This is a genomic window from Streptomyces sp. NPDC091649 (assembly GCF_044756785.1).
GTDB lineage: Bacteria > Actinomycetota > Actinomycetes > Streptomycetales > Streptomycetaceae > Streptomyces.
This window is the reverse complement of the sequence record NZ_JBIVTR010000001.1, coordinates 1,010,891-1,067,533: the sequence shown is the minus strand read 5'-3', so window position 1 is coordinate 1,067,533 and position 56,643 is coordinate 1,010,891. Positions and strand designations below refer to the sequence as shown.

General features: G+C 73.1%; 47 protein-coding genes, 1 pseudogene and 1 riboswitch (1 of these 49 running past the window's edge). Of the genes and pseudogenes, 33 read left to right on the top strand and 15 right to left on the bottom strand.

The window, feature by feature from the left end; all coding sequences use genetic code 11:
- Positions 1-141 precede the first annotated feature (141 nt).
- The 4 genes from alr to ACIQMU_RS04600 all read left to right on the top strand — a co-directional run bounded on the left by alr (position 142) and on the right by ACIQMU_RS04600 (position 3,413).
- Entirely contained in the window at positions 142-1,314 is a 1,173-nt protein-coding gene (gene alr, locus ACIQMU_RS04615; RefSeq protein ID WP_352240263.1) for an alanine racemase, read from the top strand.
- Positions 1,311-2,555 (top strand): alpha/beta hydrolase, encoded by a 1,245-nt coding sequence (locus ACIQMU_RS04610; RefSeq protein ID WP_352240264.1) that lies wholly within the window; start codon positions 1,311-1,313, stop codon positions 2,553-2,555. Before alr ends, ACIQMU_RS04610 begins: the two co-directional genes overlap by 4 nt.
- Complete coding sequence (gene tsaE, locus ACIQMU_RS04605) at positions 2,524-3,093, top strand: tRNA (adenosine(37)-N6)-threonylcarbamoyltransferase complex ATPase subunit type 1 TsaE (protein ID WP_402688199.1); 570 nt, start codon at positions 2,524-2,526, stop codon at positions 3,091-3,093. Before ACIQMU_RS04610 ends, tsaE begins: the two co-directional genes overlap by 32 nt.
- A gap of 131 nt (positions 3,094-3,224) precedes the next feature.
- On the top strand, positions 3,225-3,413 hold the full coding sequence (locus tag ACIQMU_RS04600; protein WP_352240266.1) for a hypothetical protein: 189 nt from the start codon (positions 3,225-3,227) through the stop codon (positions 3,411-3,413).
- 9 nt (positions 3,414-3,422) lie between these two features.
- Here ACIQMU_RS04600 and ACIQMU_RS04595 read toward each other — a convergent pair whose 3' ends face one another.
- A complete protein-coding gene (locus tag ACIQMU_RS04595; RefSeq protein WP_352240267.1) occupies positions 3,423-4,019 on the bottom strand; it encodes a hypothetical protein in 597 nt (198 codons plus the stop codon).
- Between the two features lie 134 nt (positions 4,020-4,153).
- On the opposite strand from ACIQMU_RS04595, the gene tsaB reads away from it, so the two are divergent.
- Genes tsaB through ACIQMU_RS04575 form a run of 4 tightly spaced genes read left to right on the top strand, consistent with a single transcriptional unit; the run spans position 4,154 to position 6,700 of the window.
- On the top strand, positions 4,154-4,801 hold the full coding sequence (tsaB, locus tag ACIQMU_RS04590; RefSeq protein WP_402688250.1) for a tRNA (adenosine(37)-N6)-threonylcarbamoyltransferase complex dimerization subunit type 1 TsaB: 648 nt from the start codon (positions 4,154-4,156) through the stop codon (positions 4,799-4,801).
- Positions 4,798-5,322 (top strand): ribosomal protein S18-alanine N-acetyltransferase, encoded by a 525-nt coding sequence (rimI, locus tag ACIQMU_RS04585; protein ID WP_352240268.1) that lies wholly within the window; start codon positions 4,798-4,800, stop codon positions 5,320-5,322. Before tsaB ends, rimI begins: the two co-directional genes overlap by 4 nt.
- A complete protein-coding gene (gene tsaD / locus ACIQMU_RS04580) occupies positions 5,322-6,440 on the top strand; it encodes a tRNA (adenosine(37)-N6)-threonylcarbamoyltransferase complex transferase subunit TsaD (RefSeq protein WP_352240269.1) in 1,119 nt (372 codons plus the stop codon). Before rimI ends, tsaD begins: the two co-directional genes overlap by 1 nt.
- Positions 6,437-6,700, top strand: coding sequence for a hypothetical protein (locus ACIQMU_RS04575; RefSeq protein WP_352240270.1), 264 nt, complete (start codon positions 6,437-6,439; stop codon positions 6,698-6,700). Before tsaD ends, ACIQMU_RS04575 begins: the two co-directional genes overlap by 4 nt.
- Before the next feature lie 49 nt (positions 6,701-6,749).
- Here ACIQMU_RS04575 and ACIQMU_RS04570 read toward each other — a convergent pair whose 3' ends face one another.
- Positions 6,750-7,496 (bottom strand): TetR/AcrR family transcriptional regulator, encoded by a 747-nt coding sequence (locus tag ACIQMU_RS04570; protein WP_402688198.1) that lies wholly within the window; start codon positions 7,494-7,496, stop codon positions 6,750-6,752.
- 311 nt (positions 7,497-7,807) lie between these two features.
- On the opposite strand from ACIQMU_RS04570, the gene ACIQMU_RS04565 reads away from it, so the two are divergent.
- Complete coding sequence (locus ACIQMU_RS04565; RefSeq protein WP_402688197.1) at positions 7,808-8,272, top strand: VOC family protein; 465 nt, start codon at positions 7,808-7,810, stop codon at positions 8,270-8,272.
- 707 nt (positions 8,273-8,979) lie between these two features.
- Here the strand turns inward: ACIQMU_RS04565 and ACIQMU_RS04560 are convergent.
- Positions 8,980-10,203 (bottom strand): methyltransferase domain-containing protein, encoded by a 1,224-nt coding sequence (locus ACIQMU_RS04560; protein WP_402688196.1) that lies wholly within the window; start codon positions 10,201-10,203, stop codon positions 8,980-8,982.
- A gap of 168 nt (positions 10,204-10,371) precedes the next feature.
- On the opposite strand from ACIQMU_RS04560, the gene ACIQMU_RS04555 reads away from it, so the two are divergent.
- From ACIQMU_RS04555 to groL, 3 genes are all read left to right on the top strand, one after another.
- Positions 10,372-11,325 carry a polysaccharide deacetylase family protein gene (locus tag ACIQMU_RS04555; protein ID WP_352240274.1) on the top strand — a complete coding sequence of 318 codons (954 nt, stop codon included), beginning with the start codon at positions 10,372-10,374 and terminating at the stop codon, positions 11,323-11,325.
- 295 nt (positions 11,326-11,620) lie between these two features.
- Complete coding sequence (gene groES, locus ACIQMU_RS04550) at positions 11,621-11,929, top strand: co-chaperone GroES (protein ID WP_003966899.1); 309 nt, start codon at positions 11,621-11,623, stop codon at positions 11,927-11,929.
- A 98-nt stretch (positions 11,930-12,027) separates the two neighbouring features.
- Positions 12,028-13,653 (top strand): chaperonin GroEL, encoded by a 1,626-nt coding sequence (groL, locus tag ACIQMU_RS04545; protein ID WP_352240275.1) that lies wholly within the window; start codon positions 12,028-12,030, stop codon positions 13,651-13,653.
- Positions 13,654-13,984: 331 nt separating this feature from the next.
- On the opposite strand, the gene ACIQMU_RS04540 is transcribed toward groL, so the two are convergent.
- From ACIQMU_RS04540 to ACIQMU_RS04530, 3 genes are all read right to left on the bottom strand, one after another.
- Entirely contained in the window at positions 13,985-14,758 is a 774-nt protein-coding gene (locus ACIQMU_RS04540; protein WP_352240276.1) for an SDR family NAD(P)-dependent oxidoreductase, read from the bottom strand.
- A gap of 138 nt (positions 14,759-14,896) precedes the next feature.
- On the bottom strand, positions 14,897-16,474 hold the full coding sequence (locus tag ACIQMU_RS04535) for a PQQ-binding-like beta-propeller repeat protein (protein ID WP_402688195.1): 1,578 nt from the start codon (positions 16,472-16,474) through the stop codon (positions 14,897-14,899).
- A gap of 171 nt (positions 16,475-16,645) precedes the next feature.
- A complete protein-coding gene (locus tag ACIQMU_RS04530; protein WP_402688194.1) occupies positions 16,646-17,314 on the bottom strand; it encodes an MOSC domain-containing protein in 669 nt (222 codons plus the stop codon).
- Positions 17,315-17,394: 80 nt separating this feature from the next.
- On the opposite strand from ACIQMU_RS04530, the gene ACIQMU_RS04525 reads away from it, so the two are divergent.
- On the top strand, positions 17,395-18,285 hold the full coding sequence (locus tag ACIQMU_RS04525) for a LysR family transcriptional regulator (protein ID WP_352240278.1): 891 nt from the start codon (positions 17,395-17,397) through the stop codon (positions 18,283-18,285).
- Positions 18,286-18,470: 185 nt separating this feature from the next.
- Here the strand turns inward: ACIQMU_RS04525 and ACIQMU_RS04520 are convergent, their stop codons facing one another.
- Positions 18,471-18,809, bottom strand: coding sequence for a WhiB family transcriptional regulator (locus ACIQMU_RS04520; RefSeq protein ID WP_352240279.1), 339 nt, complete (start codon positions 18,807-18,809; stop codon positions 18,471-18,473).
- Between the two features lie 453 nt (positions 18,810-19,262).
- On the opposite strand from ACIQMU_RS04520, the gene ACIQMU_RS04515 reads away from it, so the two are divergent.
- The 4 genes from ACIQMU_RS04515 to ACIQMU_RS04500 all read left to right on the top strand — a co-directional run bounded on the left by ACIQMU_RS04515 (position 19,263) and on the right by ACIQMU_RS04500 (position 23,761).
- A complete protein-coding gene (locus tag ACIQMU_RS04515) occupies positions 19,263-19,874 on the top strand; it encodes a response regulator transcription factor (protein WP_003948568.1) in 612 nt (203 codons plus the stop codon).
- Positions 19,875-20,152: 278 nt separating this feature from the next.
- Complete coding sequence (locus tag ACIQMU_RS04510) at positions 20,153-20,728, top strand: sigma-70 family RNA polymerase sigma factor (protein ID WP_030579717.1); 576 nt, start codon at positions 20,153-20,155, stop codon at positions 20,726-20,728.
- Between the two features lie 139 nt (positions 20,729-20,867).
- A complete protein-coding gene (guaB, locus tag ACIQMU_RS04505) occupies positions 20,868-22,370 on the top strand; it encodes an IMP dehydrogenase (RefSeq protein WP_402688193.1) in 1,503 nt (500 codons plus the stop codon).
- Positions 22,371-22,636: 266 nt separating this feature from the next.
- Positions 22,637-23,761 (top strand): GuaB3 family IMP dehydrogenase-related protein, encoded by a 1,125-nt coding sequence (locus tag ACIQMU_RS04500; protein WP_097870356.1) that lies wholly within the window; start codon positions 22,637-22,639, stop codon positions 23,759-23,761.
- A gap of 74 nt (positions 23,762-23,835) precedes the next feature.
- Here ACIQMU_RS04500 and ACIQMU_RS04495 read toward each other — a convergent pair whose 3' ends face one another.
- Both ACIQMU_RS04495 and ACIQMU_RS04490 read right to left on the bottom strand, forming a co-directional pair.
- Positions 23,836-24,501 carry a hypothetical protein gene (locus tag ACIQMU_RS04495; protein WP_402688192.1) on the bottom strand — a complete coding sequence of 222 codons (666 nt, stop codon included), beginning with the start codon at positions 24,499-24,501 and terminating at the stop codon, positions 23,836-23,838.
- 255 nt (positions 24,502-24,756) lie between these two features.
- Positions 24,757-26,019 carry a nucleotide sugar dehydrogenase gene (locus tag ACIQMU_RS04490; protein WP_402688191.1) on the bottom strand — a complete coding sequence of 421 codons (1,263 nt, stop codon included), beginning with the start codon at positions 26,017-26,019 and terminating at the stop codon, positions 24,757-24,759.
- Positions 26,020-26,260: 241 nt separating this feature from the next.
- Between ACIQMU_RS04490 and ACIQMU_RS04485 the strand changes: the two genes are divergently transcribed.
- From ACIQMU_RS04485 to ACIQMU_RS04455, 7 genes are all read left to right on the top strand, one after another.
- Entirely contained in the window at positions 26,261-27,967 is a 1,707-nt protein-coding gene (locus ACIQMU_RS04485) for a glycerol-3-phosphate dehydrogenase/oxidase (RefSeq protein ID WP_352240283.1), read from the top strand.
- Between the two features lie 277 nt (positions 27,968-28,244).
- On the top strand, positions 28,245-30,377 hold the full coding sequence (locus ACIQMU_RS04480; RefSeq protein WP_402688190.1) for a serine/threonine-protein kinase: 2,133 nt from the start codon (positions 28,245-28,247) through the stop codon (positions 30,375-30,377).
- 280 nt (positions 30,378-30,657) lie between these two features.
- On the top strand, positions 30,658-33,741 hold the full coding sequence (locus ACIQMU_RS04475) for a protein kinase (RefSeq protein WP_402688189.1): 3,084 nt from the start codon (positions 30,658-30,660) through the stop codon (positions 33,739-33,741).
- Between the two features lie 143 nt (positions 33,742-33,884).
- Positions 33,885-35,597, top strand: coding sequence for a protein kinase domain-containing protein (locus ACIQMU_RS04470; protein ID WP_352240287.1), 1,713 nt, complete (start codon positions 33,885-33,887; stop codon positions 35,595-35,597).
- A gap of 322 nt (positions 35,598-35,919) precedes the next feature.
- Positions 35,920-37,536, top strand: a complete 1,617-nt coding sequence (locus tag ACIQMU_RS04465; protein ID WP_352240288.1) for a succinic semialdehyde dehydrogenase — start codon at positions 35,920-35,922, stop codon at positions 37,534-37,536.
- Between the two features lie 130 nt (positions 37,537-37,666).
- Positions 37,667-39,547, top strand: coding sequence for a GMC family oxidoreductase (locus ACIQMU_RS04460; protein WP_352240289.1), 1,881 nt, complete (start codon positions 37,667-37,669; stop codon positions 39,545-39,547).
- A 93-nt stretch (positions 39,548-39,640) separates the two neighbouring features.
- Positions 39,641-41,386 (top strand): peptidase, encoded by a 1,746-nt coding sequence (locus ACIQMU_RS04455; RefSeq protein WP_402688188.1) that lies wholly within the window; start codon positions 39,641-39,643, stop codon positions 41,384-41,386.
- A gap of 460 nt (positions 41,387-41,846) precedes the next feature.
- On the opposite strand, the gene ACIQMU_RS04450 is transcribed toward ACIQMU_RS04455, so the two are convergent.
- Positions 41,847-42,149, bottom strand: a complete 303-nt coding sequence (locus ACIQMU_RS04450; RefSeq protein WP_093752031.1) for a chorismate mutase — start codon at positions 42,147-42,149, stop codon at positions 41,847-41,849.
- A gap of 401 nt (positions 42,150-42,550) precedes the next feature.
- Here ACIQMU_RS04450 and guaA point away from each other — a divergent pair, with 401 nt between their 5' ends.
- From guaA to ACIQMU_RS04425, 5 genes and pseudogenes are all read left to right on the top strand, one after another.
- On the top strand, positions 42,551-44,137 hold the full coding sequence (gene guaA, locus ACIQMU_RS04445) for a glutamine-hydrolyzing GMP synthase (protein ID WP_402688187.1): 1,587 nt from the start codon (positions 42,551-42,553) through the stop codon (positions 44,135-44,137).
- Positions 44,138-44,359: 222 nt separating this feature from the next.
- Positions 44,360-45,115 carry a class I SAM-dependent methyltransferase gene (locus ACIQMU_RS04440; protein ID WP_352240294.1) on the top strand — a complete coding sequence of 252 codons (756 nt, stop codon included), beginning with the start codon at positions 44,360-44,362 and terminating at the stop codon, positions 45,113-45,115.
- A gap of 75 nt (positions 45,116-45,190) precedes the next feature.
- A pseudogene (locus ACIQMU_RS04435) lies at positions 45,191-45,316 on the top strand (class II aldolase/adducin family protein); the annotation flags it as partial.
- Positions 45,317-45,429: 113 nt separating this feature from the next.
- Entirely contained in the window at positions 45,430-46,698 is a 1,269-nt protein-coding gene (locus ACIQMU_RS04430) for a hypothetical protein (RefSeq protein WP_402688186.1), read from the top strand.
- Positions 46,699-46,817: 119 nt separating this feature from the next.
- Complete coding sequence (locus tag ACIQMU_RS04425; RefSeq protein ID WP_352240296.1) at positions 46,818-47,324, top strand: DoxX family protein; 507 nt, start codon at positions 46,818-46,820, stop codon at positions 47,322-47,324.
- Here ACIQMU_RS04425 and ACIQMU_RS04420 read toward each other — a convergent pair.
- Both ACIQMU_RS04420 and ACIQMU_RS04415 read right to left on the bottom strand, forming a co-directional pair.
- The gene (locus ACIQMU_RS04420) at positions 47,234-47,494 is read right to left on the bottom strand and encodes a hypothetical protein (RefSeq protein WP_352240297.1); all 261 of its coding nucleotides are present in this window, start codon (positions 47,492-47,494) and stop codon (positions 47,234-47,236) included. The genes ACIQMU_RS04425 and ACIQMU_RS04420 overlap by 91 nt on opposite strands.
- A complete protein-coding gene (locus ACIQMU_RS04415; protein WP_402688185.1) occupies positions 47,481-48,830 on the bottom strand; it encodes a PspC domain-containing protein in 1,350 nt (449 codons plus the stop codon). Before ACIQMU_RS04415 ends, ACIQMU_RS04420 begins: the two co-directional genes overlap by 14 nt.
- A gap of 217 nt (positions 48,831-49,047) precedes the next feature.
- Here ACIQMU_RS04415 and ACIQMU_RS04410 point away from each other — a divergent pair, with 217 nt between their 5' ends.
- Both ACIQMU_RS04410 and ACIQMU_RS04405 read left to right on the top strand, forming a co-directional pair.
- Positions 49,048-50,334 carry a PspC domain-containing protein gene (locus ACIQMU_RS04410; protein WP_352240299.1) on the top strand — a complete coding sequence of 429 codons (1,287 nt, stop codon included), beginning with the start codon at positions 49,048-49,050 and terminating at the stop codon, positions 50,332-50,334.
- A complete protein-coding gene (locus tag ACIQMU_RS04405) occupies positions 50,331-51,026 on the top strand; it encodes a LuxR C-terminal-related transcriptional regulator (protein WP_402688184.1) in 696 nt (231 codons plus the stop codon). The genes ACIQMU_RS04410 and ACIQMU_RS04405 overlap by 4 nt, the downstream gene beginning before the upstream one ends.
- Before the next feature lie 36 nt (positions 51,027-51,062).
- Here ACIQMU_RS04405 and ACIQMU_RS04400 read toward each other — a convergent pair whose 3' ends face one another.
- Together ACIQMU_RS04400 and ACIQMU_RS04395 are read right to left on the bottom strand one after the other, a co-directional pair.
- The gene (locus tag ACIQMU_RS04400) at positions 51,063-51,830 is read right to left on the bottom strand and encodes a GNAT family N-acetyltransferase (RefSeq protein WP_352240301.1); all 768 of its coding nucleotides are present in this window, start codon (positions 51,828-51,830) and stop codon (positions 51,063-51,065) included.
- 42 nt (positions 51,831-51,872) lie between these two features.
- Positions 51,873-52,949: an NlpC/P60 family protein gene (locus tag ACIQMU_RS04395; RefSeq protein ID WP_402688183.1), complete on the bottom strand. Its 1,077-nt coding sequence runs from the start codon at positions 52,947-52,949 to the stop codon at positions 51,873-51,875.
- A gap of 245 nt (positions 52,950-53,194) precedes the next feature.
- On the opposite strand from ACIQMU_RS04395, the gene ACIQMU_RS04390 reads away from it, so the two are divergent.
- Entirely contained in the window at positions 53,195-53,548 is a 354-nt protein-coding gene (locus tag ACIQMU_RS04390; protein ID WP_352240303.1) for a hypothetical protein, read from the top strand.
- A gap of 62 nt (positions 53,549-53,610) precedes the next feature.
- On the opposite strand, the gene ACIQMU_RS04385 is transcribed toward ACIQMU_RS04390, so the two are convergent.
- On the bottom strand, positions 53,611-54,804 hold the full coding sequence (locus ACIQMU_RS04385; protein WP_402688182.1) for an NlpC/P60 family protein: 1,194 nt from the start codon (positions 54,802-54,804) through the stop codon (positions 53,611-53,613).
- Positions 54,803-54,969: riboswitch (cyclic di-AMP (ydaO/yuaA leader) on the bottom strand. It overlaps the preceding gene by 2 nt.
- Positions 54,970-55,250: 281 nt before the next feature.
- On the opposite strand from ACIQMU_RS04385, the gene pcrA reads away from it, so the two are divergent.
- Positions 55,251-56,643, top strand: partial view of a DNA helicase PcrA gene (gene pcrA, locus ACIQMU_RS04380; protein ID WP_352240305.1) — the 5' portion only. The gene runs 1,052 nt beyond the window's last position; 1,393 of the gene's 2,445 nt are visible here — the first part of the coding sequence; the start codon lies at positions 55,251-55,253; its stop codon lies beyond the right edge, outside the window.

Below are 56,643 nucleotides of genomic sequence, written 5' to 3'. Positions count from 1 at the left end.
GCCGGGACAGCCGTGCCGTCGTGACGCGCGGCGGACCGTGCGTGACGCGCGGCGCCGCACCACGGTGACGAATCGTGCGGAAGGGCGCATACGGCGTGCGGTGCTCCGGAGGAGACGAACGCCTCTGAGAGACTGGGCGCGATGAACGAGACAGCGTCCCTGAGAGCCCGTGCCGAGATCGACCTCGCCGCGCTGCGCGCCAACGTGCGCGTCCTGCGCGAGCGGGCGGCCGGGGCGCAGCTCATGGCCGTGGTGAAGTCCGACGGTTACGGGCACGGGGCCGTGCCCTGCGCGCGGGCCGCCCGCGAGGCCGGGGCGACCTGGCTGGGAACCGCGACCCCGCAGGAGGCCCTCGCCCTGCGTGCGGCCGGTCTCGACGGCCGGATCATGTGCTGGCTGTGGACGCCCGGCGGCCCCTGGCGCGAGGCGATCGAGGCCGATATCGACGTCTCGGTCAGCGGCATGTGGGCGCTGCGCGAGGTCGTCGCCGCCGCCGCGGCGGCCGGCCGCCCGGCCAGGATCCAGCTCAAGGCCGACACCGGCCTCGGCCGGGCCGGCTGCCAGCCCGCCGACTGGCCCGAACTGGTCACCGAGGCGCTGGCCGCCGAGCGGACCGGACGCGTCCGGATCACCGGCCTGTGGTCCCACTTCGCCTGCGCCGACGAGCCGGGCCACCCCTCGATCGCCGCCCAGCTCGACGTCTACCGCGACATGATCGGGTACGCCGAGAAGGAGGGCGTGGACCCCGAGGTGCGGCACATGGCCAACTCCCCGGCCACGCTCACGATCCCCGAGGCGCACTTCGACCTCGTCCGGACCGGCATCGCGATGTACGGGATCTCGCCCGCCCCCGAGCTGGGCACGCCCGCCGACTTCGGGCTGCGCCCCGTGATGACGCTCGCCGCGTCCGTCGCCCTGGTCAAGGACGCCCCGGCCGGGCACGGCGTCAGCTACGGCCACCACTACACGACCCCCGCCGGGACGACCCTCGGCCTGGTCCCCGTCGGCTACGCGGACGGCGTCCCGCGCCACGCGTCGGGCCGGGGCCCCGTCCTGGTCGGCGGGAAGGTGCGCACGGTCGCGGGACGCGTCGCCATGGACCAGTTCGTCGTCGACCTCGACGGCGACCGGCCCGAGCCGGGCGCGGAAGCGGTGCTGTTCGGTCCGGGCGACCGCGGCGAGCCGTCCGCCCAGGACTGGGCGGACGCCGCCGGCACCATCGCGTACGAGATCGTCACCCGCATCGGCGCCCGGGTGCCGAGGGTCCACGTGCACGCCGCGGCCGGCGACCCGACCGGGGGCGTACCGCGATGAGCGAGGACAGTGCGGGGGACGTGGTGGCCGCGACCGCCGCCACGGCGGCCGGCTGGCGCCGGGCGGGGATCGCCGGGGCCGCGATAGGAGTGCTCGCCGCGGGGGCGGCGGCCGGTGTCGCCGTCGAACGGCTCACCGTCGGGCGCGGCATGCGCAAGAAGGCCCGCCTGGCACTGGACGCGACCGGCCCCTACGGATCGCTGCGCGGCACGCCGGGGCGGGCGGTCGCCGAGGACGGCACCGAGCTGCACTACGAGGTCGACGCGGTGGAGCCCGGGGCGCCGGGAGGCGAGGAGGGCGGCTCCGGCGCGTCCGGCACCCGCCGTCGCCGCCTCTTCGGGCGCAAGGCCCCCGGCCCGGTCACCGTCGTCTTCAGCCACGGCTACTGCCTCGGCCAGGACTCCTGGCACTTCCAGCGGGCCGCCCTGCGCGGCCTCGTCCGCGCCGTCTACTGGGACCAGCGCAGCCACGGCCGCTCCGGCCGGGGCCGGTCCCAGGCGGACGGGGTGCCGGTCGGCATCGACCAGCTCGGCCGCGACCTGAAGGCGGTCATCGACGCGGCGGCCCCCGAGGGCCCGCTCGTCCTGGTCGGGCACTCCATGGGCGGCATGACGATGATGGCGCTGGCCGACCAGTACCCGGCGCTGATCCGCGACCGGGTGGCCGCCGTCGCCCTGGTCGGCACCTCCGGCGGCAAGCTCGGTGAGGTGAACTTCGGGCTGCCGGTGGCGGGCGTGAACGCCGTGCGCCGGGTGCTGCCCGGGGTGCTGAAGGCGCTCGGCTCGCAGGCGGAGCTGGTGGAGAAGGGGCGACGGGCCACCGCGGACCTCTTCGCCGGACTGATCAAGCGGTACTCGTTCGGTTCGCGGGACGTGGACCCGGCGGTCTCCCGGTTCGCGGAACGGCTGATCGAGTCCACCCCCATCGATGTGGTCGCCGAGTTCTACCCGGCGTTCACCGAGCACGACAAGAGCGGCGCGCTGCCCGCGTTCCGGGACGTACCTGTGCTGATCCTGGCCGGGGACAAGGACCTGGTCACCCCCAGTTCGCACAGCGAGGCCATCGCGGACGTCCTGCCCGACGCCGAACTGGTGATCGTGCCGGACGCCGGGCACCTGGTGATGCTGGAGCACCCGGAGACGGTCACCGACCGGCTGGCCGACCTGCTCGTACGCAGTGGCACGGTGCCGGCCGCTAACGTTGGCGGACATGGAAGCACCGCACACCAGCCCGGCCGCTGAGACCGTTCCGGAGCCTGCCGGGACGGCCGTTCCCCAGCCCCCCGGAGCCGTACCCGAAGCCGTCGCCGTGAAGCTCACCGTCACGTCCCCCGAACAGATGCAGGACCTGGGCCGCCGCCTCGCCCGGGTGCTCGCCCCCGGTGACCTGGTCATGCTCACCGGCGAGCTGGGCGCCGGGAAGACGACGCTGACCCGGGGGCTCGGCGAGGGCCTCGGCGTGCGCGGCGCGGTCACCTCGCCCACCTTCGTGATCGCCCGCGTCCACCCCTCCACGACCGGGGGCCCGGCGCTGGTCCACGTCGACGCGTACCGCCTGGGCGGCGGGCTCGACGAGATGGAGGACCTGGACCTCGACGTGTCGCTGCCGGAGTCGGTGGTGGTCGTGGAGTGGGGCGACGGCAAGGTCGAGGAGCTGGCCGACGACCGGCTGAGGGTCCTCATCGACCGCGCGACCGGCGACACCGACGACGAGCGGCGCGAGGTGACCCTGGTCGGCATCGGAGCGCGCTGGGCGGGGCTGCGGGAGGGCCTGGCGTAACACGGTGGAGACCTTCCCGACAGTGCGTCGGTAAACTGTTGCGCGAGGGGCCGTGGTCGTGGTCACATGGGTACGAGACGTAGTTAGGTCTGCCTAACCACGCCCTCCACCGGAGCATCAAGGAGGCATCCATGCCGACGCCCGAGCGTGCAGCGCGACCGCAGCCGCGACCGACTCCGTCCGACCTGTCGATGAAGGACCTGCTGGCCTCGTGCGCCGCGGCCACGGCGGTCTCCACCCCGCCGGGCGAGGAGCGGCGGAAGCCGGACGGGGACGAGGGACGCGCCCGCGAGGACACCGTCCGGCCGCGGGCGGCGTAGGCGGAGTCCCTACGGGACGACGACGACCTTCGCGCCGACCGTCGCGAAGGTCCAGACGGCGTTCCCGTCCGCACGCTTCATCCGGACGCCGCCGGTCCTCGACGTGGGGTCCGGGCTGGCCATCGAGCCGTCCTGCGCCGCGCTGAAGCCGATCGCCACCTCGTCGACGTTCGCGAAGCGGACCACGTGCTCGATCGGGACGCCGTCCGATCCCCGGACCGTGCCCGAGCGCGAGGTGACCCGGTAGTCCCCGGGCGGCGGGCTGACGGGGCTCGGCATCACGGTGAAGGTGCGGATCGCCTTGTCGTCCTCGTCGACCAGCCAGACCCGGCGGTCCTTCAGCGCGTACACGACGCGCTCGCCCGAGCCGGACTCGGCCGGGACCGCCAGCGGGTCGACCGGGGGCTTCGGCTTGGCGGAAGGCTGCGCCGAGGCCGAGGCGGAAGACGTCGGGCCGGGCGTGGACGCCACCGAGGCGGGGGCGTTCGCCGAAGCCTGGTAAGCGAGGAACGCGACCGCGGCGACCGCCGCCGCAGTGAGCCCGGCCACGATTCCCGAGCTTCCCCTTGCCACCGTGAACTCCCCTTTCGACAGCCGTTGCCGCATGTCGTACAAGCGTTTACGTCGTACTCGCGGATACCCGGTGACGGTAGCAGCAGGGAGCGGGCCGGCCGGGACGCCGTACGGACGCCGTAACGCCGTCGGCGGAGCCGTAGGCTGTTTGCGTGCTCTTGCTCGCCATGGATACCGCCACGCCCGCCGTCACCGTCGCCCTGCACGACGGTACGTCCGTCATCGCCTCCTCGGGACAGGTCGACGCCCGCAGGCACGGGGAGCTGCTGCTCCCCGCCGTCGACCGGGTCCTCGCCGAGGCCGGGACGAAGCTGGACGCCGTGACGGGTGTGGTCGTGGGCGTCGGCCCCGGCCCCTACACCGGTCTGCGGGTCGGCCTGGTCACCGCCGCCACCTTCGGCTCCGTCCTCTCCGTGCCGGTGCACGGCCTGTGCACCCTGGACGGCCTCGCGTACGCGGCCGGCCTGGAGGGCCTTGAGGGGCCGTTCGCCGTGGCGACGGACGCGCGCCGCAAGGAGGTCTACTGGGCGCGGTACGAGGACGCCCGCACCCGTACGGGCGAACCCGCCGTCGACCGGCCCGCCGACATCGCCGAGGCGCTGGCCGGGGTCCCCGTGGCCGGTGCTGGAGCGGTGCTCTACCCGGACTCCTTCCCCGACGCGCGCGGCCCCGAACACGTCGCCGCCGGGGCGCTCGCCGCCCTCGCCGCCGAACGCCTCGCCGCCGGACAGCGGCTCCTGGAGCCCCGGCCGCTCTACCTGCGCAGGCCCGACGCGCAGGTCCCGAAGAACTACAAGGTGGTCACCCCCCAGTGAGCGCCGCCACCACCGCCGTGCTGCGCGAGATGCGCTGGTGGGACATCGCACCGGTGCTCGACCTCGAACACGCGCTCTTCCCGGACGACGCCTGGTCGCCCGGCATGTTCTGGTCCGAGCTGGCCCATGCCCGGGGCCCCGGCGCGACCCGCCACTACGTCGTCGCCGAGGACCCGGCGACCGGCCGGATCGTCGGGTACGCCGGGCTCGCCGCCCTCGGCGACCTGGCCGACGTCCAGACGATCGCCGTCAGCCGGGAGGCGTGGGGCACCGGCCTCGGCCCCGAACTCCTCACCGATCTGCTGAGGGCCGCCACCGCCTTCGAGTGCGCCACGGTCCTCCTGGAGGTCCGGGTCGACAACATCCGGGCGCAGAAGCTGTACGAGCGCTTCGGCTTCGAGCCGATCGGCTTCCGGCGGGGCTACTACCAGCCGGGGAACATCGACGCCCTCGTCATGCGCCTCACCATGGACGAGCAGGCCGCAGAACACGAGCACGCACCAGAGACCGGGACTGAATGATGGCTGTCGACCAACCCCTCGTACTCGGCATCGAGACCTCCTGCGACGAGACCGGCGTCGGCATCGTGCGCGGGACGACCCTGCTCGCGGACGCCGTCGCCTCCAGCGTCGACACCCACGCCCGCTTCGGCGGCGTCGTCCCGGAGATCGCCTCCCGCGCCCACCTGGAGGCGATGGTCCCCACCATCGAGCGCGCCCTGAAGGAGGCGGGCGTCAGCGCCCGCGACCTCGACGGGATCGCCGTCACCTCGGGCCCCGGGCTCGCCGGAGCCCTGCTCGTCGGCGTCTCGGCCGCGAAGGCGTACGCCTACGCCCTGGGCAAGCCGCTCTACGGCGTCAACCACCTCGCCTCGCACATCTGCGTCGACCAGCTGGAGCACGGCCCGCTGCCCGAGCCGACGATGGCCCTGCTGGTCAGCGGCGGCCACTCCTCGCTCCTGCTGGCCCCCGACATCACCAGCGACGTCCGCCCGCTCGGCGCGACGATCGACGACGCGGCGGGCGAGGCGTTCGACAAGATCGCCCGCGTGCTGAACCTCGGCTTCCCCGGCGGTCCGGTCATCGACCGGCTCGCGAAGGAGGGCGACCCGGCGTCGATCGCGTTCCCGCGCGGCCTGACCGGCCCGCGCGACGCCCCGTACGACTTCTCCTTCTCCGGTCTCAAGACCTCCGTCGCCCGCTGGATCGAGGCCAAGCGCGCGGCGGGCGAGGAGGTGCCGGTGCGGGACGTGGCGGCGTCCTTCCAGGAGGCCGTGGTGGACGTCCTCACCCGCAAGGCAGTCCGGGCCTGCAAGGACGAGGGCGTCGACCACCTGATGATCGGCGGCGGCGTCGCGGCCAACTCCCGGCTGCGCGCGCTGGCCCAGGAGCGGTGCGAGCGGGCCGGCGTCCGGCTTCGGGTGCCGCGCCCCGGGCTCTGCACGGACAACGGGGCGATGGTCGCGGCGCTCGGCGCGGAGATGGTCGCCCGCAACCGCCGTCCCTCCGACCTCCAGCTCTCCGCCGACTCCTCGCTGCCGGTGACCGAGCCGCATGTGCCGGGCGCCGGTGCCGGGCACGGCCACTCCCACGATCACGACCACGTGCACGAGATCAGCAAGGACAACCTGTACTCATGAGCGCCGCGACGATCGTCCTGATGTGGGAGGCCCGCGCCACCGAGGGCCGCGGCGGCGAACTCCTGGAGTGGGCGCGGGCCGCCGAGCTGTCCCGTGAGCCCCACCGCCGGGAACTGCTGCGCGCCCCGCAGGACCGGGTGCTGGTGATGACGTGGTGGAGGGGCGCCTCGTACGGCGACGACCTCCCCGAACTCCCCGAGCCCGACGCCGCCCTGATCACCCGCCCGGTGCACCGCTGGCGGTTCGAGGCGGTGGGCTGAGCGGCGGCGGCCGGGCGAGGAGCCGCCGGGCGCCCGTCCGGCGGCCCGCTCAGGCCGTCGCGTCCCGCGCGTCCCGCTTTCCACGCCTGAGCAGTCCCTCCACGATCGCGTCGAGTTCCTCGACGGTCTCGTAGTCGGCGGCGTACTCCCGCCAGCGGTCCTTCATCTCGGCGAGCCGGGGCAGCCCCGCCGCGTCCTCCTCGGTGACCGTCTCCGGGAAGAACTCCCGGCGCGACGGGCTCTCCGCCCGGCGGGCCGCCGCCCTGCGGAAGACCAGGTCCCCGTAGACGTAGCTCCAGACCGTCCGGTACACCCGCACCGAGCGGGCCGGGGAGAGGCCGCAGGCGAGCGCGCAGTCGACGATCTCCTCCACCATCCACAGCGCGTTGCGGTCGGTCAGCTCGCCCAGCGCCAGGATGTCCAGCACCCAGGGGATCTTGCCGATGAGGTCGTGCATGTGCGCGGCCACCGCCACCAGCCGCTCGCGCGGGTCCTCCGGCAGCTCCGGGCGCGGGAAGGCCGCCGCCGTGCCGGACAGGGTGAGCATCAGCAGCTCGTCCTTGTCCCGCACGTAGTGGTAGAGCGCCATGGGCGTGCTGCCCAGCTCCTTCGCCACCCGCCGCATGGACAGGGCGGCCACGCCCTCCTCCTCGACGATGCGGCGCGCGGCGGCCACCATCACGTCCGGGTCCAGTCGGCGGGGGCGCCCCACGGGCCGTCCCGCCGTGCCCGGTCCGCCACCCGCCGCCGGGTTCTTCATCTTCTTCGCCTTCTCGGTCTTCTCGGTGCCTGACACCTGGGCATTCTCTCCTTCCGGGGCCCGGTTCCGGCCTGCCGCAGGGCCTCCCGACGCTCCGGCGTTTATTTTCTATACGTGTATGGCAATTCCCGGTCGAGGGAAGCGCGGGGAAGGGGACGTCATGGGCGGCGCGGGGAGGAGCGGGACGGAACGAGGCCCCGAGGGCGGGGCGGCGGGCGCGCCGGGCTCGCGTGAGCGGGGCGGGGCCGGGGCGGGTCCGATGAGTTCGGGCGGCGTACCGGGTCTACCTTCCACGGCGTCCGGACCGCCCGGCCCGGACGCGTGGACCGCCCGACGAGGAGAAGACCATGCAGAAGATCACCCCCTGTCTCTGGTACGACGGCAAAGCGATGGAGGCGGCCGAGCACTACGTCGCGATCTTCGGCGGGGACTCCCGCATCCTGGACGTCACCCACTACGGCGAGTCGGCCCCCGGCGAGACGGGTTCCGTCCTCACGGTCGGCTTCCGGCTCGCGGGCCAGGACTACATCGGGCTCAACGGCGGCCCGCAGTTCCCCTTCACCGAGGCGATCTCGCTCTCCGTGGACTGCGCCGACCAGGCCGAGGTGGACCGGTTCTGGGACGCGCTCTCGGAGGAGGGCGAGGAGGGCCGGTGCGGCTGGCTCAAGGACAGGTTCGGGGTCTCCTGGCAGATCGTGCCGAACGAGCTGCCGCGACTGCTGGCCGACCCGGACCCGGCGAAGGCGGACCGGACCATGAAGGCGATGCTCGGCATGGGCAAGTTGGACATCCAGGCCCTGCGCGACGCCTGAACGGGCGCACGGCCGTGGAGGCCCGAAAGGGCGCGCGGCCCCCGGCGGCCTGGTCGGTAGTGTTCCGCGCATGCCACGCCGTGCCCCGCTCCCGCCGCCTCCGCCGCCTGTCGAGATCCGCTCCTGGCCCGACCGCGAGACGATGCTCGCCGACCGGGCGGTGGTCCTGGGCGAGCTGGTGAAGATGCACCTGGGACCCGGGCGGCTCGGGCTGCTGTGGATGTGGGCGGGGCTCGTCGCGATCGGCTGGTCCCTGGCGGGCTCCGGAATCGTCATGTTCGAGCAGGCGATCGATCTGGTCGACTTCACCAGCGTCGTCGGCGGAATCGTCAGCCTGGTCATCGGCGTGACGGTGCTGATCCCGGCCGTCGTCTTCCTCTGCCTCGGTGTCGCACGGGACCGGAAGGTCCGCTCGCTGCTCACCGCCTGGGGTGCGCTGGACCGGGACCCGGAGCGCGACCGGCGGCTGCGGATGCCCGGGACGAGCCTCGCCTGGCTGCTGCTGTCGTTCGCCCTGGGCGCGGTGCGGCTCGCCCTCTGCGTGATCGGGCCCGCGAGCGCCCGGCCCGGCCGGGAGACGTACGGGCTGGTCGCCCTGGTGATGGGCCTCGGCATGGTGGCCTGGCTGACCGCGCTGACCGGCGCGGTCACGGCCCTGGCGCACCGTCGCTGGGTGGTGGGCGTCCTGACGGGACCCGCCGGGCGGTTCAGGCCAGCGGATGGCCGATCAGCATCGTCGGAGCCCCCGCCACCCGGGTCAGGAACACCGTCGCCGCGTGCGGACCGCTCAGCTTCATCCGGCGACGCAGCTCCTCCGGCTCCACCGCCGAGCCGCGCTTCTTGACGGTCAGCACGCCGACCTGACGCTCCCGCAGCAGCGCCTTGAGCTTCTTCATGTTGAACGGCAGCCGGTCGGTGATCTCGTACCCGGAGACGTACGGCGCGGAGTACCGCGTATCGCTGGTGACGTACGCGATCGTCTCGTCCACCAGCCGCCCTCCGCACCGCTCCACGATGTCGGCGACCAGATGCGCCCGGATCACCGCGCCGTCCGGCTCGTACAGATAGCGCCCGACCGGACCCACGGGCGGGGCGGGCAGCGGCGCCGGGGCGGTCAGGGTCGCGCCGGAGGGCAGCAGCGTGGCCCGGAAGGCGCCGGGCGCGAAGCCCTCCCCGTACCAGAGCACCGCCTCCTTCACATCGCCGCCGTCCGAGATCCACTCGGCCTCCGCCTCCGGGCCGATCGCCTCGTGCGGAACGCCCGGGGCGATCTTCAGCGCCGCCCTCGGGGCCTTCAGCGCGGCGGCCGTGGCCCAGGAGAGCGGTGGTGAGTACGCCTCCGGGTCGAAGACCCTGCCCCGGCTGCCGCGCCGCGCCGGGTCCACGAAGACCGCTTCGTACGGGGACGCGTCGACCTCCGTGACGTCGGCGCACCGCACCTCGACCAGGTCCCCGAGCCCGAGCGCCTCCGCGTTCGCGCGGGCCACCTCGGCGGTCAGCGGGTCGCGGTCCACGGCCAGGACGGAGATTCCGGCGCGGGCCAGCGCGACGGCGTCGCCGCCGATGCCGCAGCACAGGTCCGCCACGCTCCGTACGCCGAGCCCGGCGAACCGCGCCGCGCGGTGGGCGGCCACCGAGGTGCGGGTGGCCTGTTCGACCCCGTTGGGCGTGAAGTACATCCGGTGCGCGTCCTCGGCCCCGAACTTCGCCACCGCCCGCTGCCGCAGCCGGGCCTGGCCCAGGGCCGCCGACACCAGCTCCGCCGGGTGCGTGCGGCGCAGCCGGGTCGCGGTGGCCAGTTCGTCGGCGGGGTCGTGGTCGCGCAGTTCGGCCAGCAGCTGCTCGCCCTCGGGGGTGCGCAGCGCGGCGAAGGCGGCGCGGGCGGGGTCGTCGGCCGGGGCGGAGGGGGTCGTTGCGTTCACCCGGCCCATTGTGGCCGGTGCGCCGGCACGGCTCGCGGGCGGCGGGCGCGCGGGCGCGCTCCCGCCCGTGGCCGGACGGGCCGCCGTCGGGCCTGTGTGGGCCGGCCGGGGGACCGCACAGGCCCGGTCGCGGTGTCGGGGCGGGCGGTCGGCCGACGGCTGGCAGGATGCGGCGCCATGCAGCTAGTACGACAAAAAGAGCAATCAGCCGTCAAGCGGCACAGACCGGGCGTCGTGCTGGCGGTCCTGCTGGCCGCCGCCGTCGCCTCCGGATGCGCGGCGGAGGCGGGTGGCGGCGGCGCGGCGGGCGGCGGCGAGCCGGCGAAGCCCGCCGCCGGTCAGCCGGGCGGGGCGGCCCCGCAGGCCGGAGCCGCCCGCGACCTGGACACGCGCGCCGAGACGCTCAGGAAGAAGCAGGCCGCACGGGCCGTCGCGGCCGAGAAGTGGGGGCTGGCCAAGACCCCGCTCGCGGCCCCCGAACCGCCGGAGGTGAAGCCCCGCATCACCACCCGCGAGGGGTTCGAGGTCCGGGACGACGCCGGGCTGCCGCCCGTCTTCACCACCGTCCCGACCAAGGAGAAGATCGTCTTCCTGACGATGGACGACGGGGCGGAGAAGGACCCCGAGCTGCTGCGGATGATGACCGAACTGGACATCCCGTACAGCGCGTTCATCAGCGACTACGTCACCAACGACGACTACGGCTACTTCAGGAAGATGCAGAAGCGCGGGGTGGTCATCAGCAACCACACGCTCAACCACCGCTATCTGCCCGGCCTCTCCCGCGCCGAGCAGAAGCGGGAGATCTGCGGCCAGCAGGAGAAGATCCTCAAGCACTTCGGGAAGCGGCCCACCCTCTTCCGCCCGCCCTACGGCAACTACAACCGCGACACCCTCGTCGTCGCCAAGTCCTGCGGGATCACCGCCGTGCCCCTGTGGGCCTCCGAAGCCTTCCCCGACCACATGGAATGGCGCGAGTGGGACCGGGACCTGCACCCCGGCGACATCGTGCTCACCCATTTCCGGGGCGAGGACGACTGGAAGGGCTCGATGCCCGACATGATCCGGCAGGTCATGAAGACCATCACGGACAAGGGGTACGCGGTGGCGAAGCTGGAGGACTACGTCTGAGGCCGAGCCCGAGGGCCGCGTCCGACCGGTCCGGTCCGGCCCGCGTCCCCTGCGGCTCCGGCCGCGGCGGCGCCCGGCCGAGCCCGGACCGGGACGGCGCGAGGGTGGTGAATTGGCACTCCGCTTGACCGAGTGCTAATCGCGGTCATAGTCTCAGTGCTGGCACTCCCCCCTGGAGAGTGCCAGCACCACCTTGCGCGACAGGGCAGGTCCGGCACCCGCGACGACGGATCGGTCTGGTCGCCGACCACAGACTGTTAAACCCCGTGAGATCTCCGAAGGGGGAGACCGGATCGTGTCGACCACCAGCTCCAAGGTTGCGATCAAGCCGCTTGAGGACCGCATTGTGGTCCAGCCGCTCGACGCCGAGCAGACCACGGCTTCCGGCCTGGTCATTCCGGACACCGCGAAGGAGAAGCCCCAGGAGGGCGTCGTCCTTGCCGTTGGTCCGGGCCGCTTCGAGAACGGCGAGCGGCTCCCGCTCGACGTCAAGACCGGCGACGTCGTCCTGTACAGCAAGTACGGCGGCACCGAGGTGAAGTACAACGGCGAGGAGTACCTCGTCCTCTCGGCCCGCGACGTCCTCGCGATCGTCGAGAAGTAATTCACCCACGTTTGCTTGTGTTCTGCGCCCCTGGCCCCCTGCGAGATAACTAGCCGGGTGGCAAGGGGCGCAGTTCGTTCGAGAGGGAAGATCAGCCCATGGCGAAGATTCTGAAGTTCGACGAGGACGCCCGTCGCGCCCTTGAGCGCGGCGTCAACAAGCTTGCCGACACGGTCAAGGTGACGATCGGCCCCAAGGGCCGCAACGTCGTCATCGACAAGAAGTTCGGCGCACCCACCATCACCAACGACGGTGTCACCATCGCGCGCGAGGTCGAGCTCGACGACCCGTACGAGAACCTCGGTGCCCAGCTCGTCAAGGAGGTGGCGACCAAGACCAACGACGTAGCGGGTGACGGCACCACCACCGCGACCGTCCTGGCCCAGGCGCTCGTCCGCGAGGGCCTGCGCAACGTCGCCGCCGGCGCGTCCCCGGCCGCCCTGAAGAAGGGCATCGACGCCGCGGTCAAGGCCGTGTCCGAGGAGCTCCTCGCGACCGCCCGCCCGATCGACGACAAGTCCGACATCGCCGCCGTGGCCGCGCTCTCCGCGCAGGACACCCAGGTCGGCGAGCTCATCGCGGACGCGATGGACAAGGTCGGCAAGGACGGTGTCATCACCGTCGAGGAGTCCAACACCTTCGGCCTGGACCTGGAGTTCACCGAGGGCATGGCCTTCGACAAGGGCTACCTGTCCCCGTATATGGTGTCCGACCAGGAGCGTATGGAGGCCGTCCTCGACGACCCGTACATCCTGATCCACCAGGGCAAGATCGGCTCCATCCAGGAGCTGCTCCCGCTCCTGGAGAAGGTCATCCAGGCCGGCGCGTCCAAGCCGCTCCTGATCATCGCCGAGGACGTCGAGGGCGAGGCGCTCTCCACCCTCGTCGTCAACAAGATCCGCGGCACCTTCAACGCCGTCGCGGTGAAGGCTCCGGGCTTCGGTGACCGCCGCAAGGCCATGCTCGGTGACATCGCCACCCTCACCGGTGCGACCGTCATCGCCGAGGAGGTCGGCCTCAAGCTCGACGGCGCCGGCCTCGACGTGCTGGGCACCGCCCGCCGCGTCACCGTCTCCAAGGACGACACGACCATCGTCGACGGCGGGGGCAACTCCGACGACGTCAAGGGCCGCGTCAACCAGATCAAGGCCGAGATCGAGTCCACGGACTCCGACTGGGACCGCGAGAAGCTCCAGGAGCGCCTGGCGAAGCTGGCCGGCGGCGTGTGCGTCATCCGCGTCGGCGCCGCCACCGAGGTGGAGCTCAAGGAGAAGAAGCACCGCCTCGAGGACGCCATCTCCGCGACCCGCGCCGCGGTCGAGGAGGGCATCGTCTCCGGCGGTGGCTCCTCCCTCGTCCACGCCGTGAAGGTCCTGGAGGGCAACCTCGGCAAGACCGGCGACGAGGCCACGGGTGTCGCGGTCGTCCGCCGCGCCGCCGTCGAGCCGCTGCGCTGGATCGCCGAGAACGCCGGCCTGGAGGGTTACGTCATCACCTCCAAGGTCGCCGAGCTCGACAAGGGCCAGGGCTTCAACGCCGCCACCGGCGAGTACGGCGACCTGGTCAAGGCCGGCGTCATCGACCCGGTCAAGGTCACCCGCTCCGCCCTGGAGAACGCCGCGTCCATCGCGTCGCTGCTGCTCACGACCGAGACCCTGGTCGTCGAGAAGCCGGCCGAGGAAGAGGCCGACGCCGGTCACGGCGGCCACGGCCACTCCCACTAGTACGCGCGGTACCTTCGGGTACTTCAGTACTCCGGTACGCATGAGGCCCGGCACCCCCGTCGCGGGGGCGCCGGGCCTCGGTGCGTCCTGGCCGGCCGCGCGGAGCGGAAGGGGACGGCGCCGACGCGGACGCCGGACGGGTGCGCGGGCTCGGTGCCGGTGCGCGAGACCGCCCGCGCCACCGGGTCCGCGAAGCGAGGCGGCCGGGTCCGGGATGCGAGACGGGGTCTTCGAAGCGCCGCCGCGCCCACGAAGCGAAGCGCCGCCGCGCCCACGCGGAGACACCGCGCCCACGCCGGTGGCGGGTCCCCGAAGCGCCACCGGGCCTCGGCTACTGCGGACCGTACTTCCGGCCCGTCCGCGAGGTGACCCCGCCGAGCAGGCCCCGCGGGGCGACCTTGACCAGCCCCATCAGCGCCTTGTAGCGCGGGTCCGGGACCGACACCGTCTTCCCCCGGGCCAGATCCGTCAGCGCGGAGGCCACCAGCTTGTCCGCGTCGAGCCACATCCAGTCCGGGATGCTGTCCGTGCCCATTCCGGCCCGCTCGTGGAACTCCGTCCGCACGAACCCGGGGCACAGCGCCATCAGCCGCACCCCCGACCCGCCCAGATCCCGCGCCGCGCCCTGGGTGAACTGCACGACCCACGCCTTGGACGCCCCGTACGTACCGCGCGGCACGAACGCCGCGACGGACGCCACGTTGACCACCGCGCCCCGGCCCCGCTCCTTCATCCCGGTGACGGCGGCCGAGGTCAGCCGCAACACCGCCTCGCAGTGCACCTTCAGCATCGTCAGCTCATCGGCCATGGACACCTCCAGGAAGCGCCCCTTGTTGCCGAACCCGGCGTTGTTGACCAGCAGGTCGACCGGGTGCCTGCGGTCCGCGAGCCGCTTCTCGACCGCTTCGATCCCGCCGTCCGTGGACAGGTCGGCGCTCAGTACCTCCGCCTCGATGCCGTGCCGGTCGTGCAGTTCCGTGGCGTGCTCGCGCAGCCGAGCGGTGTCCCGCGCCACCAGTACCAGGTTGTGCCCCTGGGCTGCGAGCCGCCGCGCGAACGCGGCCCCGATGCCCGCCGTCGCGCCCGTGATCAGTGCAGTCGTCATACGCGGCACGTTAGTGCCCCGCGTGACGGGCCGGCTCACCCGCCCGCCGCCCCGGTCCGCCACCACGGTCCGGCCTCTCCTGCCCCGCCCCCGGCCGGACCCCCACCGCCCGGCCGGGGGAGACCCCTTCAGCACGGGTCAGGGAGACCCGGGGGCGAAGGACAGCATGCGCGCCTCGCGTACGGGCTTGCGCTGTTCATCGCCGCTCACGTGCGTCGACGTCAGGACGAGCCTTCCGTCGACGTAGGCGGTGTGCCCCATCGACATCTCGTACTCGTACGGAGCGGTCGCCACCGGGTGCTTCACGACCTCCTTCTCCGTGCCGGCGCCGCGCGGGCCCATGACGAAGGTCCGTCCGGGGCGGCTCGACGAGGCCGCCTCGTAGACGAGCATCGACCTGCCGTCCTCCGCGCGGAGCGGGTACAGCCTGCGCAGCTCGTCGGACTTGACGCCCCACAGGAACTTCCCGGTCTTCAGGTCGTACGCACCGACCTGGGCCTGGCCGCCCAACATGATGAGGCCCTTGCCGACCCCGGCGCCCCGGCAGGGCTGGATGTCCGCGCCGGACCCGTCTCCGCCGCACTCCTCGAAACCCTTGTCCCGGGCGTCGAAGGTGACGCGGTGCTTGCCACCGGGGTCCAGGACCGTGATCCGCCAGTCGGTCGCGACGTCCTCGTTGTTGTAGGTGGTGAAGACGACCGGATCCATGGAGATCAGACTGCCGAAGCTCCAGCCGGTCCTCATCCGGTGGCGCCACAGGACCTTGCCGGTGCGCGGGTCGAGCTCGCGCACTTGGCCGTAGTTCTTGCTCCGGTCGATGTCGATCATGCACGTCGAGCTCACCAGCAGCCGGGCGGGACCGCCCGCCACGGCTTTGGGGACGCACTGCTCCTTGTCGCGGGAGACCTCGTAGAGCTTGCTCCCGTCGTCCATGCGGTAGGCGATGGCCACCATGTTCCGGGCGACGGACAGGGTGTCGCCGCTGATGGCGCTGTAGACGATGAACGTCTGGCCCCGGTCACCGGGCTCGTCGAGCTTCTTGTGCCACCCCTGCTTCCCGGTCTTGAGATCGATCATCTGCATCCGGTTGCACTGGTTGCCCCGCTCGTTGTCCGGCCGCTCGTGATGGAACACCACGACCTTGCCGTCGGGCGTCGGGTTGGCCGGTGTCTCGCACACGGAGGAGGGCAGCGTCACGTTCCAGACCTCGGCGCCGTCCGAGAGCCGGTAGGCCGTGACCTTCCGGTGCAGGGCCTGGACAGCGGTGTCACCGACGATCCACAGGTCGTGGACCTTGTTGATCTGCTTGGGCAGGTCGGTCCTGTCGTCGACGATCCAGGCCGCCGACTCGCCCGGCTTCCGCGCGGCTTCGACCTCGTCCGTCGTCGGGATGTGGCTCAGCTCCGGGCCGCCCGCCGCCGGGGTACCGGACGGGGACGCCGAACCGGAGGGGCCGGGCGACTCCTTCGCCACGGGCTCGGCGGGCTCGTCCCGCCACCGGTCGGAGAGCGCGTACGTCCCTCCCGCCACGACCACGAGCACCAGCGCGACGACCGCGGCGACGACCGGCCCCCGGCCGAAGCGGCGGCGCGGCGGCGGTGGGGGCGTCGGCGGACCGAACCCCTGGGGCTCGCCGCCCTCCGAGGCGTACGGGTTGCCGGGAACGGGCTGCTGCGGCGGGCCCGGCGTGTACCAGGGCTGCTGCGGATCGGGCATGGTCTTCCCCCTGAGACGTGCCACTCGGCTCGAAGACTTCTTCTCGGGCGCGGGTCACTGATGGTGGACGCGCCGCACACCCATGCAGTTCCCGCCCAAGGGCCGGGTCCCGTACGGCGGATGACGCGCCGCCACCGGCCCGCGGCTTCCCGCGCACGGGACCGTCCGCCCTCAGCCCTGCCGAGCGACGTACTCCCGAGCCGTCCGCAGCGCCTGAGGGTGCAGCGCCGCCCCGGCGGCCAGCAGCGCGGGCAGCAGGGTGCGTTCGGTCGTCACGGCCCGGAACTGCAGGGCGGCGGTGACCTCGTGGTCCGGCCGGTGCACGATCTCGATACGGTCCCCGGCGCGGACGGCGCCCGGCTCGATCACCCGCAGGTACGCGCCGGTGGCGGCCTGCCGGGTGAACCGCCGGACCCACCCCTCCTCCCCGAGGTGCCCGGCGAAGGTCCGGCACGGAATCCGTCCCGAGGTCACCTCCAGCACGAGGTCCGCCCCCACGCGCCAGCGCTCACCGATCAGCGCGCCGCTGACATCGAGGCCCCGGGTCGTGAAGTTCTCGCCGAACATCCCGTTGGCCAGCTTCCGGCCGCCCAGCTCCCGCTCCCAGGCGTCGAGCTCCTCCCGGGCGAAGGCGTACACCGCCTGGTCGCTGCCGCCGTGATGACGCGTGTCGCACACCGCGTCCCCGGCCAGCCCACTGCCGCCGACGCCCTTGGGGCCGGGGTCGCCAACCTCGACCGGGCCCTTGACCGGTCGTTTGTCGATCCCGGTGAGACCTCCGGGTCCGGCGGTATGTGCGGAGGGGCGCGGGCGGCCGGTGTTCACGGTCAGCAGCTTCATGCGGTCACGCTAACCGCACCGGGCCCAAAGCAAGTCATCGCGCATTCGCCTCGCCCCCAAGATGTCCTTATGCTGGTGGAGTGATCGAAGCTCGCCACCTCCGTGTCCTGCGCGCCGTGTCCACCACCGGCTCGTTCTCCGCCGCCGCGCGCGAACTCGGCTGCACCCAGCCCGCCGTCAGCCAGCAGATGAAGGCCCTGGAGTCCTCCGCCGGCACCGCGCTGCTGATCCGCACCGGACGCGAGATGCGCCTCACCGAGGCCGGCGAAGCGCTGGTGCGGCACGCCTCCGGCATCCTCGCGGGGCTGACCGCCGCCGAGGAGGAGGTGGCCGCCATCGCCGGACTGCGGGCCGGCCGGGTCCGGCTGGTCTCCTTCCCCAGCGGCAGCTCCACCCTGGTCCCGGGCGCGCTGGCCGCCCTGCGCGCCGAACACCCCGGCACCCGGGTTTCGCTCGTCGAGGCCGAGCCGCCGCGCTCGGTGGACCTGCTGCGCGAGGGCGACTGCGACATCGCGCTGGCGTTCCGTTACGGGGCGACCGGCGGCGAATGGGACGACCTGGTGGTCCGGCCGCTGCTCACCGACCGGCTGATCGGCCTGCTGCCGGAGGGGCACCGGCTGGCCGACGCGTCGAGCGTGTCCATCGGCGAGCTGGCCGGGGAGTCGTGGATCGCGGGCTGTCCACGCTGTCGGCGGCAGCTCGTCGAGGTCTGCGAGGCGTCCGGCTTCACTCCGCGCATCGACTTCGCCACCGACGACTACCCGGCGGTGATGGGCCTCGTCGGGGCCGGGCTCGGGGTGGCGGTCCTGCCGGAGCTGGCCGTGGAGTCGGTACGTCCCAAGGGGGCCCGGACCGTGGCGGTCGAGCCCGCGATCGAGCGGGAGATCGTCGCGCTGACCCTGCCGGACCTGGCCCGGGTCCCGGCGGTCGCTGCCACTCTGGACCAGCTGTCACGGACGGCCGCCCGCTGAGGCCGTGCCGGATCCGCCCGTCCGCCACGGGCCGCCGGAGGTCCGGAACCGCCATGGGCCGCCCGGGTTCGGAACCGCCGCGGACCACGCGCCGCCCGGGGTCCGCGGCCGCCGCGGCCGGCTGCGGGCCGGATGGCTGAAGATGTCGGAGAAACGTTTCTGCGTTCAGGTGCGGCCTGCGGGGGTCAGGTGCCACCGGAGCCCGGCCCGGCGGCGGCCGCGGAGGGCGCCGCGGTGATCAGCCGGTTCCTGGCCCGGCCCATCAGCTCCTCGCGCTCGTCCTCGGTCAGGCCGCCCCACACGCCGTAGGGCTCCCTCACGGCCAGGGCGTGAGCCGCGCACTCGGCGCGCACCGGGCAGCGCATGCACACCTCCTTGGCCGATGCCTCGCGGGCGCTCCGGGCCGCGCCGCGCTCACCCTCCGGGTGGAAGAACAGGGAACTGTCCACGCCTCGGCAGGCGGCGAGCAGCTGCCAGTCCCACAGGTCTGCGTTGGGTCCGGGAAGGCGGGAGAAATCTGCCATTGCTTGTCCCCTCGGAGCTGTGCTGCGTCGGAAGCGGCATCCTCGACCGTCTGTGATCGACGGTCTGCTGTGTTCGGACCGTCGGTGATCGGTGTGACCGAAGTCTCGACCGTACATCTACGGTGCTAGTAGATGTAAATATGACTGATTGCGAATCTAGCCACAAACACCCCCGAAAGGGAAGAAATGGTGCCGAATGGGGCGTATCGCAGAGTGAAGATTCGGTTGACGGGTGAATCACCCGCGCCGTTCTCCTCCGTGTGCGGCCCTTCACGTAGAGTGCCGAACCCGGCCGCCCGACCCGTAACCCTTTCGAGTGACCGTCGTTAAGGGAACGGATGCGGTTGACGTATATCCGGCTCGGGCACATGTCCGAGGGGGTCAACCGCACTGGTGACGACTTGTATCAGCCTGGAGGCTCAAGGTGACGCGCATCAGCTGCGGAGGACGGTCATGACATCCGTCCTCGTCTGCGACGACTCCCCGCTTGCCCGAGAAGCGCTCCGTCGCGCGGTGGCCACCGTGCCCGGCGTCGAGCGCGTGACGACGGCGGCCAACGGCGAGGAAGTCCTCCGCCGCTGGGGTGCCGATCGTTCGGATCTGATTCTGATGGACGTACGCATGCCCGGTCTGGGGGGTGTGGAGACCGTCCGGAGGCTGCTCTCCGCCGATCCCGGGGCCCGGATCATCATGCTGACCGTCGCCGAGGACCTGGACGGCGTCGCGCTCGCGGTCGCCGCCGGGGCCCGCGGCTATCTGCACAAGGACGCCTCGCGCGCGGAGCTGCGGGCCACCGTCACCCAGGCGCTGGCCGACCCGACGTGGCGGCTCGCCCCGCGCCGGCTGCGGTCCGCCGAGATGGGGGCGGCCCCCACGCTCACCGCGCGGGAGATCCAGGTGCTCGAAGGCATGAGTCACGGCCGCTCCAACGCGGAGATCGGCCGTGAGCTGTTCCTCTCCGAGGACACGGTCAAGACCCACGCCCGGCGCCTCTTCAAGAAGCTCGGGGCCTCGGACCGCGCCCACGCGGTCGCCCTCGGATTCCGCTGGGGCCTGGTCCGCTGACGACGGGGCCCGGGCCGCGCCCCGTCCGCGGACCGGCGGACGGGGACACGGAGCGGGCCGTCGGCTCCACACCCCGTATCCGGGCCCGCTCGACGGTGCCGTGTGACGCTTCCCGGCCGATGACGCATCCTTGAGTCGTGGAGTTCCTCAGGAACGATTCGGTCGAGCGGAAGGGGAGGGCGCAGGACATGACATCCGGCGCACCCGCTCATAACGCTTCAGTGCACAACTCGGGACGCGATGGAGCGGACCGGACGGCGTCAGGGCACCATGGTCCGATGCGCGACGACGAAACCACGGTGATCGGTGCCCTCGTGCACCGGGCCGTCGACGGCGACGCGCAGGCCACCCATGACCTGCTGGCCCACGTCCACCCCCTCGCCCTGCGCTATTGCCGCTCCCGGCTGAGCCGTCTTCCCGGTGACGCTCGCCACTTCGTGGAGGACCTGGCCCAGGAGGTCTGCGTCGCGGTGCTGATGGCGCTGCCGCGCTACAAGGACACCGGCAGGCCCTTCGAAGCCTTCGTCTTCGCGATCGCCGGCCACAAGGTCGCCGACCTCCAGCGCGCCGCGATGCGCCACCCGGGGTCGACCGCCGTCCCCTCCGACGAGATGCCGGAGAGGCCCGACGACTCCCTCGGCCCCGAGGAGCGCGCCCTGCTCAGCAGCGACGCGGCCTGGGCCAAGAAGCTCCTCGCCAACCTCCCGGAGAACCAGCGCGAACTGCTGGTCCTGCGCGTCGCGGTCGGGCTGACCGCGGAGGAGACCGGCCAGATGCTCGGGATGTCCCCGGGCGCGGTCCGGGTCGCCCAGCACCGTGCGCTCAGCAGGCTCCGCGCGCTCGCCGAGCAGTAGAGAGACCCGCGAGGACCCCCGTCGGCGGCGCTGTAGGAAGCTACAGAACAGCCGGGTGATCTTGATCGTGGAATGAGACGCCCGTGGAGCCCGTTAGCATGGACATCCGCACCGATCAAGGCCATTTGGGGAAGGTGTCATGACTGCAAACGTCGACGGAGTGCCCGAGAAGTTCGCGACGCTCGGGCTGACCTACGACGACGTGCTGCTGTTGCCCGGCGCGTCCGAGGTCCTGCCCAACGAGGTCGACACCTCGTCGCTCATCTCGCGCAACGTACGGGTGAACATCCCCCTGCTGTCGGCCGCCATGGACAAGGTGACCGAGGCCCGGATGGCCATCGCCATGGCCCGTCAGGGCGGCGTGGGCGTGCTGCACCGCAATCTCTCGGTCGAGGACCAGGTGAACCAGGTCGACCTGGTCAAGCGCTCCGAGTCGGGCATGGTCACCGATCCGATCACCGTGCACCCCGACGCCACGCTCGGCGAGGCGGACGCGCTCTGTGCGAAGTTCCGCATCAGCGGCGTGCCGGTCACCGACCCCGCGGGCAAGCTCCTCGGCATCGTCACCAACCGCGACATGGCCTTCGAGTCGGACCGGTCGCGCCAGGTGCGCGAGGTCATGACGCCGATGCCGCTCGTCACCGGGCGGGTCGGGATCTCCGGCGTCGAGGCCATGGAGCTGCTGCGCCGCCACAAGATCGAGAAGCTGCCGCTCGTGGACGAGGCCGGCATCCTCAAGGGCCTCATCACGGTCAAGGACTTCAAGAAGGCCGAGCAGTACCCGAACGCGGCCAAGGACGCCGAGGGCCGCCTGTTGGTCGGCGCGGCCGTCGGCGCCAGCCCCGAGGCGCTGGACCGTGCGCAGGCGCTCGCCTCCGCCGGGGTCGACTTCCTGATCGTCGACACCTCGCACGGGCACAACAGCAACGCCCTCGACTGGATGGCGAAGATCAAGTCGAGCGTCGGCGTCGACGTCATCGGCGGCAACGTCGCCACCCGCGACGGCGCCCAGGCCCTGATCGACGCCGGTGTCGACGGCGTCAAGGTCGGCGTCGGCCCCGGCTCGATCTGCACCACCCGCGTGGTCGCCGGCATCGGCGTCCCGCAGGTCACCGCGATCTACGAGGCCGCGCTCGCGGCGCGTGCCGCGGGCGTCCCCGTGATCGGCGACGGCGGCCTCCAGTACTCCGGCGACATCGGCAAGGCGCTCGCCGCCGGCGCGGACAGCGTGATGCTGGGCAGCCTTCTCGCCGGCTGCGAGGAGTCCCCGGGCGAGCTGATGTTCATCAACGGCAAGCAGTTCAAGTCGTACCGCGGCATGGGTTCGCTGGGCGCGATGCAGTCCCGAGGCCAGGGCCGGTCCTACTCCAAGGACCGCTACTTCCAGGCCGAGGTGTCCGCGGACGACAAGCTCGTCCCCGAGGGCATCGAGGGCCAGGTGCCCTACCGCGGCCCGCTGGCCAACGTCCTCCACCAGCTCGTCGGCGGCCTCCGCCAGACCATGGGCTATGTCGGCGCCGCCTCCGTCGACCAGATGGAGAGCAAGGGCCGCTTCGTCCGGATCACCTCGGCCGGTCTCAAGGAGAGCCACCCGCACGACATCCAGATGACGGTCGAAGCGCCGAACTACAGCAGGAAGTGACACCTCGGCGCACGTGAGGGGCGGACCGGACTTCCCGGTACCGCCCCAGGGCGTGCCCGGCGGATCAGGGCCGGGGCCGCGACGCCCGGCAGGGCGCCTCGCGGCGTTGCCGAAACGCCCGAATCGCTCCGCGACGAGAACGTTCCGGCGCCTTGCGACGCACCGCGCCGGACGCCGCGGCCTGACCGACCCCGATCCGCCGGGCCCGCCCTGCCGTGCGTCGGGGATACTGGTCAGCGCAGACGTAGAGGGAAAGGCCACACATCGTGACTGAGATCGAGATCGGGCGCGGCAAGCGCGGCCGCCGGGCTTACGCATTCGACGACATCGCTGTCGTTCCGAGCCGCCGCACCCGGGACCCGAAGGAGGTCTCGATCGCCTGGCAGATCGACGCCTACCGCTTCGAGCTGCCGTTCCTGGCCGCTCCCATGGACTCCGTGGTCTCCCCGCAGCACGCCATCCGGATCGGCGAGCTCGGCGGCCTGGGCGTGCTGAACCTGGAAGGTCTCTGGACCCGGCACGCCGACCCGCAGCCGCTGCTGGACGAGATCGCCGGGATGCCGGTCGAGTCCGCGACCCGCCGGCTCCAGGAGATCTACTCCGCCCCCATCCAGGAGGAGCTGATCGGGCAGCGCATCAAGGAGGTGCGCGACTCCGGCGTCGTCACCGCCGCCGCGCTCTCCCCCCAGCGCACCGCCCAGTTCTCCAAGGCGGTCGTCGACGCGGGCGTGGACATCTTCGTCATCCGCGGCACGACGGTCTCCGCCGAGCACGTCTCGGGCGCCGCCGAGCCGCTGAACCTGAAGCAGTTCATCTACGAGCTGGACGTCCCGGTCATCGTCGGCGGCTGCGCCACGTACACCGCCGCCCTGCACCTGATGCGGACCGGCGCGGCCGGCGTCCTCGTCGGCTTCGGCGGCGGCGCGGCGCACACCACGCGCAACGTCTTCGGCATCCAGGTCCCGATGGCCACCGCCGTCGCGGACGTCGCCGGGGCCCGCCGCGACTACATGGACGAGTCCGGCGGCCGGTACGTGCACGTCATCGCCGACGGCGGCGTCGGCTGGTCCGGCGACCTGCCGAAGGCCATCGCCTGCGGCGCCGACGCCGTCATGATGGGCTCCCCGCTGGCCCGCGCGACGGACGCGCCCGGCCGTGGCCGCCACTGGGGCATGGAGGCCGTCCACGAGGACGTGCCGCGCGGCAAGCTGGTCGACCTCGGCTCGGTCGGGACGACGGAGGAGGTCCTCACGGGCCCCTCGCACACCCCGGACGGCTCGATGAACATCTTCGGCGCCCTGCGCCGCGCGATGGCCACCACCGGCTACAGCGACCTCAAGGAGTTCCAGCGCGTCGAGGTGACGGTGGCGGACTCGCAGCACCGCCGCTGATCTCCCGCCGTCACGCGGAGGGGCCCGGACCGTCAGGTCCGGGCCCCTCCGCGTGGTCCCGCCGGTGACAGCGGTCAGCCGGCCTTCTTGGCGCCGCCGACGGCGGCGATCGCGCCGAGGCCGAGGAAGAGGTAGGTCATGAAGTCGGCCTCCTGCGACCATGCCTCGGTCACGGTGTCGAAGTGGTCGCCCACGACCTCGGAGAAGGGGATCTGCGCCACGTCGGCGAGCACCATCGAGATGCCGACGAGCTGGCCGAGGTAGACGGCGCCGATCGAGAAGACGGCCGCGGCGCCGACGATCGCCGGGTTGGAGCCGCCGACCTTGCTCGCCGCGAATCCGACCAGGAAGCCGACGCCGACCGCCGCGTAGCCGACCTCGCGCTCGATGGAGCCCGCGATCACGCCGTACAGGATGCCCGCGACGACGGCCGCGCCCAGGGCGACCAGCACGCCGAGCAGGATGTTGTTGCGGGCCGGGGGAGCCGGGGCGAAGGGCGCGCCGCCGCCGAACGGGGCGCTCTGACCGGGCTGCTGACCCGCGAACGGGTTGCCGGCCGGGGCCGGGGGCTGCTGGCCGTAGGGGTTGCCGGTCGGGGCGGGGGGCTGCTGGCCGTAGGGGTTGCCGGTCGGCGCGGCGGGGCCCGGCTGGCCCGGCTGGCCGGCGTACGGGTTGCCGTCGACGGGCTGACCGCCGAAGGGCTGCTGGGGCTGGTTCGGCGGCTGCACGGGCTGACTCACGGTGGGGCTCCCCCTGGGACGACACCGCACGAGTGTGCGGTTGCGCACGTCTGTGCGCGCTGTGACGCCGCAGGGTAGCAGTAGGGTCGGGAATCGGTCACGGGTAATCCGGACGAAACGTCACGGTCCGTAACCGTCCACCAGGTGGACGGGGTGTTCGCGGACTGGACCGGACGGGCCGGGCCGGGGCGCCGCGGGCCGGCGTCGGGCCGCCGCAGCTGTCGTCGTGTGCCCGCCGGGACCGCGGGACGGCCCTCAGAGCCGGTGCGCGGCGCCCGCCGGGGTGGCCCCCCGGGTGTCCAGGAGCAGTTGGGCCTTCACCGCGAGGCCCTGGAGGTCGTAGGTGCGGTGCTGCTGGAGCAGTACGGTCAGGTCGGCGGCGGCCGCGGCCTCGTACAGCGAGTCGGCGCGCGGGACGGGGCGTTCGCGCACCCGCCAGTCCAGCACGTGCGGGTCGTGGAAGCCGATCTGGGCGCCCATGTCCATCAGCCGGGTGGCGATCTCGCGGGCGGGGGCGGCCTCCTGGTCGGCGCTGTCGGGCTTGTAGGTGACGCCGAGCAGCAGCACGCGCGCGCCCCGGACGGACTTGCCGTGCTCGTTCAGAAGGGTGGCGCAGCGCTGGATGACGTAACTGGGCATCCGGTCGTTGATCTCCTGGGCCAGGGAGACCATCCGCAGCGGGTGTCCGGGGGTGCGGGTGCTGTAGGGCAGGCAGCCCGGGTCCACCGGGACGCCGTGCCCGCCGACGCCGGGCCCCGGGCGGAAGGGCTGAAAGCCGAACGGCTTGGTCTCGGCGCACCGGATGACGTCCCAGAGGTCGACACCGAGGTCGTGGCAGAGCACCGCCATTTCGTTGACCAGCGCGATGTTGACGTGCCGGAAGTTCGTTTCCAGCACCTTCGTCATCTCGGCCTCGCGCGGGCCGCGGGCCCGGACGACCTTGTCGGTGAGGCGTCCGTAGAAGGCGGCGGCCGACTCGGTGCAGGCGGGGGTGAGGCCGCCGATGACCTTGGGCGTGTTGGCCAGGACGTGGGTGCGGTTGCCGGGGTCGAGCCGGCTCGGTGAGCAGGCGAGGTGGAAGTCGCGGCCGGCGACGAGCCCCGACCCCTCTTCGAGCAGGGGGCGCAGGAAGTCCTCGGTGGTGCCGGGCGGCACGGCGGACTCCAGCAGCACGGTGGTGTGCGGGCGCAGCCGGGCCGCCAGCGCGCGGGCGGCGTCGCCGAGCGCGGTCAGGTCGATCGCCCGGTCGTCGCCGAGCGGGGTGGGGGAGCAGATCACGGCGGTGCGGACCCGGCCCAGCTCGACGGCGTTCGTGGTGGGCCGGAAACCGCCGGAGAGCATCCGGCGGACCTCGGACGCGGTGAGGGTGCCCTCGACGGGGCTGCGGCCCGCTCTGAGCTCCGCGTAGGGGCGTGGGTCGGGGTCGTATCCGACGGTGTCGATTCCGGCGGTCACGGCTGCCTGGGCGAGGGGCAGGCCGAGGTGACCGAGTCCGATGACGGCGAGGTCTGCGGGCATACAGAGGCCCCCCTAAGAGCGGAGAGAGAAGATCGCAACTGCTGTGGACAGCGCAATGTCAGACTAGGCGTAAATATGACCTATATGTCGCATTGTGTGGCTCCAGTCGCCGGGGTGTTGTCCACAGGCGGTGGCTGAACTCGGGGAGCGCGGACAGAATCGAGGGGTGGACACGGGCGGCCGGCCCCTCGGCCGGGTGGCACTCCCGCGTCCGACCACCCCGATCCACCGGGAGGCAGCAGTGAGGACAGCGACACTGGGACCCGCCGAGCGCACCGTCGCGCTCGCCGCCATGGCCGAGCGCGAACTGGACGTGCTGGTCGTGGGGGCGGGCGTGGTCGGCGCGGGAACGGCGCTGGACGCCGTCACCAGGGGCCTCTCGACCGGCCTGGTCGAGGCCCGGGACTGGGCGTCCGGCACATCGAGCAGGTCGAGCAAGCTGATCCACGGCGGCCTGCGCTATCTGGAGATGCTCGACTTCGCCCTCGTCCGGGAGGCGCTCAAGGAGCGCGGGCTGCTCCTGGAGCGGCTCGCCCCCCATCTGGTGAAGCCCGTGCCCTTCCTCTACCCCTTGCAGCACAAGGGGTGGGAACGGTTCTACGCCGGCTCGGGCGTCGCGCTGTACGACGCGATGTCCGTCTCCTCGGGCCACGGCCGCGGCCTTCCCGTCCACCGCCACCTCTCCCGCAAGCACGCCCTGCGGGTCGCCCCCGCGCTGAAGAGAGACGCCCTGGTCGGCGCGCTCCAGTACTACGACGCCCAGATGGACGACGCCCGCTTCGTCACCGAGCTGGTGCGCACCGCCGCGTCCTACGGGGCCCAGGTGGCCAACCGGGCCCGGGTGACCGGCTTCCTCCGCGAGGGCGAGCGTGTGGTGGGCGCGCTCGTGCAGGACGTCGAGGGCGGCGCGGAGTACGAGATCCGGGCCAGGCAGGTGGTCAACGCCACCGGCGTGTGGACCGACGACACCCAGGGGCTCATCGGCGAGCGCGGGCAGTTCCACGTCCGGGCCTCCAAGGGCATCCACCTGGTCGTCCCCAAGGACCGCATCCACTCCTCCACCGGCCTCATCCTGCGCACCGAGAAGTCCGTCCTCTTCGTCATCCCCTGGGGGCGGCACTGGATCATCGGCACCACGGACACCGACTGGGACCTGGACAAGGCCCACCCGGCCGCCTCCAGCGCCGATATCGACTACCTCCTCCAGCACGTCAACTCCGTCCTGAACACCCCACTGACCAGGGACGACGTCCAGGGCGTCTACGCCGGACTGCGACCGCTGCTGGCCGGCGAGTCGGATGCCACCAGCAAGCTGTCACGCGAGCACACGGTGGCCCACCCCGCCCCCGGCCTGGTCGTCGTGGCGGGCGGCAAGTACACGACGTACCGGGTCATGGCCAAGGACGCGGTGGACGAGGCGGTCCACGGGCTCGACCAGCGGGTCGCCGCCTGCGTCACCGAGGACACCCCGCTCCTGGGGGCCGAGGGATACAAGGCCCTGTGGAACGCGCGCGCCCGGATCGCCGCCCGGACCGGGCTCCATGTCGCCCGGGTGGAGCACCTGCTCAACCGGTACGGCTCAATGACCGAGGAAATTCTGGAACTGATCCTCGCCGACCCCACCCTGGGCGAACCCCTGCCCGCCGCCGACGACTATCTGCGCGCCGAGATCGTCTACGCCGCCTCCCACGAGGGCGCCCGCCATCTGGACGACGTGCTCACCCGGCGCACCCGGATCTCCATCGAGACCTTCGACCGGGGCACCCGCAGCGCCCGGCTCTGTGCGGAGCTGATGGCGCCGGTGCTGGGCTGGGACCAGGGGCGGACCGACCGGGAGGTCCAGCACTACGAGAAGCGCGTGGAGGCCGAACGCGAGTCGCAGCGGCAGCCCGACGATCTGACGGCGGACGCGGCCCGGCTCGGCGCACCGGACATCGTGCCGAACTAGGGCCTGCCGTTCGGGTCTGGCCCTGGGCGACGCCCGCCCGCCCCGGGTCCGCGGGAGAATTCCGTCCGCGGCCACCCCCCGGCGCCGCCAGGTCAGTTGGGCTCCACCGGGCCGCCGGAGCCGCGGTGGCCGCCCGGACCGGCCTGGACGGGGAGGCCGGGTTGGTAGGAGGCTGTGGGGGCTTCCCTCTTCGGACCCCGGACCCGGCACCAGGACCGGTCCCGGGGTGAGGGACAATGAACGCTCTGCCAGGGCGGGTTGATCGCAGAGGGGACGCATGTCGGAGGCGGAGCAGGCACGGGAGCCCCAACGGGACAAGAACGGTCGTCTCCTCGCGGGGCGCTACCGGCTCGGTGAGGTGCTCGGCCGGGGCGGCATGGGTACGGTCTGGCGCGCCGACGACGAGACGCTCGGCCGCACGGTCGCTGTCAAGGAGCTGCGGTTCCCCTCGGCGATCGACGAGGACGAGAAGCGCCGGCTGATCACGCGCACCCTGCGTGAGGCCAAGGCGATCGCACGGATCCGCAACAACAGCGCCGTGACCGTCTACGACGTGGTCGACGAGGACGACCGCCCGTGGATCGTCATGGAACTGATCGAGGGCAAGTCGCTCGCCGAGGCGATCCGCGAGGACGGCACGCTCACGCCGAGGCGGGCCGCCGAGGTCGGGCTCGCCATCCTCGACGTGCTGCGCTCGGCGCACCGCGAGGGCATCCTGCACCGCGACGTGAAGCCGTCCAACGTCCTGATCGCCGAGGACGGGCGCGTCGTGCTCACCGACTTCGGCATCGCCCAGGTCGAGGGCGACCCGTCGGTCACCTCCACCGGCATGCTCGTCGGCGCCCCCTCGTACATCTCGCCGGAGCGGGCCCGCGGTCACAAGCCCGGCCCGCCCGCCGACCTCTGGTCGCTCGGCGGACTGCTGTACGCGAGCGTCGAGGGCTGCCCGCCGTACGACAAGGGCTCGGCCATCGCCACCCTGACGGCCGTGATGACCGAACCGCTCGACCCGCCCAAGAACGCAGGCCCGCTCACCGACGTCATCTACGGGCTGCTCGCCCGGGACCCCGACCAGCGCCTCGACGACGCCGGTGCGCGGGCGTTGCTCAACGACGTCATCAACGCCCCCGACGTCCCCGCGCCGGCCCCTGCGGACTCCACCCAGATCATGGCGCTGCCCCCGGCGCCCGCCGCCGACCCCCTCGTCAAGAGGACGCCGAAGCAGCCCAAGGCGCCGAAGCCGGCGAAGCAGTCCGCCGGCGCGGGCGAGTCCGGCGAGGGCGCCCGCGACCGGCTGCGCGGCGCCCTGCGCTCCGTGCGCAACGCGAAGCCCTCGGCGGTGGTCGCCGGAGCGGCCGCGGGCACGGCCGCGGCGTCGGTGAGCTCTCCGGCCGCCGCCACCGGCTCCCCCTCCGCTCCGCCCAAGCCGCCGTCGCCGCCCGGGGCCTCCGGCCCGGGCACGAAGCCCCGGACGGCCGCCGCGTCCTCCCCGGCGGCTGTGAAGGGAGCGGTCGCCGCCCCCGCCGGCGCCCCGAAGTCCGCCGCGGCGTCGAGTGCTTCCGTACCCGGGCAGCGTCCGCCGTCCTCGCCCCCGTCCACGCGCGCCTCGATCACCGATGTGGTGCCCCGCCGCACCCTCGCGATCATCGCGGCCGTCGTCGCGCTGGCCGTCCTCGGCACGATCCTCGCGCTCACTCTCGGAGGCGGCGACGCGGACCGGGGCAGCGGGAAGGGCGACACCGCCGCGTCGGCGGGAGCCTCGGGCGGCGACGGCCGGGCCGACGCGGGCGGCGGTTCGGCCGGTGAGAAGGGCGACGGCCAGAAGGAGGGGCAGGGCACGGGCGACGGGCGGGCCCCGGAGGGCCCCTCCGGCGACGACGCCGACGACGACGCCGACGACTCCGGAGGCGACGACCCGAAGGACGACGGGGCGGACCCCGCCGACGCCCTGCCCGCCGGGTACGAGAAGGTCACCGACACCCGGTTCCACTTCACCATGGCGATGCCCGGGAACTTCCGGCGCACGGCCATCGCGGGCAGCAACTCCGGCGGCATCTACAACGCCGAGCGGGGCAGCTTCCCCCGGGTCCAGATCGACTTCAACAGCTCACCCAGGAACGACGCGGTGGCCGCCTGGCGCGGCGCCGTCGGGAGCGCCAAGCTCCTCAGCGACGGCTACAAGCACGGCAGCATAAAGAAGGTCGAGTACAACGGCTATCCGACCGTCGCGGACTGGACGTTCGAGCGCAGCCACAACGGCGTCCGGGTCCGGGTGCTCAACCGCGGCTTCAAGGTGGACGCCGAGCGCGGCTACTCGATCATGATCAGCTGCAAGGTCGACGCGTGGGACGGCGACGCGTGCCGGACGCTGCGCGAGACGGCGTTCGCCACCTTCACGCCCACGAAGTGACAGCCCGTACGCCCACGGGCTGACGGTCCGTACGCCCCGCGCCGGCCGAGCGGGCCCGTGGGCCGCCCGGGCGCGGGCGAGCCCACGGCCGCCCGGTGGAAACGTTTGTTCGGGCCGGGTTGGCGCGACCTGACCCGTCGGCCCGCGTTGCCACGTATCGTAAGAGGCCGGAGACCGTACGCATCCCGTAGGACGGGGCAGTTGCCCGCCACCTGACCGTGACCGACGGATACGCGCGGCTCCGACTGGCCGGGGGAACAGCGCGCTCTGGGGAGGCGTCGTGGACGACTACGCGGGTCGGGTGCTTGCCGACCGCTACCGCCTTCCGCTGCCCCCGTCCGACGGGTACGAACTGGCCGAGACCCGGGCGTTCGACACCTACAGCGGTCAGGAAGTGCTGGTCCGTCAGGTGCCGCTGCCGGAGATCGTGGACGCGGAGGTGCTCGACGCGGACGGGCGGCCCTCGTCCTCCGGACGCGCGACCGGGCGGGCGGTCCGCCGCAGCACGGACCCCGCGGTCCGGCGGGCCATCGAGGCCGCGCAGGCAGCCGCCCAGGTGCCCGACCACCCCCGGCTCGACCAGGTCTTCGACGTGTTCGCCGAAGCGGGCTCGCTGTGGATAGTGAGCGAGCTCGTCCCGGCCCGCCCGCTCGCGGCCCTTCTCGCCGAGCGCCCCCTCACCCCCTACCGGGCCGCCGAGATCGGCTCGGACGTGCTCACCGCACTGCGGGTGCTCCACGCCCACGGCTGGACCCACCGCAACATCACCGTGCGCACGGTGCTGGTCTGCGACGACGGCCGTGTCATGCTCACCGGTCTCGCGGCGGGCGCCGCCGAGGAGGCCCTCTGCGGGTACGCCCCCGGACCGTGGCCCGACGCCGATCCGGTGGCCGCCCCGGCGACGTACGGCATCCCGGCCGGCGAGCCCGCCCCGCCGGAGGAGTTCGGCGGGGCCTGTCCGCTCCCCTCGGCCGGGAGCGACGCGGCTGACGAGGACGCCGAGAGCTACGGGTCCGTCCGGGGCCCCGCGGACGACGAGCGCCACGACGTCCCCGCGGCCGAGGCGGACGACGATGGGTACGAGACCGTCGACCCGTACGCGGAGGCCCAGGAGTTCGAAGCCGTCGACCCGTACGCGGACGATCGGGAGTACACCGGTGACGACGGGGGCCGGGGCCGCGAGGGGCGGGAGAGCCAGGGGCCTCCGGTTCCGCCGCTGCCGCGGGGATACGAACCGCGGCAGGAGATCGTCCCGCGCCCCGCCGCGCCCGCCGTCCCGTACACCGCCGCACCGCCCCCCGCCGAGCCGGGAGCCGCGAGCGCCGCCGAGCTGCGGGCCGCACGCGCCGGAGCCATCGCCGCCTACCGGGCGGGCGCGCGGGCCGCCGCCCGGGTCACTGAGGACCGGCAGCAGGCCGACCTCGCCAAGTCGCCCCCGTGGGGGCGCGAGGCCGCCCCGGGCCCCCACGGCCCCACCGGCGCCGACCGGGACGCCTGCGCCGGCCCGGACACCCACGCCGGCGCCGGCCCGGACAACGACCCCGGCGTCGGCCCGGACGCCCACGCCGGCCCGGAGGCCGACACCGGGGTTCTCCCGCTCCAGCGCCCCGCCACCGAGGCAGCCGCCCCCGTCGTCCCCCGGCTGACCACTCCCTGGGGCAGCCGCCCCGAGGACCTTGAGGACGATGACGACGAGGACGAGGGCGACGAGGGCGGTCCCCGTCCGCCGGGCCGCCGCGTCCATCTCGCGGGCACCTGGGACGACGGGCCCGGCGCGGGGCGGCCCGTCTCCGCCGGCGGCTCCGGCGAGGACGCGCTGCGCGCCGACTCCCGGCGGCCCGGCCCGCCGGTCCCCGTCGTGCGGCAGCCGGCCCGCACCGCGGCCGCCCCGGCCGGCTCCCGGGCCTGGGAGGAAGCGGTCGCGGGCGGCGGCGAACCCGACGTCTACCGGGGGCCCACCACCCCGCTCGCCGCCGAGCGCGCACGCCAGGCACGGATCGCCGTCGTCGGGGCCGTCACGGAGCGCTGGGCCCCCGAGCAGGCCGGCCCCGTCCACGAGAACTGGCGGCTCGCGCCCCCGATCGGCCCCTCCACCGACCTGTGGGCGCTCGGCGCGCTGCTCTACCGCGCCGTCCAGGGCCACGCCCCCTACCCCGAGGAGAACGCGGCCGAACTCGTCCAGATGGTGTGCGGCGAGCCGCCCGCCTTCGCCGAGGAGTGCGGACCGCTGCGGCCCGTCGTCGAGTCGCTGCTGCGCCAGGACCCCACCGAACGGCCGGACTTCGAGGAACTGCGCGGCTGGATGCGCTCGCTGGTGCGCTCCGCGCCGGAGCCGGAGGCGGGCGCCGACGTCGTGCCGCTGCCCGCGCCCGACGCCGCCCGGCTCCCCGTCGTACGCCGCCGGGGCGAGCTGGTACGCCGGCGCTGGGGCCGGTTCGGCGGCGGCGCGGCGCACGGCCGGCACCGCCAGGGAAAGCTCCGGCAGCCGCCGAAGGCGCGCGGCGGCCGGCAGCGGGACCGGCAGGACTCGCTGCTGCCGCCCGACCCGTCCGTGCGGATGCCCGTGGAGGCATGGGAGGAAGAGCGCCCGGCCCGCGCACCGCGTGCGCCCAAGGGGCCCCGGGTGCTGCGGGAACCGCCGCGCCGGGGCGAGGGGTCGTCCTCCCCGCGCAGCCTGGGCCGGCTGCTGCTCGTCCTCATCCTGCTCCTGATGGCCGCCGCCGTCGCCTACGCGGTGATGTTCCTGCCGAAGCAGGAACCGGCCAAGGACGGCGCGGCGCCGGCGTCGCCCACCGCCGGGTCCGCCGCACCGCCCGCCGCCTCGGGGGAGCCCGAACCGTCCGCCCCGGCGGACGAGCCCGCCGACCCCGGCTCCCAGCAGCCGCAGACCAGCCGGTCGGCCGTCGCGCTCGCCCCCGGTTACGCGCTCCGCAAGGACGCGGAGGGCTTCGAGGTGGGCGTACCGAAGGACTGGCAGCGCAGCCCGGCCAACGCGGACCGTCAGATCCGTTACGGCAGCGACGGGTTCACCCTCCTCGTGGTCCCCGGGCGGGACACCGTGAAGGCGGCCGGCGGCGACCCGCTGGACTACCAGCGGGACAAGGAGCCCGAACTCCAGCCGTTCCGGGACTCCAGCTGGTCCTCCTCGTCCGGAGTGCGCCGGGTCGACGTCGGCCGGCAGGCCATGGCCGAGGGGCAGTTCACCTGGCAGGAGAGCGGCGGGCGCGAGGTGTTCGTCCGCAACCTCGCCATGATCGTCGACGGCAGGTACCACGTCATCCAGGTCATCGGGCCCGAGAGCGACCGGGACAAGGTCACCGAGATCTACGAGCAGGTCATCGCCTCCTACCGCGTCAGCGCCTGACCGCACGTCATCGTCGTCACGACTGACGGACGTTGTGCCGGACCGATAACCATCACAGTGCGGTCTCGGCGGCGATCCCCGGTTCCGTCTCGACGCTCCGCCTCCGTAATCTGACAAGCCGAGGAACGGGGCGGGGACATCACGTGGATCGATCACAGGGCACGGACGCGGGACTGGTGCTGGCGGGGCGCTACCGGCTGGGCGATGTCCTCGGCCGGGGCGGCATGGGCAAGGTCTGGCGTGCCCACGACGAAGTGCTGCACCGCACGGTGGCCGTCAAGGAGCTGACCGCCGGGCTGTACGTCGCCGAGGCCGACCGGCTGGTCATGCACGCCCGGACCCAGAAGGAGGCCCGGGCGGCGGCGCGCATCACGCACCCCGGCGTCGTCACCGTCCACGACGTGATCGAGTACGACAACCGCCCCTGGATCGTCATGCAGTACGTCGACGGGCCCTCGCTCGCCGACGCGGCGAAGGAGAGCGGCGAGGTCGCCCCGCGCGAGGCGGCCCGCATCGGGCTGCACGTGCTGAGCGCCCTGCGCGCCGCCCACGGGGCCGGAGTGCTGCACCGCGACGTCAAGCCCGGCAACGTCCTGCTGGCGCGCGACGGGCAGGTGCTGCTGACCGACTTCGGGATCGCCGCGATCGAGGGCGACTCCACCATCACCCGTACCGGCGAACTGGTCGGCTCCATCGACTACCTGGCCCCGGAACGGGTACGCGGCGGCGACCCGGGGCCGGCCTCGGACCTCTGGTCGCTGGGCGCGACCCTGTACACGGCGGTCGAGGGCGCCTCACCGTTCCGCCGCACGTCCCCGATCTCGACCATGCAGGCCGTCGTCACCGACGAGCCGCCCGCCCCGGTCAACGCCGGCCCGCTCGGCTCGGTGATCATCGCGCTGCTCCGCAAGGACCCGGCCGACCGGCCCACGGCCGCCGAGGCCGAGCAGATGCTGCTGGACGCCATGGAGGGCCGCGAACCCCGCGCCGCCCAGGCGCACGTACCGACCCAGCGGTTCCCCGAGGACGCCCGGTACCCCTACCAGGGCGCGAGCGGCCCCGCCGGCGGCTCCGACGGAGCCACCGCCCGGCTGCCGGCAGCGGCCCCCTCCACGACGGCGCCGCCCGCCCCCGGCCCCAGCGGCACCGCCCCGGTCGCGGCCCCCGCCTCCGCCCCGGTGGTCCGGCGCGCCGGCTCCCGGTGGCGCACCGTGCTCGTGGTGGTGGTCGCCGCCGCCGTCCTCGGAGGCGGGGCCGGGCTGCTCGCGATGAAGTACGGGGAGGGCTCGGACGCCCCCGGGCCCACGAGCGGCGGTACGGCCGCCGTCGGCAGCACGCCGTCCGCGGAGCGGACCTCCCCGGAGCCCACCGCCACCTCGCAGGGGGCGCAGGCGATACCCGACGGCTGGCACCGGGTCGAGGACCCGGCCGGTTTCAGCCTGGTCGTGCCGAAGGGCTGGACACGACAGGTCCAGGACGGCCAGATCGACTACACACCGGACGGCGGGGCCCACCGGATCCGGGTCAGCGTCGACCCGGACCCGGACTTCGACCACCCGTATCTGCACATGGAGAGCATGGAGGAGCAGCTCTCCGTGCGGCTGCCGGGCTATCAGCGGATCGGGATGGAGAAGAACACCTTCCGCGACCGGCCGGGCGCCCTCTGGGAGTTCACCTGGAACGAGACCAAGGACCATCCGGGCCCCCGGCACGGGATCGACCAGCTGTACTACGGCGGCCCCGGCGGCCCCGAGTACGCCCTGTACCTGACCGCGCCGCAGGAGGGCTGGGAGGCCAGCCGCGCGAAGTTCGACATCATGCTCCGCAGCTGGCGCGCCCCGGAGACGGGCCGGTGAGCGGCCGGCCGATGCCCCGCCCGGGTCGCCGTACGGTCACGGCTCCGCACCCGACGACGGCGGTCTGATCCGGTACGCGGACCCCAGCGGCGTCTTCGAGATCGCTTTCCGGCACCGTGCCACGGAGAGCGGCGTCGACGCCATGGACGACGACGCGGGCCGATCGCTGCCCGGCGGTCGGCCGCATAGCCACTGATCAGCGGTTATGCCGCCAGCGATCACTGGCTCGTTCGAGGGGAGCGCGGGGCGGGGGTGGCAGGTCCTGTGAAAAACTGTTACCGACGGGTACCCAAAGGCTCCGGGTGGACATACTCTCGGCCCCATGACGGACTCGCAGGCCCCTGACGCCCCTCTCGGTACGAACCCCGTGGCGGTCGCCCCCGCCGGGGTGCGCACCGCCGCCGACGTGGTCACCCCCGAGGTGATCGCCCAGCTGACCCGCGGCGTCGTCGGGTCGGGCCGCACGGCCAACCACACCCCCTTCACCGGGGAGAAACTGGCCGACCTGCCCGAGTCCACCCCCGAGGACGTCGCCACCGCCTTCGACCGGGCCCGTGCCGCCCAGCCCGCCTGGGCCGCCGTACCCGTACGGCAGCGGGCCGCCGTCCTCCTGCGCTTCCACGACCTCGTCCTCAGCCGCCAGTCGGAGGTCCTCGACCTCATCCAGCTGGAGACCGGCAAGGCCCGTCTGCACGCCCACGAGGAGGTGCAGGCCGTCGCCGTGGCCGCCCGCCACTACGGGCGCGGGGCCGCCTCCTACCTCAAGCCCCGCCGCCACACGGGTGTGGTCCCGACCCTCACCAAGGTCACCGAACTGCGCCAGCCGCGCGGTGTCGTCGGCCAGATCGCGCCCTGGAACTACCCGCTGGAACTCTCCGTGGGCGACGCGCTGCCCGCGTTCGTCTCCGGCAACGCCGTCGTGATGAAGCCCGACACGGAGACCGCGCTCACCGCGCTGTGGGCCCGCGACCTGCTCATCGAGGCCGGGCTTCCCGCCGAGGTCTTCCAGGTCGTCCTCGGCGAGGGCCCGGTCGTCGGCCCCGAGGTCGTCAGCCGCGCCGACTACGTCTCCTTCACCGGCTCCACCCGCACCGGCCGCGAGGTCGCCGTCGGCGCGGCGTCCCGGCTGGTCGGCGTGTCCCTGGAGCTGGGCGGCAAGAACGCCATGCTCGTCCTCAGGGACGCCGACGTGGAGAAGGCCGCGGCGGGAGCCGTCCGCGCCTGCTTCTCCTCCGCCGGGCAGCTCTGCATCTCCATCGAGCGGCTGTACGTCCACGAGTCCGTCGCCGACGCCTTCGTGGAGCGCTTCGCCACCCGGACGAAGGCCATGCGGCTCGGCACCGCCCTCGCCTACGGGGCCGACATGGGGTCCCTGGTCGGCGAACGCCAGCTGGAGACCGTCATCCGCCACGTCGACGAGGCCGTCGAGAAGGGCGCGAGGCTCGTCGCCGGGGGCGTCGCCCGCCCCGACATCGGCCCTCTGTTCTACGAGCCGACCATCCTCGACGGGGTGGAGTCCCCGATGGCCGTCTGCACCGAGGAGACCTTCGGTCCGGTCGTCTCGATCTACCGCTTCAGCGACGAGGACGAGGTGATCGCGCTGGCCAACGCCACCCCGTACGGCCTCAACTCCAGCGTCTGGACCACCGACTCCCGGCGCGGCCACCGGGTCGCCGCCCGGCTGCGCACCGGCACGGTCAACATCAACGAGGGGTACAGCCCCGCCTACGGCAGCGTCCAGTCCCCGATGGGCGGCATGAAGGAGTCCGGCCTCGGCCGGCGGCACGGTTCCGAGGGCATCCTCAAGTACACCGAGGCCCAGACCGTCGCCCAGCAGCGGCTGATCCCGCTCGCGCCCGCCTTCGGCATGGACGACGAGCGGTACGCCGCGCTCATGAGCCGCAGCCTCAAGGCGATGAAGGCGCTCCGGCTGCGCTGAACCCCGGGCCGCTCCGGGCCCCAGCCCGACCCGGCTCCGCTCCGGGACCGGCCCCGGAGCAAGCTCGTGACCCGGCCGCAGCGTCCGCACCGTCCGCCCTTTTCGTACCGATTTCGTTCCGAGGAGTGCCATGTCCCAGGACAGCCCTGCCCAGAATCAGGCCGTGAGCCATGTCCCGGCCGAGGACGACGCGGCGTACGACTACGACGTCCTGGTCGTCGGCTCGGGCTTCGGCGGCGCGGTGTCGGCGCTCCGGCTCACCGAGAAGGGGTACCGGGTCGGGGTCCTGGAGGCCGGCCGCCGCTTCACCCCCGGCACCCTCCCCAAGACCTCCTGGGACCTGAAGAACTACCTCTGGGCCCCGGCCCTGGGCCTCTTCGGCATCCAGCGCGTCCACCTCCTGGGCAACGTCATGGTGCTCGCCGGGGCCGGGGTCGGCGGCGGCTCGCTCAACTACGCCAACACCCTGTACGTGCCGCCCGCTCCGTTCTTCCAGGACCGCCAGTGGGCCTCGATCACCGACTGGCAGGACGAGCTGAAGCCGTACTACGACCAGGCCCGCCGCATGCTCGGCGTCCGCCTCAACCCGACCATGACCCCCTCCGACATCCACCTCAAGGCCGCCGCCGAGGCCATGGGCGTCGGCGACACCTTCCATCTGGCCCCGGTCGGCGTCTTCTTCGGCGACGGCAAGGACGCCGACGGCACCGCGAAGGCCAAGCCCGGCACCACCGTCCCCGACCCGTACTTCGGCGGCGCGGGCCCCGCCCGCACGGCCTGCACCGAGTGCGGCGAGTGCATGACGGGCTGCCGCCGCGGCGCGAAGAACACCCTCAACGAGAACTACCTCCACCTCGCGGAGAAGTCCGGGGCGGTCATCCACCCCATGACCTCCGTCGTCGCGGTCACCGACGACCCCGAGGGCGGCTACCGGGTCATCACCGTCCCCACCGACCGCCGGCGCAGGGCGAAGCCCACGAAGCTGCGCGCCCGCAAGGTCGTCGTCGCCGCGGGAACGTACGGCACCCAGACCCTGCTGCACACCATGAAGGACCGGGGCCTGCTGCCCCGGCTCTCCGCGAAGCTCGGTGAACTGACCCGTACCAACTCCGAGGCGCTGGTCGGCTCCCAGACCAGCGACCGCCGCTACCGCAAGAAGCACGGCACCGCCCGGGCCGACTTCTCGCAGGGCGTCGCGATCACCTCCTCGATCCACCCCGACGACAACACCCACATCGAGCCCGTCCGCTACGGCAAGGGCTCCAACGCCATGGGCGCGATGTCGATCCTCCAGGTGCCCTACGGGGCCCACCGGGTGCGCGGCTGGCTCGCCAACATGGTCAAGCACCCCACCCTCGCCGCCCGGTCGCTCTCCAACCACCACTGGTCCGAGCGCACCATCATCGGCCTGGTCATGCAGTCGCTGGACAACTCCCTCACGACGTACCGCAAACCGGGCGGCATCGGAAAGGGCCTGCTCACCGCCCGCCAGGGCCACGGCGCGCCCAACCCGACCCAGATACCGGAGGCCACCCGCAGCGCCACCCTGCTCGCCGAGGAGATCAACGGCTTCGCCGGGTCCAACGTCGGCGAGCTGATGGGCACCCCGCTCACCGCCCACTTCCTCGGCGGCTGCCCGATCGGCGCGAGCGAGCGGGAGGGCGTCATCGATCCGTACCACCGCCTCTACGGCCACCCCGGCATCAGCGTCGTCGACGGTTCGGCGGTCTCCGCCAACCTCGGCGTCAACCCCTCGCTGACCATTACCGCCCAAGCCGAGCGCGCGATGTCCTTCTGGCCCAACAAGGGCGAGGCCGACCCCCGCCCGGAGCAGGACCGGCCCTACGAGCGGCTCACTCCCGTCGAGCCGCTCGCGCCCGCCGTGCCGAAGGAGGCGTTCGGCGCGCTGAGGCTGCCGTTCCTGGGCATCCCGGTGGTGCCGCCGAAGGGGACCGTGAAGGCCGGGGCGGAGGTCACGGGCGTGGGAGACACACCTGTGCCCAATCCGTGATCCCGGAAGGGACAACTGTTCGGGAAGCTGCGTGGTCGAACCCCGTACTGCCTCACAGCAGTCACACAGCTCCGCCGAGTCCCAGAGGTCCCGATGACACGCTTCTCCCCGAGAACCACGCTGCGCCGCGCAGCGGGCTCTCTCGCCGCCGCGAGCCTGGTGGCCGCCGCCTCGCTCGCCGGGGCGGCCGCCCCGGCGCAGGCCGACGACGCCCCGGTGTTCACCCTCGGCGGCCCCGCCGAAACCGCCCTGCGCCCGCATCCCGGGAGCGGTGAGCCGCAGCGCACCACGGTCGAATTCACCCTCAACAACCCGGCCCAGGGCGAGGGCGACGGGTACGGCGGACACTTCACCCTCACCTTCGACCTCGGCGACATCGCCGGCGTCGCCGACGTGGCGTTCGGCGAGTCCGCCGGCGCCGACTGCGAGGTCACCGGCACGAAGGCGGTCTGCGAGGACTGGGGCGTCTGGCCCGGCCTCCGGACCGTCGTCAGACTCCAGGTCTCCGCCGCCGAAGGCAGCGGTGCCGGGGACACCGGCGCGATCAGGGTGACCGGCGAGGCGCAGGACGCGACCTTCACCCCGTTCACCACCCGGGTCACGGTCGGCGGCCCCGACCTGGTCATGAAGCAGCTCCCCTTCGACCAGGAGCTGAACCCGGGCGACACCCAGCAGGCCCCGATCACCTTCTCCAACCGGGGCACCCGGGACGCCGACGGCGTCCTGCTCACCCTCCTGTACTCCCGCGGTCTCGACATCCCGCAGCGCTACACCAACTGCGAGTACACCGTGGACACCCCGGACGCCCCGGGAATCGGCTGGACAACGGCCCTCTGCTCCGTCGAGGGCGCCTTCGAAGCGGGCGAGACGTACACCCTGGCGACCCCGCTGACCATCGAGGCCACCACCCGCGCCTTCTACGACACCTTCGTCTACCGCATTCACGAGGGCGGCGCCGCCCAGCGCACCGCCCAGCGCGCGGGTGCGTCCGTCGAGCGCGGTGAGGGCTCGGTGCTGAAGGCCGTCCCGGTGGGGAAGAAGGGCGCGGCAGCCAGGAGCCTGGACCTGGATCCGCGGGACAACCAGCAGGAGGTCGACTTCCGTACGAAGAACACGGCCGACTTCGTGGCGTACGGCGACGAGGCGTCCGGGGCCGCCGGGACCACGGTGAGGGCCGACCTCGGCTTCCGTAACGAGGGCCCCGCCTGGATCGGCTACATCCGCTCGGGCGAGAGCGTCGCCACCGTCGACTTCACCGTCCCGCAGGGCGCGTCGGTCATCGCGAAGCCGGACCGCTGCCGCGGGGTGACCGCCAAGGGGAAGTACCGCGAGGACCAGAAGACCCCCGCCCCGCGTTACGTCTGCGAGACCTCGATGACCGTGCGGGACGGCGAGGGCCTCGACCTGCCCTTCGAGCTCCGGATCGACACGGCGCTGATCGGCGCGAGCGGCGCGGTGACCGTCCGCAGCAACTGGGTGCAGGACCCTGCGCTGCCGTTCGACCCGAAGGCCGCCAACAACACCGCCTGGCTGGTCCTGAACGGCGAGGGCGACGGTGCCGACTCCGGCGGTACGACGGACGGCGGCTCCGGCGAGCCGTCCACCCCGCCGACCTCCGCCCCGGAACCCGAGGAGAGCCCGTCCGGCACCACCGCGCCCTCGGCGTCGGCCACGGCCGGCGGCGGCACGGCGGGCACGGCCGGCGGCTCCGGCGGCGAGGGCGGCCTCGCCGCCACGGGCTCGGTCGCCCTGGTGGCCTCCGGCACGGCGGTCGCGGCGCTGGCAGCGGGCCTGGTGCTGTTCACGGCGGCACGGCGACGGGCCGCGCGGCACGCCTGACCGGCTGCGGCGGCGAGAGGCGGAGGAGGGAACCGGCCTCCGCCCGGAACGTTCCGATGCGGCCGACCCGGGCGTCCCCGGGATCGGCCGCATATGGGGTGACCGGGCCGCTGTCCCCTGCGAACCGGTCACATACGCCAGGACGCGGTCCCACGACGTACCAGCGGTACGTCACACGTCCCGGCGGAGCCACGCGTGGTTTCCTACCGGTGCCGCCCCTGGTTGGCACGGACATCGGGATCAACGAAGGCACCGCGCTCCCGGTCACGCGCCGTACGGGTGAGACGGGGACCGAACGCAGATACGGCCCCCGGGGGGCAAGCGGAGAACCGTTCCCGCGAAGGCCCTCCCGTCCCGTCTCACCGAGGCGGTCCCGAGGGAGGCCCCCCGCCGGGGTCGTGCGGGCCCGTCCCCGCCGAGTGCCTGCGCGCTGCCTTCCCGCAGGCACTCCGCGCCGTCCTCACACCCGGCCGCGGCACAGCTCCAGGAGTGTCATGGCCAGCGCGGTGCCCGGCTTGCCCAGCGCGTCCCTGTAGTGGCCGAGCACGGCCGTCTCCCGGGAGAGGTTGACCCGTCGGCCGCCCGAGGTGATCCGGGCCTCCTGGATGACCGCCGAGACGGCCATGCGCTCCTGGACGAGGCCGATGATCCGGTCGTCGAGGGCGTCGATGCGCTCCCGGGCGCCGCCGATGAGGGCGGCCGCCTCGTCGGTGTGGGCGCCGGTCCGCTCGGCGGGGGTGGTGGCGGTGGTGGTGCTGCTCACGGTGTGACTCCCAGTGGGGTGACGGCCCCCCGGAGCGATGGACCCGGACACGCGAGACGCCCCGGGCCTGTCGGCCCGGGGCGCCTGGAACGTTGCTTGTCAGTAGCTCAAGCAGCACGACCACGGCAGCCGGCGGGCCGGGTGCCATAGGTAAAGACGAAGGTCGTGTGCTGACGCATGGGGCACAGTATGACCCCGCTCCGACGGGCCCGCCAACACGGCGCCCGGATCGTGAGACGCATCCCGCGCCCGCGGGATGCGGCACGCGCCGACCGTGAGAAGCGGTGGGCGCACCGACCGTGAGGCGTCGGGCGCCCGCCACCGACCCGTCGGAGGGTTTTCACGTGGCCGGTAGAATCGGAAGGACCGACCCCCTTCACCACCGCCGGAAGGCCGCCCCCGTGCCAGCAGCACCCCCCGCCGCCCCCGACGCCACGGCCGACGTGGTCCTCGTCGTCGACTTCGGCGCGCAGTACGCCCAGCTCATCGCCCGCCGCGTCCGCGAGGCCCGGGTCTACAGCGAGATCGTCCCGTCCACCATGCCGGTGGCCGAGATGCTGGCCAAGAACCCCCGCGCCATCATCCTCTCCGGCGGCCCCTCGTCGGTGTACGCGGAGGGCGCGCCCTCCCTGGACCACTCGCTCTTCGAGGCCGGCGTCCCCGTCTTCGGCATGTGCTACGGCTTCCAGCTGATGGCCACCACGCTCGGCGGCACGGTGGACGACAACGGGGCCCGTGAGTACGGCCGTACCCCGCTGCACGTCGCGAAGGCGGGCTCCACCCTCTTCGAGGGCACGCCCACCGAGCAGCCGGTGTGGATGTCCCACGGCGACGCCTGCTCGGCGGCTCCCGAGGGCTTCACCGTCACCGCGTCCACCGACGTCGTGCCGGTCGCCGCCTTCGAGAACGACGAGAAGAAGCTCTACGGCGTCCAGTACCACCCGGAGGTCATGCACTCGACCCACGGCCAGCAGGTCCTGGAGCACTTCCTCTACCGCGGCGCGGGCATCGAGCCGAACTGGACCACCACCAACGTGGTCGAGGAGCAGGTCGCCGTCATCCGCGAGCGGGTCGGCACCAAGCGCGCCATCTGCGGCCTCTCCGGCGGCGTCGACTCCGCGGTCGCCGCGGCCCTGGTCCAGAAGGCCATCGGCTCCCAGCTCACCTGCGTCTACGTCGACCACGGGCTGATGCGCAAGGGCGAGACCGAGCAGGTCGAGAAGGACTTCGTCGCCGCGACCGGCGCGAAGCTGAAGGTCGTCGACGCTCAGAAGCGCTTCCTCGACGCGCTGGCCGGAGTCTCCGACCCGGAGCAGAAGCGGAAGATCATCGGCCGCGAGTTCATCCGCGTCTTCGAGCAGGCCCAGCTGGAGATCCTCCAGGAGGAGGGGCCCGAGGTCGCCTTCCTCGTCCAGGGCACGCTCTACCCGGACGTCGTCGAGTCCGGCGGCGGCACCGGCACCGCCAACATCAAGTCGCACCACAACGTCGGCGGTCTCCCCGACGACATCGAGTTCCAGCTCGTCGAGCCGCTGCGCCAGCTCTTCAAGGACGAGGTCCGCATGGTGGGCCAGGAGCTCGGCCTCCCCGAGGAGATCGTCCAGCGCCAGCCGTTCCCCGGCCCCGGTCTCGGCATCCGCATCGTCGGCGAGGTCACCAAGGAGCGCCTGGACCTGCTCCGCGAGGCCGACGCCATCGCCCGCGAGGAGCTGACGGCGGCCGGACTGGACCGCGACATCTGGCAGTGCCCGGTGGTCCTCCTCGCCGACGTCCGCTCGGTCGGCGTCCAGGGCGACGGCCGCACCTACGGCCACCCCATCGTGCTGCGCCCGGTCTCCTCCGAGGACGCCATGACGGCCGACTGGTCGCGCCTGCCGTACGAGACGCTGGCGAAGATCTCCACCCGCATCACCAACGAGGTCGCCGACGTCAACCGGGTCGTCCTCGACGTGACGAGCAAGCCGCCGGGGACCATCGAGTGGGAGTGACCTCCCGGGGTCCTTCCGTCCCTTAGGCCAACGCCGATGCCGTCGCCCATTCCTCTGGGCGGCGGCATTGCCGTACCGGCTGGGTACGCTGAGTGAAGAGACCGCAAGAAGACGGACCTCGACCTCCCGTTCCCGATCGACGTGGACCTCAGCGAGGTCTACCGCCGGGGCAGCCCGTAATCCACTGGCACGGCCCTCGCCCCCGTGCCAGGCTTCGTCCCCATGTCCGCCGAAGAAGTCCGTGCCATCGTGTCCGCCGCCGGCAACGACCGCCTCACCTGGAACACCCCGCTCTCCGAGGAGCACGCCGACCGGCTGATCGCCGCCTGCGCCCCCGCTCCCGGATCACGGATCGTCGATCTCGGCTCCGGCTGGGGCGAGCTGCTGATGCGGCTCGTCGAATCCGCGCCCGGGGCCGTCGGGGACGGCGTCGAGACCGACCCCGACGCCGTGGCGCGCGGGCGGAAGCTCGCCGAGCGGCGGGGGCTCGGCGACCGCGTGCGGTTCCACGAGGTGCCCGCCGCCGAGTGGACCGAGACCGGATACGACCTCGCCGTCTCCATCGGCTCCTCGCACGCCTGGCCCGGCACGACCCGGGAAGCCCTCACCGCCCTCGCCGCCACCGTGCGCCCCGGCGGCCGGGTCCTGTTCGGCGAGGGGATCTGGCTGAGGGAACCGACGCCCGCCGCGCTGCGAGGCGTCGGGGCCGAGCCCGGGGACTTCGGCTCGCTGCTGGAGCTGATCCGGCTCGCGGAGTCCGTCGGGCTGCGCGCGCTCCAGGTCACCGTCGCCGACGAGCGCGAATGGGACCTCTTCGAGTCCGAGGGGCCGATCGGACGCGGGCAGCGCTGGGCGCTGGAGAACCCGGGCCACCCGCTGCACGCCGAGGTGACGGCCGAGGTCGACGCCCGCCGCACCGGCTACTACGGCGGCTACCGCTCGTATCTCACCCTCGCCTATCTGGTGCTCAGCACCTGATCCGCCCCCCCGGCGACGCCGTGCCCCTGGTCAGCCGAGCCGCCCGGCGGTAGCTTCCGGTCCCGTACGCCCTGGGCCGCCGGGAAGCCCGTGCTCATCTCGCACCGGGACGCCGTCACCACCCGCGACCACCTCGGCGGCGACCTGGTGGCCTGGATCAACTACCAGCCCCTGTGGCAGCGGATCGGTCGAACGTTCTGACGACTTGCGCGCCCGGCGCGCCCCGATGCACGGTCCGGCCGCCCGGTACGGCACAATTCGTCGATATCGCAAGTGAGTTGGCTGTACCGGGGCGGGAAAGGGCGTAATCCTCCGTGGCGTTGGACGAAGCTAGGACGAGCGGCACGCACGGCGGCGGCTGTACCTGCGGCGACTGCCCGCACGGAGCGCGCCGCGGGCACCGGCGCGCGGTCGCCGCGTTCCTGGCCAAACGGGACGAACTGGCCGCGGGCAACGGGCTGCCCGCAGGGGTCGCCCAGTCCGCCTCGGCGTCCCGGCAGTGGGTCTCCGACGAGCTGACCGGCTCCGCCCGCACGGTCGCCGAACGGGCCCGGGAGGCCGGCGACGCCTGGCTCCACCAGGTCTGGCGGGGCACGTTGTTCGCCGTCTGGGGTGCGGCCGGGGCCCTCCTCGTCGGCGCGAGCCTCACCGCGATCGGCGCCGGCTGGTCCACCGCCCGGACCGCCGGGCTGATCGCCGCCCTCCTCACGGCCGGACTGCTCACCGCCGCCGCCCGCTTCCACCGCGCCCGGGGCGGCCTCCTCGCTCCGCTGATCGGCGAGGACAACCGGCTCTCCACCTCCCGGACGGTCGCCGCCGGCTGGGTGCTGCTCGCCGTCTTCGCCGTCCTCGTCCTCGCCCTCCAGCTGGCGGGGGCCTCCGACCCGGACGAGAGGGACGCGCTGATCGAGGGGCTCGACCTCGTGCGTTCCGCCGGGGTCGTGGCCGTGCTGGCGCTGGTGTGCGCGGTCGCCGTCGTCGTGCGCCGCGTGGTGACCGTACGGGTGCTGGGCCAGCGGCTCCAGAAGCTGCGCGCGGACCGGCCGCGCGCCGCCGACCTGCTCACCGACGACTCCGGGCGCGGCTCCTTCACCGATGTCCAGTACGTGCTGGTCAGCGCCGTCGCCGTGCTGTTCGCCGCGGTCCGCCTGGCCCGCCGCCCCGAACAGCTGCCCGACCTGCCGTGGGGGCTCGCCCTGCTCGTGGCGGTCTCGGCGGCGACCTATTTCGCCGGGAAGTACGCGGAGGGCGGCCGGCCCGTCGTGCTGTCCGTCGTGCGGGCCCGGGAGGCCGGGGACCTGGACGCCCCGATCCGGACCGGCGACGACATCGAGATCCGGGGCGCGGGCTTCGTGCCGCCCGGCGCGGGCGGCCCCGACCGGCTGGCCCGGCTCGTCGTACGGATCGGCACGGTCCATGTCCACGTTCCCCTGATCCCGGTCGCCGGGGGCTTCGCCAACCCGACCGACACCGTCCTCACCGTGCCCGTCCCGGTCGAGGTCGAGCCGGGGACCGTGGACGTCCAGGTCGTCACCGCCGCCGGGGTGGAGACCAACCGCTGCCCGATCGACGTCGCGGACTGACCGGGAGCCGGAACCCGAGCGGATTTCTGCCGCCGATCACGTCCCAGCCCTGGTGAGCAGGGCGCCGGAGGCGTACGTATGGTCGAGGTGACGGGTCTTCGGGAAGCGGGGCAGTGGTGATGAACGGTTACGGCGGCGGTTCGTACGGTCTGGGCGAGCGCCGGACGCCGAGGGAGCGGGCGGGCGCGTACGCCCTGCTGCCGCTGCGGATCTTCCTCGGCGTCACCTTCGTCTACGCGGGACTCGACAAGCTCACGGACAGCGCCTTCCTGTCCGCGACCGGCACCGGGTCCATCGGCGAGATGATGCGCGGGGTACGCGACTCCTCCGCGATCCCGGCCCTCGTCGACCTGGCGCTCAAGAGCCCGGAGGGCTTCGGCCACGCCATCGCCATCGGTGAACTCCTCGTGGGACTGGGCACCCTCGTCGGCCTCTGGGCCCGGGTCGCGGCGCTGGGCGGCGCACTGATCTCGCTGAGCCTCTGGCTGACCGTGAGCTGGCAGGCCACGCCGTACTACTACGGCAACGACCTGCCCTATCTGATGGCGTGGCTGCCGCTGGTGCTCGCGGGCGCCACCGTGTTCTCCGCCGACGCCTTCCTCGCCTCGCGCCGCCGCAGCAGGTAGGCGGCCCAGGTCACCGCCGCGGCCAGCCACAGCCCGCCGAGGAACAACGGCAGGAAGAAGGTCCACGGGACCTCCCAGGCCCCGGCGGCGTCGGCCGCGTACCCGCCGGCCAGGGCCAGCATCACCAGGCCCGCCACCGCGCGGCCGGGCCGGAATTCATGACGCAGCACGGGTGACCTCCACCTGTCCGATGCCGACTTCCAGTGCCAGTTCGATCGTTCCGGCGGACTTCGTGCCCGCCGGCGGCGGCAGCGTCCGCTGGGTCGACTCGTCGCTGTTGATCCGGACCTGGACCCGCTGCCCCTCCTCCAGCCGGATCTCCCCGAGGCCCGTCTCGGCGCGCACCCTCACCGTCACGTTCTCCGGGACGACGACGGCAGCCCGCCCCGCCGCCACGTCGAGCCCCGTGCGCACGGTCTCGCCCTTCGGCACCTTCAGACCGGACAGATCCAGCCGGGCGTCGCCCGTACTCAGCTCGTAGTGCGGCCGGACGGCGGACACCGAGGCGGGCCGCCACTCCTGACGGACCCACGACGTGTCGATGTCCTTCGGCAGCACCGCCGCACCCGCCAGCAGACCCGCCGTGACCATCGCCATCAGGACCGTGCCGAAACCGGTCCGCCCCAGTACCGAAGCGATCAGCAGACCCAGACCGAACACCGCGAGAGCGGCGACCAGACCGATCTGGAGGGCGGTGCCCAGCGGCTGCTGCTCCCAGCTCAGCCCGGTGCCCAGGCCGCCCGCCACCAGCGCCGTCAGGAAGACCGGGCCGCCGATGGAGCGCGGTCCGCGCGGCACGGGCGAGGGCTGCGGCGTCCGGAACGGGGCGTCCGGGCTGGGCCGTCCGGCCTTCACCCCGGCGTGCGCCGCACCCACGTCCGTGTCCGGCGGCCCCCACAGATAGCCGGAGCCGACCGGCCCCGTGGTCCCGTCCTTGACGATCGGGTCCCGCCACCAGGAGGGACTGCCCGGCGTCGGCGGGGCCTTGACCTCCGGCGGCGGGGTGCCGAGTCCGCCGGCGTGCGCGGGTCCGGCCGGGGGCGCCGGCGCGCCGGGCGGGGCGGCGGGGTGCTCCGGGGCCGCCGTCCGCCGCGACTGCGTCCACACGGAGAAACCGACGACCGCCAGCGTCAGCAGCGCGGCGAACGCCAGCATCCCCCGGTTGTGCAGCATGGACAGGAACAGTCCGCAGCCGATCAGCGCCAGGAGCAGCGCCACCAGGGACGCCCCGTCGACCCGCCCCGACAGCAGCTTGCGCGCCTCGTTCTCGTCGTCGCCGTCCGCGGGCAGCAGCAGCCAGGCGAAGCCGTAGAAGATCAGCCCGATGCCCCCGGTCGCCGACAGCACACCGAGCACGATCCGGAAGATCACCGGGTCCACGTCGCAGTACCGGCCGAGGCCGCCGCACACCCCGGCGACGACCTTCTGTCGCGGGGTGCGCCGCAGCGTCGGCTTCGGCGCTTCTGGGGGCGCGACGCCGGGAGTGGCGTCCGGGGGAGCGGTCATGCCTCCATGGTGACGGGCCGGACCGCCCGCCGGGACCCGCGCCGACCCTGGCCGGTCCCTGATATTGCCCGCGTACGCCCCGGAAGGGCCGGGGCGCACGCGCCGGGCGGGAGCGGGACGGGGGCTGCCACCAGGCCGTGCGCGGGGGAGACCATCAGGGTCCCTTCGGGGGCTGACCCTGATGCCGCCCCGCGCCCGGGCGTGTGACGATCGGGGTATGCCAGCCGCCACCACCCGAGCCGCCAGCTCCGTCGCCGCCGACCCGGAGGAGCCGCCGCTGCGCAAGCTCTACCGCAGCGCCGACGGCCGGCTGCTCGGCGGAGTGGCGCGGGGGCTCGCCGGACACCTCGGGCTGCCCGTCGCCTGGGTGCGGTTCCTCTTCCTCGGACTGTTCTTCACCGACGGCCTCGGCGCGGTCCTCTACGCGGTGTTCTGGATCGTCGTCCCGCTCGGCGTCGGCGGCGTCGAGGCCCCGCGCTCGGTGTTCGAGACCTCGGCGGACGGCCGCCGCAAGCTCCGTAAACCGGACAAGGGCCAGGTCTTCGCGCTGGTCGCCCTGACCGTCGGGGCCATCGCCTTCGTCGCCAGCGTCGACATGGGCAACGGGGCCGACCGGTACATCTGGCCCACCCTCCTCATCGGGGCGGGCTCCGTCCTGGTCTGGCGGCAGGCGGACAACGCCCGCCGCGCCCGCTGGATGGAGACCGGCCGCAACCGCAAGCTGCTGCACCTGGCCCGCGGTCTCGCCGGAGTGGCCCTCGTCGGGCTCGGCCTCGCCGTGTTCATGGTCGTGCGCGGCTCGGCCGCCCAGCTCGGCAACGTCCTCACCGCAGCCATCGCCGTCCTCACCGGTATCGCGCTCCTCGCCGGCCCCTACCTGGTGCGGATGACCCAGGACCTCTCCGAGGAGCGCCTGATGCGCATCCGCGCCCAGGAGCGGGCCGAGGTCGCCGCCCACGTCCACGACTCCGTGCTGCACACCCTGACCCTGATCCAGCGCAACGCGGACGACGGCGGCGAGGTCAGACGCCTCGCCCGCGCCCAGGAACGCGAGCTGCGCAACTGGCTCTACAACCCCGAGGGCACCGGCAAGGACGAGGACGACGAGCCGGAGAACCTGGCGGAGGCGGTCAAGCGGGCCGCCGCCGAGGTCGAGGACAAGCACGGCGTCCCCCTGGAGGTCGTCGTGGTCGGCGACTGCCCGCTCGACGACAAGCTGGCCGCACAGATGCAGGCCGCGCGCGAGGCGATGGTGAACGCCGCCAAGTACGGTGGCGAGGGCGGCGCCGTCCAGGTCTTCGCGGAGGTCGAGGGCCGTACGGTCTTCGTGTCCGTACGGGACCGGGGGCCGGGGTTCGACCTGGACGAGGTTCCCGGGGACCGCATGGGCGTACGAGAATCAATCATCGGCCGGATGCAGCGCAACGGGGGAAGCGCCCGGCTGCGTTCGGTGCCCGACGGGGGCACCGAGGTCGAGCTGGAAATGGAGAGGGCGAGCGAATGACCGAGAACGCCGAAGTCACCGGGGGCCCGGAGCGACGGGTACGGGTCGTGCTCGTCGACGACCACCGGATGTTCCGCACCGGGGTGCAGGCCGAGATCGGCCGCACCGAGGAGACGGGCGTCGAGGTGGTCGGAGAGGCCGCCGACGTCGACCAGGCGGTCACCGTCATCACCGCGACCCGCCCCGAGGTCGTCCTCCTCGACGTCCACCTCCCGGGCGGCGGCGGCGTCGAGGTGCTCCGCCGCTGCGCCCCCATGATGGGCGCGGCCGAGAACCCGGTCCGCTTCCTCGCGCTGTCCGTCTCGGACGCCGCGGAGGACGTCATCGGCGTCATCCGGGGCGGCGCTCGCGGCTACGTCACCAAGACGATCACCGGCACCGACCTGGTCGACTCGGTCTTCCGGGTCCAGGAGGGCGACGCGGTCTTCTCGCCGCGCCTGGCCGGCTTCGTCCTGGACGCCTTCGCCTCCACGGACGCCCCGCCGGTCGACGAGGACCTGGACCGCCTCACCCAGCGCGAGCGCGAGGTGCTGCGGTTGATCGCCCGCGGCTACGCGTACAAGGAAATCGCCAAGCAGTTGTTCATCTCGGTGAAGACGGTCGAGTCGCACGTCTCGGCGGTCCTCAGGAAGCTCCAGCTCTCCAACCGCCACGAACTGACCCGGTGGGCCACGGCGCGACGGCTGGTCTGAGACCTGCCCGTACGGCCGCTCACGCGAGCCGTCCGCTCAGCTACCGGCCGGGTCGAGCGAGATGTTGACCTTCTCGCCGATCCGGCGGTAGCCGATGCTCGCGTAGATCCTCTCGACGTCGGCGTCGCCCGGCTCCAGCCAGATGGTCCGGCAGCCCTGGTCGAGGGCCCGCTCCGTCAGCCAGGCGGAGAGCGCGGCGCCGACGCCCCGGCGGCGGAAGGGGGCGGCGACGGTGAGGCCGGCCAGTTCGCTGAGGCCGTCGACCGCGACCGAGCAGCCGCCCGCTCCGGCCGGCGCGCCGTTCAGGACCGCCAGGGCGGCGACCCCCTCGCCGGTGGCCGCCGTGCGCAGCCAGTCGGTCATTCCCGGCTCGGGTTCGCCCTCGCCGCCGAAGCCCTGGTGCTGGACGCGGGCGGTGTCGGTGAACTCCGTCTCGGTGCCGGGCACGCTGATGCGGAGGCCGTCGACCCGCTTCGGCGGCCGGAGGTCCTCGCGGCCGCAGGCGAGCAGCGGGGCACGGTTCTCCACGGTGAAGCCGGCGGCCAGCAGGGCGGGTTCGACGGCCGGGGCCCACACGGGCAGGAACTCCAGCCGGGGGAGCCGTTCGTGCTGCCGGAACGCGTCGACCAAGGCCGCCACGTCGTCCGCCGTGGGTTCCGCGTCCCGGTCGGGGATGGCGTAGTTGGCGTACTTCAGTCCCCAGCCGGGGTTGTGCCGGACGGTGAACGGGCCCACCCGGTAGTGGTCGGGAGACCGCAGCGTGAGCGTGCGGGCGTAGTCCTGGACGGCGTTCGCCATCGTCATACGGGAGTTCCTTCGGCGGGGGATCGGGACCGGCGCGGCGGACTAGGCCACCCGGGTCGCTCCGGCGAAAGGCATTTCATCGACGGGCGCGATGCGGACCGGCGCCCCCGGGCGCGGGGCGTGGATCATCTGGCCGCCGCCGATGTAGAGGCCGACATGGCTGATCCCGGAGTAGAAGAACACCAGGTCGCCGGGGGCCAGTTCGGAGCGGGGCACCCGGGCCCCGGCGTTGATCTGGGTGTAGGTGGTGCGCGGCAGGCTCACGCCGGCCGCCTTCCAGGCCGCCTGGGTCAGGCCCGAGCAGTCGAAGGCGTTCGGGCCCGTCGCGCCCCAGACGTACGGCTTGCCGATCGCGCCGTGGGCGAAGGCGATGGCCTGTGCGGCCCGGGCGTTGGGCGCGGCGGCCGGGGCGCGGGTGGTGGAGCGGTCGGCGTGGGCCGGGCCGCCGCCGTGCCGGGCGTCGGCCGAGCGTTCGTGGGCGGCGCGCTCGTCGGCGGTCAGCGTGGCCAGGAGCCTGCGGGCTTCGGCCAGCTTGGTGCGGATCGCGGTGCGGTGTTCCCGCAGCTCGGCGCGGCGGGCGGCGAGGCGCTCGGTCTCCTGGTCGGCGCGGGCCTTGACGCCGGTGATCTGGGAGATCTGCCGCTTGATGTTCCGCAGCAGGCCCGTCTGCCGGTCGCCCGCCCGGTCGAGGTGGGAGGCGCGCTGGAGATAGGTGTCGGGATCGGAGGAGAGCGCCAGTTGCAGGGCCGGGTCGAGGGTGCCGCTGCGGTACTGCGCGGTGGCCAGCGAACCCAGGGCGCGCCGGGCGGTGTTGAGGCGTTCCGTCCGGCGGGCGGCCTCGTCGGTCAGGGACTCGACGGTGCGGGTGGCGGCGGCGGCCTCCTCCTTCGCCCCGTTGTACTTCTCGGTGGCGACCTCGGCGTCGTGGTAGAGCCGGTCGACCTTCGCCGTGACCCGGTCGACGGTGGGGGCCGGTTCGGTGGGGGCCGCACCCGCCCCGGTGACCGATCCGGCGGTGGCCGCCCCGGCGAGGGCCAGGGTGGCGGCGGTGCGGGCAGCAGGGCCGGTGAGCGCGCGCTGCTTGGGTTTTCGGTGAGCTGACCTGCGGTGCGCTGCCACGGGGGCGGCATCCTTCCTGTCGGCTGCCCGCCGGGGAATACCGGGGGTCCGTGAAGGACGCTAATCCGGGTGGGAGGAAAAGGGTCACCATGACAGTTATTGCCCTGATGTGACGTTTCAGCGGTCGCATACGACCGATAAGAGAGGGTGATTATGGGGCAATTCGCTCAACATCGGCGAAAGCACGTAAGGAAGGCTTGCCTCACTGCACGGCGAAGCGCCGGCCGTGGCTAGGCTCCGGAGCCATGGACGTACTCATCAATGTCTTCGTCGCCCTGCACGTCATCGGCATCGCCTCCCTGCTGGGCGGCTTCCTGACGCAGGTGAAGTCCATGGGGGAGGGCACCGCCCGCTTCGGTCCGGCGATGCTCCACGGCGCACTGACCATGCTCGTCACCGGCATCGCCCTGGTCGGCCTCAACCAGGCCGACGACCAGGCCGTGAACAACGTCAAGATCGGCATCAAGCTGGCGCTGCTGGTCGTGATCCTCGCCCTGGTCTACGTCAAGCGGGACGACGAGAAGGTCGACAAGGGCGCGTTCGCGGCGGTCGGCGGGCTGACGGTCGCCAACATCTTCATCGCCACGGTCTGGACCTGAGGCCGGGCTCCGGGTCTTCCGGGGGCGGCCCGCCGCCCCCGTACCGCTACCACTGACCACTGCTACGCCGGGCGCACGCTGCCGTAGATCGGCATGGAGTAGATCGACTCCTCGCGCACGTTCGCACCCGGCTTCGGGGCGTGGATCATCATGCCGTCGCCCTTGTAGACGCCGACGTGGCTGATGTCGTCGTAGAAGAAGACCAGGTCACCGGGGAGCAGGTCGGACGTGGCGACCCGGGTCCCGACCTCGACCTGGTCCCAGGTGGTCCGGGGCAGAGTCACGCCCGCCGCCCGCCACGCCGCCCGCGTCAGCCCCGAGCAGTCGTACGAGGACGGGCCCGAGGCTCCCCACACGTACGGCTTCCCGATCTGGGCGCGGGCGAAGGCCAGCACCTCTTCCGCCTTGGCGGCGTAACCGCTTCCCGTGCCGGTGCCGGTGCCCGTGCCCGGCCCCGTGTCCGTCCCGGAGCCCGAACCCGTGCCGCCGGAGTCGTCCGCCGCCTCCTCGCGGGCCTTCTCCTCGGCCGCGGCCCGCTCCTTCGCCTCGGCGGCCTGCCGGGCGGCCAGCTTCGCGGCCTTCTCCTTCGCCTCGGCCTCCTTCTTGCGCTCCAGCTCCGCCAGCCGCGCCTTCTCCTCGGCGGTCAGCCTGGACAGCAGGCCGCGGGCCTCGGTGAGCTTGGTCTGCACGTCCTTCTTGCTGGAGGCGAGCGTGGCCTGGGTCCCGGTGAGGGTCTCCAGGCTCTTCACCGCCTCCGCGCGCTTCTTCGCCGCCGCCGCCTGCTGCGTACGGAACTCGGTGACGGCCCTCTGCTGGCGCTCCGTCGCCCGGTCCATCAGCCGGCTCTGGTCGAAGTACCCCTGCGGGTCGTCCGCCAGGAAGAACGTCGCCGTGGGCGTGATGCCACCGCTGCGGTACTGGGCCGCCGCGTAGGAGCCCAGCGCCCTGCGCGCCTCGTTGATCTTCTCGGTCCGCTTCGCCACATCGGAGAGCAGCGCGTCGACCTTCGTCTGCTGGGACGCGGACGCGGCCTTGGCCCGGTTGTACTCCTGGGTCGCGGCGCCCGCCTGCCGGTACAGGGCGTCGACCTTCTTCCGGACTTCCTCGATGGCGGGCTTCGGCTCCGCCGGCGCGGCCGCGGCGCTCTGCGGGGAGAGCAGCGTCACGGAGGCCAGCGCGGCCGTCGTCAGCCCGACGGCGGGGGAGGTGGTGCGCACCTTCGCGCGCGGCTTGCGATGCGATGCCAAGACCGGCATCTCCTTCCGTGGACCGCCTACCGGGTTAGCTGTCGGGTTCGGACGGAACGGAAGGCTGCCCTACGGTCCGGACGCGAGGGCACGGACCGATTCACCCCGGTTCTGCGTGTGGGTCCCCGGTTCCGCACGGCCGTGACGGCCGGACGGATTCGGCGGAGGCGCCCGTCGGGCGTGGTTCGCCCCAGGGAGGTACGGGTCACCTGACCGAGCACGCTAGCCAACCGGGCCCACCGCTGGGAAGGACGATGTGCGATATGCCCGATACATTTTCGTGACCTTTCCGGGGCGGGGGGACCCGCACCCCCTCCGACCGGGCGTTCTTTCACGGAATGTGGACGTCCGGTCCCCCTGCGTGCCCGCTCCGGGCGGGTCGGCGGCGGGTCCGGACGACCGCTTCCCGGCTTCGGCGGAGGGTTGTCAGTCCGGCAGCCTAGACTCGGAAGGCGATGAGCAGCCTCTTTGACGACAGTTTCCTGACCGGCCTCCAGCCCTCGGAGGACGGCCCCCCGCCGCCCCCGGAGGACCACGCGCCCGAAGCGGTGCCGGAGGGTCTCTTCGACGGCGTCCACGACGCGCCCCCGCCGCCCCGGGACGGGTATTACCGGGGCGGCCACCCACGCCCGGTGATCGACTCCGCCGCGCTGCTCGACGGGCTGAACACCGAGCAGCGCGCCGCCGTCGTGCACGCCGGGTCCCCGCTGCTCATCGTCGCCGGGGCCGGCTCCGGCAAGACCCGGGTCCTCACCCACCGCATCGCCCACCTGCTGGCCGAGCGCGGGACGCACCCCGGGCAGATCCTCGCGATCACCTTCACCAACAAGGCCGCGGGCGAGATGAAGGAGCGCGTCGAGCAGCTCGTCGGCCCGCGCGCCCACGCCATGTGGGTCATGACCTTCCACAGCGCGTGCGTCCGCATCCTGCGCCGCGAGTCGAAGAAGCTCGGCTTCACCTCGTCGTTCTCGATCTACGACGCCGCCGACTCCAAGCGCCTGATGGCCCTGGTCTGCCGCGACCTCGACCTGGACCCGAAGCAGTTCCCGCCCAAGTCCTTCACCGCCAAGGTCTCCAACCTCAAGAACGAGCTCATCGACGAGGAGACCTTCGCCGGACAGGCCGCCGACGGCTTCGAGAAGACCCTCGCCCAGGCGTACGCGCTCTACCAGGCCCGCCTGCGCGAGGCCAACGCCCTGGACTTCGACGACATCATCATGACGACGGTCCACCTCCTCCAGGCGTTCCCGGACGTCGCCGAGCACTACCGCCGCCGCTTCCGCCACGTCCTGGTCGACGAGTACCAGGACACCAACCACGCCCAGTACACGCTGGTCCGCGAGCTGGTCGGCCCCGCCGGCGAGGCCGACGCCCCCGCCGAGCTGTGCGTGGTGGGCGACGCGGACCAGTCGATCTACGCCTTCCGGGGCGCGACCATCCGCAACATCCTCCAGTTCGAGGAGGACTACCCGAGCGCGAAGACGATCCTGCTGGAGCAGAACTACCGCTCCACGCAGACGATCCTCTCCGCCGCCAACGCCGTGATCGAGCGCAACGAGAGCCGCCGTCCCAAGAACCTCTGGACCAAGGCCGGCGGCGGCGCCCGCATCACCGGCTATGTCGCGGACACCGAGCACGACGAGGCGCAGTTCGTCGCCGACGAGATCGACCGCCTCACCGACGCGGGCGACGCCAGGGCGGGCGACGTCGCCGTCTTCTACCGGACCAACGCCCAGTCCCGCGTCTTCGAAGAGATCTTCATCCGCGTCGGCCTGCCCTACAAGGTCGTCGGCGGCGTGCGCTTCTACGAGCGCAAGGAGGTCCGGGACGTCCTGGCCTACCTCCGGG

Excerpts from the sequence above, each read along its gene's own strand:
- alr (WP_352240263.1), top strand. The coding sequence starts at position 142 with ATGAACGAGACAGCGTCCCTGAGAGCCCGTGCCGAGATCGACCTCGCC.
- ACIQMU_RS04610 (WP_352240264.1), top strand. The coding sequence starts at position 1,311 with ATGAGCGAGGACAGTGCGGGGGACGTGGTGGCCGCGACCGCCGCCACG.
- tsaE (WP_402688199.1), top strand. The coding sequence starts at position 2,524 with ATGGAAGCACCGCACACCAGCCCGGCCGCTGAGACCGTTCCGGAGCCT.
- ACIQMU_RS04600 (WP_352240266.1), top strand. The coding sequence starts at position 3,225 with ATGCCGACGCCCGAGCGTGCAGCGCGACCGCAGCCGCGACCGACTCCG.
- ACIQMU_RS04595 (WP_352240267.1), bottom strand. The coding sequence starts at position 4,019 with ATGCGGCAACGGCTGTCGAAAGGGGAGTTCACGGTGGCAAGGGGAAGC.
- tsaB (WP_402688250.1), top strand. The coding sequence starts at position 4,154 with ATGGATACCGCCACGCCCGCCGTCACCGTCGCCCTGCACGACGGTACG.
- tsaD (WP_352240269.1), top strand. The coding sequence starts at position 5,322 with ATGGCTGTCGACCAACCCCTCGTACTCGGCATCGAGACCTCCTGCGAC.
- ACIQMU_RS04575 (WP_352240270.1), top strand. The coding sequence starts at position 6,437 with ATGAGCGCCGCGACGATCGTCCTGATGTGGGAGGCCCGCGCCACCGAG.
- ACIQMU_RS04565 (WP_402688197.1), top strand. The coding sequence starts at position 7,808 with ATGCAGAAGATCACCCCCTGTCTCTGGTACGACGGCAAAGCGATGGAG.
- ACIQMU_RS04560 (WP_402688196.1), bottom strand. The coding sequence starts at position 10,203 with ATGGGCCGGGTGAACGCAACGACCCCCTCCGCCCCGGCCGACGACCCC.
- ACIQMU_RS04555 (WP_352240274.1), top strand. The coding sequence starts at position 10,372 with ATGCAGCTAGTACGACAAAAAGAGCAATCAGCCGTCAAGCGGCACAGA.
- groL (WP_352240275.1), top strand. The coding sequence starts at position 12,028 with ATGGCGAAGATTCTGAAGTTCGACGAGGACGCCCGTCGCGCCCTTGAG.
- ACIQMU_RS04540 (WP_352240276.1), bottom strand. The coding sequence starts at position 14,758 with ATGACGACTGCACTGATCACGGGCGCGACGGCGGGCATCGGGGCCGCG.
- ACIQMU_RS04535 (WP_402688195.1), bottom strand. The coding sequence starts at position 16,474 with ATGCCCGATCCGCAGCAGCCCTGGTACACGCCGGGCCCGCCGCAGCAG.
- ACIQMU_RS04530 (WP_402688194.1), bottom strand. The coding sequence starts at position 17,314 with ATGAAGCTGCTGACCGTGAACACCGGCCGCCCGCGCCCCTCCGCACAT.
- ACIQMU_RS04520 (WP_352240279.1), bottom strand. The coding sequence starts at position 18,809 with ATGGCAGATTTCTCCCGCCTTCCCGGACCCAACGCAGACCTGTGGGAC.
- ACIQMU_RS04515 (WP_003948568.1), top strand. The coding sequence starts at position 19,263 with ATGACATCCGTCCTCGTCTGCGACGACTCCCCGCTTGCCCGAGAAGCG.
- ACIQMU_RS04510 (WP_030579717.1), top strand. The coding sequence starts at position 20,153 with ATGCGCGACGACGAAACCACGGTGATCGGTGCCCTCGTGCACCGGGCC.
- guaB (WP_402688193.1), top strand. The coding sequence starts at position 20,868 with ATGACTGCAAACGTCGACGGAGTGCCCGAGAAGTTCGCGACGCTCGGG.
- ACIQMU_RS04490 (WP_402688191.1), bottom strand. The coding sequence starts at position 26,019 with ATGCCCGCAGACCTCGCCGTCATCGGACTCGGTCACCTCGGCCTGCCC.
- ACIQMU_RS04480 (WP_402688190.1), top strand. The coding sequence starts at position 28,245 with ATGTCGGAGGCGGAGCAGGCACGGGAGCCCCAACGGGACAAGAACGGT.
- ACIQMU_RS04465 (WP_352240288.1), top strand. The coding sequence starts at position 35,920 with ATGACGGACTCGCAGGCCCCTGACGCCCCTCTCGGTACGAACCCCGTG.
- ACIQMU_RS04460 (WP_352240289.1), top strand. The coding sequence starts at position 37,667 with ATGTCCCAGGACAGCCCTGCCCAGAATCAGGCCGTGAGCCATGTCCCG.
- ACIQMU_RS04455 (WP_402688188.1), top strand. The coding sequence starts at position 39,641 with ATGACACGCTTCTCCCCGAGAACCACGCTGCGCCGCGCAGCGGGCTCT.
- ACIQMU_RS04440 (WP_352240294.1), top strand. The coding sequence starts at position 44,360 with ATGTCCGCCGAAGAAGTCCGTGCCATCGTGTCCGCCGCCGGCAACGAC.
- ACIQMU_RS04425 (WP_352240296.1), top strand. The coding sequence starts at position 46,818 with ATGAACGGTTACGGCGGCGGTTCGTACGGTCTGGGCGAGCGCCGGACG.
- ACIQMU_RS04415 (WP_402688185.1), bottom strand. The coding sequence starts at position 48,830 with ATGACCGCTCCCCCGGACGCCACTCCCGGCGTCGCGCCCCCAGAAGCG.
- ACIQMU_RS04410 (WP_352240299.1), top strand. The coding sequence starts at position 49,048 with ATGCCAGCCGCCACCACCCGAGCCGCCAGCTCCGTCGCCGCCGACCCG.
- ACIQMU_RS04405 (WP_402688184.1), top strand. The coding sequence starts at position 50,331 with ATGACCGAGAACGCCGAAGTCACCGGGGGCCCGGAGCGACGGGTACGG.
- ACIQMU_RS04400 (WP_352240301.1), bottom strand. The coding sequence starts at position 51,830 with ATGACGATGGCGAACGCCGTCCAGGACTACGCCCGCACGCTCACGCTG.
- ACIQMU_RS04390 (WP_352240303.1), top strand. The coding sequence starts at position 53,195 with ATGGACGTACTCATCAATGTCTTCGTCGCCCTGCACGTCATCGGCATC.
- ACIQMU_RS04385 (WP_402688182.1), bottom strand. The coding sequence starts at position 54,804 with ATGCCGGTCTTGGCATCGCATCGCAAGCCGCGCGCGAAGGTGCGCACC.